At 45.5% G+C, this 57,671-nt stretch carries 32 protein-coding genes (1 of these 32 running past the window's edge); 15 read left to right on the forward strand and 17 right to left on the reverse strand.

Features of this window, described 5'->3' with window-relative positions; translation table 11 throughout:
- The 5 genes from ACR6Z4_RS23425 to ACR6Z4_RS23445 form a co-directional block, all read right to left on the reverse strand.
- Positions 1-301 (reverse strand): DUF4277 domain-containing protein (locus tag ACR6Z4_RS23425; RefSeq protein ID WP_479719798.1); only part of this gene is annotated, 301 nt, incomplete at its 3' end.
- 171 nt (positions 302-472) lie between these two features.
- Entirely contained in the window at positions 473-1,603 is a 1,131-nt protein-coding gene (locus ACR6Z4_RS23430) for a hypothetical protein (protein WP_479719750.1), read from the reverse strand.
- Positions 1,604-1,610: 7 nt separating this feature from the next.
- The gene (locus ACR6Z4_RS23435; RefSeq protein WP_479719751.1) at positions 1,611-2,045 is read right to left on the reverse strand and encodes a hypothetical protein; all 435 of its coding nucleotides are present in this window, start codon (positions 2,043-2,045) and stop codon (positions 1,611-1,613) included.
- 299 nt (positions 2,046-2,344) lie between these two features.
- Positions 2,345-3,202, reverse strand: coding sequence for a nucleotidyltransferase domain-containing protein (locus ACR6Z4_RS23440; RefSeq protein ID WP_479719752.1), 858 nt, complete (start codon positions 3,200-3,202; stop codon positions 2,345-2,347).
- Positions 3,203-3,325: 123 nt separating this feature from the next.
- Complete coding sequence (locus tag ACR6Z4_RS23445; protein WP_479719753.1) at positions 3,326-3,610, reverse strand: HNH endonuclease; 285 nt, start codon at positions 3,608-3,610, stop codon at positions 3,326-3,328.
- Positions 3,611-4,064: 454 nt separating this feature from the next.
- Between ACR6Z4_RS23445 and ACR6Z4_RS23450 the strand changes: the two genes are divergently transcribed.
- On the forward strand, positions 4,065-4,958 hold the full coding sequence (locus tag ACR6Z4_RS23450; RefSeq protein ID WP_479719754.1) for a transposase: 894 nt from the start codon (positions 4,065-4,067) through the stop codon (positions 4,956-4,958).
- A 55-nt stretch (positions 4,959-5,013) separates the two neighbouring features.
- Here ACR6Z4_RS23450 and ACR6Z4_RS23455 read toward each other — a convergent pair whose 3' ends face one another.
- The 8 genes from ACR6Z4_RS23455 to ACR6Z4_RS23490 all read right to left on the reverse strand — a co-directional run bounded on the left by ACR6Z4_RS23455 (position 5,014) and on the right by ACR6Z4_RS23490 (position 14,955).
- Complete coding sequence (locus ACR6Z4_RS23455) at positions 5,014-5,514, reverse strand: Mov34/MPN/PAD-1 family protein (RefSeq protein WP_479719755.1); 501 nt, start codon at positions 5,512-5,514, stop codon at positions 5,014-5,016.
- A complete protein-coding gene (locus tag ACR6Z4_RS23460) occupies positions 5,495-7,267 on the reverse strand; it encodes a ThiF family adenylyltransferase (protein ID WP_479719756.1) in 1,773 nt (590 codons plus the stop codon). The genes ACR6Z4_RS23455 and ACR6Z4_RS23460 overlap by 20 nt, the downstream gene beginning before the upstream one ends.
- Complete coding sequence (locus ACR6Z4_RS23465) at positions 7,264-8,238, reverse strand: CBASS cGAMP synthase (RefSeq protein ID WP_479719757.1); 975 nt, start codon at positions 8,236-8,238, stop codon at positions 7,264-7,266. Before ACR6Z4_RS23465 ends, ACR6Z4_RS23460 begins: the two co-directional genes overlap by 4 nt.
- Before the next feature lie 4 nt (positions 8,239-8,242).
- On the reverse strand, positions 8,243-9,265 hold the full coding sequence (locus ACR6Z4_RS23470) for a CBASS cGAMP-activated phospholipase (protein ID WP_479719758.1): 1,023 nt from the start codon (positions 9,263-9,265) through the stop codon (positions 8,243-8,245).
- Positions 9,266-9,528: 263 nt separating this feature from the next.
- The gene (locus ACR6Z4_RS23475; RefSeq protein WP_479719759.1) at positions 9,529-9,819 is read right to left on the reverse strand and encodes a DUF3892 domain-containing protein; all 291 of its coding nucleotides are present in this window, start codon (positions 9,817-9,819) and stop codon (positions 9,529-9,531) included.
- 87 nt (positions 9,820-9,906) lie between these two features.
- Complete coding sequence (locus ACR6Z4_RS23480) at positions 9,907-10,623, reverse strand: ImmA/IrrE family metallo-endopeptidase (protein WP_479719760.1); 717 nt, start codon at positions 10,621-10,623, stop codon at positions 9,907-9,909.
- 12 nt (positions 10,624-10,635) lie between these two features.
- Entirely contained in the window at positions 10,636-10,956 is a 321-nt protein-coding gene (locus ACR6Z4_RS23485) for a helix-turn-helix domain-containing protein (protein WP_479719761.1), read from the reverse strand.
- Between the two features lie 717 nt (positions 10,957-11,673).
- A complete protein-coding gene (locus ACR6Z4_RS23490) occupies positions 11,674-14,955 on the reverse strand; it encodes an SNF2-related protein (protein WP_479719762.1) in 3,282 nt (1,093 codons plus the stop codon).
- 312 nt (positions 14,956-15,267) lie between these two features.
- Here ACR6Z4_RS23490 and ACR6Z4_RS23495 point away from each other — a divergent pair, with 312 nt between their 5' ends.
- A complete protein-coding gene (locus ACR6Z4_RS23495; RefSeq protein WP_479719763.1) occupies positions 15,268-15,591 on the forward strand; it encodes a hypothetical protein in 324 nt (107 codons plus the stop codon).
- Between the two features lie 154 nt (positions 15,592-15,745).
- On the opposite strand, the gene ACR6Z4_RS23500 is transcribed toward ACR6Z4_RS23495, so the two are convergent.
- The 3 genes from ACR6Z4_RS23500 to ACR6Z4_RS23510 are packed head-to-tail and all read right to left on the reverse strand — an operon-like array spanning position 15,746 to position 26,475.
- Positions 15,746-18,463 carry a DEAD/DEAH box helicase gene (locus ACR6Z4_RS23500; protein WP_479719764.1) on the reverse strand — a complete coding sequence of 906 codons (2,718 nt, stop codon included), beginning with the start codon at positions 18,461-18,463 and terminating at the stop codon, positions 15,746-15,748.
- A gap of 33 nt (positions 18,464-18,496) precedes the next feature.
- Positions 18,497-24,025 (reverse strand): hypothetical protein, encoded by a 5,529-nt coding sequence (locus ACR6Z4_RS23505; protein WP_479719765.1) that lies wholly within the window; start codon positions 24,023-24,025, stop codon positions 18,497-18,499.
- The gene (locus ACR6Z4_RS23510; RefSeq protein ID WP_479719766.1) at positions 24,022-26,475 is read right to left on the reverse strand and encodes a sacsin N-terminal ATP-binding-like domain-containing protein; all 2,454 of its coding nucleotides are present in this window, start codon (positions 26,473-26,475) and stop codon (positions 24,022-24,024) included. The genes ACR6Z4_RS23505 and ACR6Z4_RS23510 overlap by 4 nt, the downstream gene beginning before the upstream one ends.
- A 588-nt stretch (positions 26,476-27,063) precedes the next feature.
- Between ACR6Z4_RS23510 and ACR6Z4_RS23515 the strand changes: the two genes are divergently transcribed.
- The 13 genes from ACR6Z4_RS23515 (at position 27,064) to ACR6Z4_RS23575 (ending at position 57,472) form a co-directional block, all read left to right on the forward strand.
- Positions 27,064-32,589: a DEAD/DEAH box helicase gene (locus ACR6Z4_RS23515; RefSeq protein ID WP_479719767.1), complete on the forward strand. Its 5,526-nt coding sequence runs from the start codon at positions 27,064-27,066 to the stop codon at positions 32,587-32,589.
- Positions 32,589-34,634, forward strand: a complete 2,046-nt coding sequence (locus ACR6Z4_RS23520; RefSeq protein WP_479719768.1) for a 3'-5' exonuclease — start codon at positions 32,589-32,591, stop codon at positions 34,632-34,634. Before ACR6Z4_RS23515 ends, ACR6Z4_RS23520 begins: the two co-directional genes overlap by 1 nt.
- Positions 34,635-34,749: 115 nt before the next feature.
- On the forward strand, positions 34,750-35,784 hold the full coding sequence (locus tag ACR6Z4_RS23525; RefSeq protein ID WP_479719769.1) for a ParA family protein: 1,035 nt from the start codon (positions 34,750-34,752) through the stop codon (positions 35,782-35,784).
- 10 nt (positions 35,785-35,794) lie between these two features.
- Positions 35,795-36,397, forward strand: a complete 603-nt coding sequence (locus ACR6Z4_RS23530) for a HEPN domain-containing protein (RefSeq protein WP_479719770.1) — start codon at positions 35,795-35,797, stop codon at positions 36,395-36,397.
- A 16-nt stretch (positions 36,398-36,413) separates the two neighbouring features.
- A complete protein-coding gene (locus ACR6Z4_RS23535; RefSeq protein WP_479719771.1) occupies positions 36,414-39,242 on the forward strand; it encodes a helicase-related protein in 2,829 nt (942 codons plus the stop codon).
- A 24-nt stretch (positions 39,243-39,266) separates the two neighbouring features.
- Positions 39,267-40,673, forward strand: coding sequence for a transglutaminase domain-containing protein (locus ACR6Z4_RS23540; RefSeq protein ID WP_479719772.1), 1,407 nt, complete (start codon positions 39,267-39,269; stop codon positions 40,671-40,673).
- A 25-nt stretch (positions 40,674-40,698) separates the two neighbouring features.
- A complete protein-coding gene (locus tag ACR6Z4_RS23545; RefSeq protein ID WP_479719773.1) occupies positions 40,699-44,751 on the forward strand; it encodes an Eco57I restriction-modification methylase domain-containing protein in 4,053 nt (1,350 codons plus the stop codon).
- 10 nt (positions 44,752-44,761) lie between these two features.
- Positions 44,762-48,748: an Eco57I restriction-modification methylase domain-containing protein gene (locus tag ACR6Z4_RS23550; RefSeq protein WP_479719774.1), complete on the forward strand. Its 3,987-nt coding sequence runs from the start codon at positions 44,762-44,764 to the stop codon at positions 48,746-48,748.
- Positions 48,749-48,784: 36 nt separating this feature from the next.
- Positions 48,785-49,045, forward strand: a complete 261-nt coding sequence (locus ACR6Z4_RS23555; RefSeq protein ID WP_479719775.1) for a CopG family transcriptional regulator — start codon at positions 48,785-48,787, stop codon at positions 49,043-49,045.
- 2 nt (positions 49,046-49,047) lie between these two features.
- Positions 49,048-49,467: a type II toxin-antitoxin system VapC family toxin gene (locus ACR6Z4_RS23560; protein ID WP_479719776.1), complete on the forward strand. Its 420-nt coding sequence runs from the start codon at positions 49,048-49,050 to the stop codon at positions 49,465-49,467.
- A gap of 238 nt (positions 49,468-49,705) precedes the next feature.
- Entirely contained in the window at positions 49,706-51,484 is a 1,779-nt protein-coding gene (locus ACR6Z4_RS23565; RefSeq protein ID WP_479719777.1) for an AAA family ATPase, read from the forward strand.
- Positions 51,481-53,610: a nuclease domain-containing protein gene (locus ACR6Z4_RS23570; protein ID WP_479719778.1), complete on the forward strand. Its 2,130-nt coding sequence runs from the start codon at positions 51,481-51,483 to the stop codon at positions 53,608-53,610. The genes ACR6Z4_RS23565 and ACR6Z4_RS23570 overlap by 4 nt, the downstream gene beginning before the upstream one ends.
- Before the next feature lie 85 nt (positions 53,611-53,695).
- Positions 53,696-57,472, forward strand: a complete 3,777-nt coding sequence (locus tag ACR6Z4_RS23575) for an AAA family ATPase (RefSeq protein ID WP_479719779.1) — start codon at positions 53,696-53,698, stop codon at positions 57,470-57,472.
- Between the two features lie 68 nt (positions 57,473-57,540).
- Here the strand turns inward: ACR6Z4_RS23575 and ACR6Z4_RS23580 are convergent, their stop codons facing one another.
- Positions 57,541-57,671: the 3' end of a ParB/RepB/Spo0J family partition protein gene (locus ACR6Z4_RS23580; RefSeq protein ID WP_479719780.1), read on the reverse strand. Its footprint extends 745 nt past the window's final position; the window shows 131 of its 876 coding nt (coding positions 746-876); the start codon falls outside the window, past its right edge — the gene reads right to left on this strand; its stop codon occupies positions 57,541-57,543.

The following is a 57,671-nucleotide window of genomic DNA, read 5'->3' on the forward strand; positions in this document are numbered from 1 at the left end:
GATACAACGCATCAAGCACCCGCCCTAGGCGATCGTCATTGAGCTGCTCGGCTAGCACTCCTGACCCCAACAGGTGTTCTGTTGCTTTGCCCACGAAAAATTGCTCAAACAGATACAACGGAGCCGATACAAGTCCTAGTCCGTTCAGTATCATGGCTTTCACAACCACCCCTGGGCTGATCTGTTCTCGCGGGTCCTCCCCCAACTGCTGATTGATCTGCTCAACAATCTCCAGTTCGTCCACCAATCCGGCTACGATTCCGAGATGGTCTAGGTTTTGCACGATTAACTCGCTAGTAATACCGCACCTCCTTTTGAGCTTTGCCTTTAGAAAATTATGCGTCTATTTAAATCCTCTATGTGACACTTCAAAGGGCGGAATGTGGGCTGAAGGAGCGATTGCGGGAGATTTCTGGTGAACAGGGCTATCAAACCCTCATCCGAGATGTGCTCTGGCGATTTGATGCAAAGGCTATTTGTTTAACTTTTTCCTACAGTCACGACACATTTTGCGACCAGATTTTTCTGCTTCTTCGATTGAGAGGTAAAAGTCAATTCTTTCTTTATCCTCTGGTTTCTCAACTCTTGGATAACGGACTACACAACCATCAGGAACATGATATTTATTAGGATTATAATTTTGTTTATCTTTTAATGCTCTAATCGGAGGATAATCGGAATCTATTGCTGGAGTATCTGATTCGCCAACTCTAGAATTGCGAGCCTGAGCATGAACCCAGTCCACCAACCTCAAAACATTATATAAAGACTGTGTGTTCGGAATTCTAGCTGTTCTGTCTCTCAAAACCTCAATAAATTCTTGAATTTGTAATTCGGAAGCACTTTCTATATACACGTAGTTTTGAGCTAACTCATTCAATATCTTTTCAACCTGATCATATTTCTTGGACTTATCTGATAGTGAGGGTAGGGTGCTTACAAAATTCTGGAAAGAATTTAGCTCTTTAAGATAAATCGTCTTAAGAGGTTCGAGACGTAAAACAATAAAACTTCTTTGTTCTTCTAATTCTCTAATTTTCCAAAAAATGTCATCAAACTCTTTACACCCTTGAAACCCCTCAGCTAACCGAGCTAATAACCAATATTGTGAGTCTAGCTTGTTGAGTTTTTCCGCTTCACTTTTATCATTTGTAACTTCAATAGACGTCAAGGAAGGGAGAATATCAATACTCCTCTTAATTCCTTCCCATAACTGAGAAGAAGTTTTCCTTATCAAACTTTTAGGGGTTCTAACATGAACCCAAAATCCATGAAACGTGTATTGTATTAATGAAGTTGCAAGAGACTTAGGAAATGCTTGACTTGCAAATAAACCCATGAAGAGCCAAGAAATGAGAACTGAAAACAAGAAGAAAACTGTTTTCAGATAGTTGAGAAGTAAATCTTTCCATGACTTGAAAACTAGCTCCTCAGGAAGATCAGGCTCTGAAGAGTATATATTAAAGGTTCTATTATCCTGATATTGAGAGTTATTATTTCCATAAATAGCTTGTTGCCCTCCACCTAAATTCCCACTAGCGTTTTGGTGAATTTTGGGTTGAGGGCTTGTAGTGTTCTGTTCAGAGTCAGAAGATTGGCTCATCTGTGTATCAAGGCAACATTGTCAATAATGAACCTGCTGCTGTGCCTAGCCAACTTGCTATTTTGATTACTAGCGGAATAACTTTCTCGAAAATACGCTTACTGGCATCTACCGTTTTATCTACCTCTTCCAAGTTTTTAGTAACACGTTCTAAATTTTTGGAGATTAGCTGTTTATCAGGCTCTGCCTCCTCTGCTTCTACCTTGGCAGTTTCCACATACTTTGCGGCTTTCTCCTTAGCAGCTTCGGGTAACTGAGCCTGTCGGATAATCTTCTCAATTTGTGTAAGAAGGTCAATTACCTCAGCTTGAGTGGGCGTACTGGAAATAGCAGACACTTCGTTGCTCATCACCTGCTTATTGTGATTGCCGATTGCTGCTTGCATTCCTCCAGACATGGAGCCGGAATTGGATTGGGAGATACCACCGGGATTGTTAGACATAGACCTTGCTCTTGGTACATAACGAAGGCTGTGAGCTATTTCTCCCACCATATCCTCTAAATCTTTCCAAGTCCACAGCAGAATAATCGTAATGCCAACCTACTACTCTAACTGCTCTCACCCAAGGCACTGTGACGCTATAACTGACTTGGCATCTGCAAATCTTAGATCAGGTTAGAAGTTGGCTGCCGCTACTAACCAAGTAACTCAGCTTTAAGAAATGCGATTAATTCGGATGATGCATCGAATGGAAATGGTACAAGCCGCTACTCTACACAGCACAAAGTTCCATTGGTACTTTACATCGCTAACCGTCGATCGCCATACCACTGGCTCAATTCCCGCTCAATTTCATCCAGAATAGCGATCGCCTCTCTGATCGATTCTGCGTTTGCCGCCAACAATGCAAACACTGACTCAACCCGTCGTTGATAGTCCAGAGGACAAAGTGTAAAGCCCTTCGCAAGTGCCATAGCACCCTTCTCATTCAGCAGGTACACCTCATTCAATGCAAAGAGTACTTGATTCATACACGCCACACTGCGAAAACAGCAGCCTGCGGCATAGGCAACATCACTCCGTGCAACTGCCTTCTGAGCAACCACCAGCGAGAAACTGATCTCCCAGGCAAACTTGTCAATCGTTGCTTGCTTCAGCTTTGCCGGGTAAGGCGTTGTCTTAGCCTTCAAAGCAGCTAAGACGCCCTGTGGATCGTGAAGTAGTAGCCCAAGAGCAACTTCACCCATATAGATCGAAGACACAAAACCGTGGGGATGTCCGGGTTGGTAGTCGATCGTGATTTTTCCAGCATGGCAGTCATTGATGACTTGACTCACTTGAGCCACATCTCGATAGAGAAAATCGACTGGAATGCCTTCCACCTTGAGCCACCCTCCGCCATTCATCCACTTACCCCACCCGCCGACTGGGGTAATCAGGTTTGTACGATGGTTGTCGTCCAGTTCGGAGGCAAGGTGATTCAGAACAAGGAGATCAGGCGGGTTCTCTGGCTGGTAATAAAGCCCCAGATCCACATCTGACTTAGGGGTAGGGGTGCCCCTTGCTCTTGAGCCACCCAGAGCGATCGCCACAATCCCCTCAACCGATTGCAAGCAATTGACCACATGATGAATGAACTGGGGCAACTGCTGGTTCATTACTCTGTCCCATCGCTGGTTCTAAACAACAATTGGGCGAACTAAAGCCGCGAAACTCACAACTTCAATTCACCCACGACAGATTGCCAATCTGGAACTGATTGTACCTGCTTCAGCCCAGGTTCAGCGGGTTCGATCCATTTTCACTCGCTTATTTGGGTCTTGCTTGTGAACCCAGGCGAGAAATTTTTGTAGCTGTGGGTCTTGCTTTAGCTTCTCTAGAGTATTCAGATGTAGTGCCAAATGGGAGTTGTCGTAGAGCGTGTGGACTTGTCGGTGACAGGCAGAACAAATTTGAATCGTAGGACTGGGATCGAGTCCCTTACGTTTCGTCTTTTGACGCGGAATCAGATGGTGTTCGGTGAGAGCGGACATCTCTCGATGGCAGAGTTCGCAAGGCTGCGGCATCGTTTAGAAATCAGTAGAGGGTGGGGAACGGTAACACATAACTTGATCCTAGCGATCGCCCTCCCGGTACGCCACTACCAACTGATTCCGGACACCATCCAACACACACTCCTTAAGGATTTATTGCATGACGAAGGAAGGAACCAGACGATCTCCTGTGACGACAGGAGCTTAGCTTGGTCATAGCGATTGATCTTCACTGGCTAGAGCAGTACAGGTGTTCAGCCAATTCTATATTAGGAAGCATCAATAAGTTAATGTATCACCCTCAAACACTGATTCTTTCGTTAACTCAACTTCCTTTAAGCTCATGAGTTTAGTAAAACTTATGGATTTAGCAAACAAGCAAGATTGTAGCGCTCAGATTTTCTGTCGAATTTACATTTGAATCGACAGAATTTAATAGACTTGTCGGGAAATAAGGGAGAATAGAGAGCAGTAATGGGTCGGACAGATGCTGAACATTGACCGGGTGTTGAAACAAGACCGCTTGCTGCGAGCCTTAACTGGCTTGAATCGAAAGGCATTTGAAGAGCTGCTGGCTACGTTCAGTCCCCTGTACGAGCAGACTTGCCAAACTCAACCTCGTCAGCGTGCTGTGGGTGGTGGACGCAAAGCCAGGTTGCTGGGTAGCCAAGAGAAGCTGTTTTTCATTTTGTTCTACTTCAAGTGCTATCCCACCTTTGATTTGGCTGGCATTATCTTCGATATGCACCGCTCTCAAGCTCACGAATGGATGCACCGCCTGCAACCGATTTTGGAGAAAACCTTGGGCAAAAGGATGGTGTTGCCAGAGCGCAAACTGGATAGCATTGAAGCATTTTTAGAGCGGTTTCCAGAGGTCAAACGGGTGATGATTGATGGAACCGAGCGTCCGATTCAACGACCACAAGACACTGAGGCTCAGAAGGCGAACTACTCAGGCAAGAAGAAACGCCATACTCGCAAACATCTAGCAGCTGTCGATGAGACCAAGCGAGTCCTGGTTCTGACCCAATCGCGGGAAGGGAAATTGCATGATAAACGGTTTCATGATGAAGACGATATTGCCGGTGCGGTTCCTGATGCGATTCCCATTGAAGTCGATTTAGGCTTTTTAGGCTTGCAAAAAGAGTATGACAACATTCACTTGCCGCATCGCAAACCGAAAGGGGGAGAGTTAAGTCCAGTACAAAAGGAAGCGAATCGAGCCTTGAGCCAATCAAGGGTCGTCTGTGAAAATGCGTTTGCTGGAGTCAAGCGTTACAACGCTGTGAGTGCGGTCTATCGCAATCGAAAAGCGGGATTTGATGACCATTTAATGCTGACAGCGGCAGGGTTATGGAACTTTTACCTGATTGCAGCATAGGAAGAACAACTCAAAAGCTTATGTTGGCTAACTTCGTTCTTATTTCCCGACAGCTCTAATGTCTGATCCTTGCATTTTCACTTTTTGAGTTACGAGGCTCCTGAATAAGTTCGCCCTTCAACAGTTGGCGATTTGGAAGAAAAATCGTAACACCGCCTTCCAGCTGCTCGATCTCATTCAGTTTTACTACCAACAAAACAGCAAAGTTGGCTCCTACATCAGGGTCCGAAACGACTTCCCACATCGAGTTGCAATCAACACTGCTAGGTTCGATAGAGTACAGAGGGTGCGAATGCCATTCCCCTAAGTAATTGAAGCGAGTGAATTGATTGCCCGTTCTCTGGAAGAACCTTTGGAGAGGGCGCAGTACTAGACGAGGCAACCGCAGAAAGGAAGCAAGTGTTCCCGGCTGCTTCTGAATTGTCAGATCAACAATCTGATACACTTGCGGCGACAAATACTCGCCCATCAAAATACCGCCAATTTCCCTGCTACCTGCCCGTTTCAAAGCTTTTATCAATTTTTGGGCGCTGGCTTCAGGCAGATGAATCTGCATTGTCCTCTCCCTCCAACAACCTCCTTAGAAAGTCGAGTTCTTCGAAGGCGGTTTTAGGCAAAACAGGATCGCTCTCTTTCTGAAGATTAAGACTCGTAGTATCAATGGGAATCGTATGAAATGGAGCTTTAAATATCCACTCCTTCTGTAAGCCGATTAAGTACATTGAGTATGGAAATGATGACGGCTCTTTAAAGAGCAGCGTATCGATGGCTAACTGGGTGAGATGACCTGCAATAATATTAACGTCTGCATCGGAAGCCTCTAAAACACCCACCACTTGATTTTCGAGACGGTATGGCTCATTTAGGGTTAATGGTAGTGAGACATCTTGCATTGACAGGAATTTGTAAAATACAGCCTTCATTGTCTGCGGCTCAGGCTCCTGCTCAGGACGGCTGCGAGCAACCATTCCCCCAATACCACCTGCAAAAACTTCGCCCCACACCAACGGTTTAGTAAAGGATTTGGCAACGAGCGCCAACAAATTGAATACTTTTGGATTAGCCGTTGCATCAATGATTAGATCGCAACGACCCAAGCGTCGCAAAACGCGATCCAATGCCAAGCTAGATTCTTGACAACCCAAGTTCAACGTTGCAACGTCAGCTTGGGCAGTGGCAGAGATGTAGGCAATAGCTTCTGCTACGGCATGAACCTTGTACTCACCCACGTTTCTCCAATCGAGGCTATTACGGCAGACGTTACCAGGCAGAAAAACATCCTCATCAATTAGATAATACTTTTCCACTCCTGACCGTGCTAGAGAAATTGCAATTTTACTACCAACTGAGCCTACACCTACAATACCGATAGTTTTGCCAGACAAGTTGTGCAACCCTATGGGTATTCGTGGATTGGGTGTTGTGAAATCTGAGTAAAGCAGTGACACTTTTGACAGATCTTCACTGCCTGCTGAAATTTTTAGAAAGCAGTGAATTTGATTGTCTACATCAATGAGAACGTTGCAAAACAAACTTTCTCTTGAACATTTCAACCATTCACTATCAATTTCATCCAAAACGTGTTTTTCTTGTACAAGAATGGTTTTTAAGTCATCTAAGTTCTTAATCTGATTTATATTTTCAGATGTGTATGTTGTCTTGAAGAAAAATCCTTTCTTCTGTGTGCAATGTAGCATCTTAGGAATTGATGTATCGCACCACGCAGGCAGTTCATTATCAGGTTGAAAGCCTTGTAGAAAGACTGTGAAAGACTGGCTTTGCCAATGCATCCAACAATCTACAAATCCAACGCTCGACAGTGGCAGATCGGCTAGATAAGTATAAACATCTTCAGCAAGATAGGCGCGAATGTAGCTTCCTCGCAAAATCTGACCCGTAGAAAACTCGTGTTGTACAGGTACAACATGCTGTTCCCCAGCACCACGAGGATTTTCTGTACTGAGCAGAGTGTGAGCACTTTCGAGAACTTGTGCGCCGGTGATATCAGAATGCCATGTATCAGGTCGCCACTCTAGACAAAGCGCACCGTTCAGATATTGATGGGTAGACCAGTGTTCCTGGGCATTCTGTGGGTAAACCTCGGGAGGAACCTCTGGAAAGAGTGTTGGGTAAATCATTTTCACGGCGTAATCATACCCATGAGCATGAATGATTACCTCTACTGCCAAATTACCGTCTAATGTCCAATTTATTCCCTGCAACCACTGAACCTTATCCTCCAGTTCGGCGATCGCTGCCCGTTCTTTGGCTAACCTCTGCAAATCTCGAAGAAACCAGATGTCACTCACGCAAAACCCCCTGGCTTCTTTGGAACAACAGGGCGATTGGGAAAGGTCAGTGCTGCCGCTGCAAACGCTGGTTCAAGCAAACTATCGGTGGTAGATTTGGACAGATCACAGGGAAAGCGATCGCCAAAATGCCGTTGCCACGCTTTGCAAGCATCCTTCTGGTTGGTCTTATCACTTAGGGCTTTTTCGGCAGACGCAATGAAACTGTCAAGCTGCTCCAAAAAATAATTTTTGTTGGTTTTACTGTAATTTACCAGCAAGTCTTCATCGGTAGGAGTGGTTGGGCGGTAGCAGACAAAATTTTTGTCCAAGTTGTTTTTGATGTTTACCAGAGTTTGATGTAATGCTACGTCGTCTCTATCGTGAAAACTAACATTGTTCGCTGCCAAGATGGTGAAGATTAAACCACTTGGTAACTTTCCAGCCCTATAGTCACTCCAAGCCTTTAAATAGCGCACAATCCGCTTCAATTGACCGTCTTCGTCAGCTTGCTCATTAAACCATTTGATAAATTCTCTGGGGTCACTATCGATCCATCCCTTACCTTTATGCGCTAGACGTGGACACTGCCCCTCAATCACGTAGTAGATGGGCAAATCTAGATGATACTGACCTGCGTACACGAGTCTGACGCAGGTTTGTTTATCGACTGGCTTTTGCTGGGTGTGTCCATCCACGGCTGTGTAAATCCAATCGTGGAAAGTGCTAACGCTGTAGGTAGGCTTTCGATCAACTAAGAAATAAATGCCATCATCTACATCAAACTCACCATCAAGTGGGTAAATGATGGTATTCATCATAAATGACCCTTGTCCGTGGAACTTGGGAAAGAAGCCATTTTTCTTTTCTCGAAAGAAGCGTCTAATGCGCCCACGGACTGCATTACGAGACTTACGTAATTGCCCTTTTCGGGTTGAGTCTAGGGCAATGACAATATTGAAGCTTAGGAACGATGCGTGACAGTCTGCCATAGAATCACCGAATGATGTACTGTTTGCGGGACTTGAAGAATTGAGTGACTTCTGGTTTTCTGCCCCAGAACAGTGCCTGGTCATTGCCCATTTGAGAAATCAATTGCAAGGCTTCACTGGATGTATTGTCCAGGTTAATAATTCGTGCTTGTGCTGAGGACAATGGCGCACTCGGGATCCGAACGTAGTCAAAGGGAGAGTCGCAATGTTGCGCCAGAGTTTCTACAAAGTAGCTGGTTAAGCATGCCTGCCCCTCGAAGAAGGTAGAAATCAAATCCTTATTCCAATCAATTACCGAGCGGTTATGCTTAGCAACGAAGCGTCTTCCAGGATTTGGTTCTAAAGAACCGATCGACAGCACCATCAGTTTCTGAAATCTCTTTTCAGCGCCAACAAAATACCGAAGCGCTTCTACTACACCAACTAGGGTTGGGTTATTGGCATAAACGCCGCCATCAATGAACTGCTTGCGATCGTAGTTGTCGATGCTGACGATCGGTAGATAAGCAGGAGCAGCACTGGTTGCCAAAGCGATGTCAACGTACCTCGTCCGGCAATCTCGGCATAAGTCGCCCTCGGGATGGTCGTACTTGAAGATGAAGGGTCTACCATCCGTTAACGAGAAAGCAGGAATGCACAGTAGACAGCGTGAGTCAGCGAGGGTGCGGTTTCCAAAAATTTCTTGCAGTGCGGCTTTAAGTTCCTGATTGTTGTATTTGCTTCGCAGCAGAAGCTGTTTTACCGAGCTTAGTAAACTGTTGCGTTGGGGAAAGATGCGCTTACCCCGTCTGTAGTAAAGATTGCTGATGAGGCTAACTGGAATATCAAGTGACAGCCCAAGGGCAATTAACCCTCCTGTTGAGGTGCCACAAATCAGGTCGAAGTGATCCGCAATGTGACAGTTAAACCTCTCTTCAAAGTGTTCCAGAATGCGAGCAGAATACAGTCCTTTGATGCCTCCCCCATCAATTGATAGAACCCTGAAGGTTTGTGAATTCGAATCAAGCGGATGAGAAGGCTGAATCATGCTTGCTAGAACGAGAGGTAGAACACCAAATACCTGAGCTAGTCAGCATCTGAAGCCTCAGAGTGACCGTCTGTACTACAGCTTAGCAGGTACAATGAGAAAACGTCACCTACATTTAGCGTTGTGTATCAACAAACTACGCTAGATGCGTAAAAACACAGCTTTGAGAAGTACATACACCTTTTTTCTGTCGATTCACATTTCAATCGACAGAAAGCTGAATCCAACCCTCACTTAGAAATTGAGGGCGATCGCCACTCTCTTTAATATCGGCATTCGTACAGCGACAGCAGGTTGTTGGGATGGTCGCCATCAGCAACAGTCTTGAGATACTTATTGCCAAAGCGACTCACTGCCACAACCACATTCACGATCCGGTTTTGAACTTTTACAAAAAATGTCCATTCCCCTCGCTCAATTCCAGAAATCGCCTGTTCTTGAGTCAATTTCCAGGTCGAGCCATCCGCATTTACACCTCCAACAGTCACAATGCGCTCGTGTGGATTCATGCGATCCGATTTGTTGATGCACTTGATTTCATGAGCAGAAGCCATTTCTACACCTCGCAGTTTAGCTAATATGCTGATATGCTTATTAGCGTACTTTACGGATGAAGATTTTGACCACTCCGTAAGAATTTCTTAAAAAAGGGGCGTTTGCCCCTGCCCCTTGCTCAAATATTTCAACTGCAACAGCCGCACTCTAGCTGCATCTCTCGACACCTGAAATCGCTTTGCTACAAATTCAATTAGTTCATGTCCCATTTGACTGGCTGTCTCGATTGGATAAATAACATTCATTCCAGTAGCAAATTCACCAACGCAGCGAATCAGATGAGATTTAGGCATCAAAAATGCTCCACAAGCATATCCAGCCTGCCATTCCATCCAGTCATAAGATGGCGCATTTAAAATGCCATCGCGTTTGCAGACAATAATGTTCTGCTGCGAGTCAACAGAAAGCAGGCTCAACTGATCGTGATCTGTTGCAAACAAGGGGGCATGAAAATGGACATGCCCAAACTCATGAGTCAAAGTTGTGCGAAGGCGATTTTCGCGTCGGTCGTCCTCCATAAGTTTGGTGGATATCTGTACCGTTGGCTCGTCACCTGGGTGAAACTCGGTCACACCTTCTACATCTGAACCAAATTCCGATAAATCAGCGTATGCATCAAGGTAATTGACTCTCTGTTCAATCAATCGGGTTAGGTCATCGGTGGAGATAGGAAATTCCACCACGCCATACAGTGATTGCAGAAAGACAGTGACGACCTGCTCACACTCGTAGTCAATCTCCTCTGGCTGATAATGCGGGCGCAGAGGAAAACGACCTGTCTTGTCAGAAATATACTTGACCATATGCCCGATTGTTTATTTAGACTCCTGCCCTCTGCGAAAAGCCATCATCCTTTTATTGAACTGTTCCTCAGTTAGATGCTCCTGCCGTTCCTGTTCTGGAAAACGGCCGTTTAGATAGTGCAAATAATCGGCATTCAGATCAAGAACCTTAGCAAACTGCTGAACCATATGGTCCGACGACGGGCTTCGCCGATCGCGTTCAATATCGTTAAGATACTGGGGTGAGATCGGGTGTCCATCCTCACGCATGATACTCGCTGCAAGTTCTTTCTGGGTCATACTCAGCTTCTTGCGGGCGTCTGCGATAAAACGCCCAAAGGTCATCTCGGTCATGGGCGTTCCTCCGAATCCTCCAATTTACTAAAGCTTATCTGCTGATCAGCGTATCACGATGCGGTAACACCTCATAATTAGCATCACTCGAAGATTAATTCCCTTTTACAGAGCAAACTCTTTAACGGCTTTCAGTTTGGTGTATGACCCAAAGTGGAATCTAAACGGGTATTTGCAAACTTTAGTTCACGAAAATCATTGTGTTCTGTCTATTTAAAGTCTTATCGACAGAACAATTCTCTTTTACTATTCTGTCGATTAACAACTAAATCGACAGATCTAGTAGTCAGACCCCACCTACAAGCCGATCGCGATCGCCTCTTTCAACTCATCCAAGCCATCTGCGGCTCTGGCAGTGTGGCTCCACTCAATATCTAGATCAATCCTGCAGCCAAAGGCGAGCACATCTATTACAAGCTCAGCAGCAAAAATCCTGCTGTCAAGAATCTGCACCTGGGCAAGGCAGGGAGCGAGAAGTACCGCGGCTAGAGAGCAAGAAGTTAAAGACGGGAGTTGATCGCCAAATTAGGCCAAAGAAACAATCCCTGATGCTCTATGCATTAATTGACTTTCAATAGCCTATGGAGGTGTTCGACAGAGAGGGAGCATATTAAAATCGCTGAGCCAATCCTATGTATGGTTATGCCACCAATGCATTCCTTCTAAAAACCCGCCAACCAAATCTTAATGACAACCTAGGTCTCGTACGCATTGATCTCAAGCGACACCAACGATCGCGGCAACAATTCGCTCATCCAATGGCTTAAGAAAGCGCAACTCACGGCTGAAGGCAGCCTTAATATCCTCAGTTTTAAGCAGTTCTTGATTGACTAAAACCTGTCGGATATCACGAAGTCGAAGGGGACCGGATCGACGTCGTTTTGTGAGTTGGTTGTACCAGACTGGACGGATTAGGTCGAGCCATCGTTCGGCAATGCTTCCCAAGTCCACAGGTTCTTCTGACTCTGGTTGTGTTAACTCCAGTAATTTCCGGGCTAACTCTTCCCGCTCTTGGTCTCCACGGATTGCAGCTTCTTCTTGATAGGACTGCAAAACAATCCGCATCTCCTGCAAGGCTCGCTGTTTCTTTCTGGGTAGCAGCAATTCCTCAGTTCTGTGTAGCTGTTTCAGAAAAACCGTTAGGACTTTGGCAGCCTTTTCCATCTGTTCCTTAGGCAAATTACTCACTCCTTCATCCAGCACACTTCGTAAATGCTGGCTAACATCCTCTAGATCAGTAACAGGGACAGCGTTAGGACTATCGAGATACACCCAACGAGGCGCACCCCATTGAGTACCTGCAACAGCAAAAAAGACCCAGGGTCGTCGAGCAGCAACTACACTAATCCGCTTAGTTTCAATTGCTCTAACCGAGGCAATAACTCTGGCATCACTATTTCGCAATTGCTGGTAAATCTCTTGACGGATGAGGGCTTGATCACCCTCCACCAGCGATCGTACCGGAGCGAAGACATCCAACAAGTTATCTGAGGGAGTTCCTGTTCTTTCAGCTTCATCTAGCTTGGCAATAATCTCGGGCAATGCTGCGTCAGACAGCAGTTCTTCGGGCAAAGGCATGTTTGACCCAAGAATCTCAGAGGCGAACTGAACTCGTGTTAGAAACTGTTGGTCTGAGGATAACGTGAACTCCTGACGGTCTTTGGGCAGGAAAACTTCGATTGTAGAATGTGGACTGTCCATACGATCGATTCGTCCAATGCGCTGTTCTGCAACACGCACAACAGTAGGCATATCAAGATGGACAACCGCAGAAGCTTGCTGAAGGTTAATGCCTTCAGACATCGCATCTGAACATAAAACAATCACTCCTGATTCCGTTGATCCTAACTGGCAGACCTGATTCGCTCGTTTCTGATCTGTCTTGCTACCTCCTGTTGCAACGACAACTTCACAGTCACTGTGTTGCCCAATGCGATCGCGGAGAGTTGCCAAAGTAATCAAGTTTTTATCAAAAGCAATGACAATACTGTGGTTACGCAGCAACCCAATCAAACGTTCTGTCTTAGCATCTTCTCTTCCTGAAGACATCTGACGTGCCAATTTAGCAATCTGTTCGTAGAGCTTAATCTCATTAAGGCAAGCCTGCTTATATTCATCGGCATCCGTCAACCAGGTTGGCATTTCAACCGATAAGGTTTGCTGAGGTGGCTGTTCTATCTGCTTCTGAAGTTTCGCAATAACATTACCGGTATCCTGGGTCTTCACCTTAGCTGAAATTTCAGCCCATTCCTTAGCGTAAGCAGTTCCATGAATGTGCTCAAGTAAGCAAGCCCGAGATGATCGCAGACTTGACATAACGTTGTACATCACGAGAGCAGCCGCACTATTTAACCGAGAGTTCAGAAATTGTTCGTGGGTGCCGTTGAAAAACTCGGGAACTTCAATCGGCTTCTGCAAATAAATTAGACCCCGCAATTGCGCTGCAGTCTCACGAATTTCAGTGGCTATCTGACAATCTTGTTCATTGCGATCGCAGGAATAGATTTTGGAGTCATGCCGTGGGTAGCGACACAAGCGACCATGTTTATCTTTAAATGCTTCAGGATTCTTGTCTATCATGCGATTCAGCATGGTCTTTGTTCTCCGCACTGTGAATCGCTGAATGGCTCGTTGGATCTTTTCTAACTCTGCCTTAGACACCTTTTCATCAAATCGACCGTGTCTTCTTCTAATTCTGCTTAAGGTATCAAGGATATCATCATCAAAATTATCAGCACCTAACAAATCAATAATAGCAATTAGGTCTTGCGGTCCTTTATTAATAGGGGTTGCAGTGAAGAGCAGAACGTGATCAGCAATGTTATTAAATAAGAACTTGGTTCGATTTGAGTCTAGATTGAGGAAACGATGAGCTTCATCAACAGCTAAAACCTGGGCACGACGGATAATTGTAAGCACCTCTTGTCGCTTCTCATTTGTAGAATGGCTCAAGATTCCGTGCGAGCAAATTTCAACGCTCTGCCCACACCGCAATACTTCACCCCGCCAATTGTCTTCCACGCTGGGAGGGCATAATAGGACAGGTATTTCCTGTTGGATTCTGCCAGTTCCCCACATCCTTTGAATGGCACTGCGGATCAGGTGAGCACCCGTTTTAGTCTTGCCAGAGCCAGTAGCATCTGCGATTAAAACACTACCCACGTTTTCAATCACCCAAAGAGCATGGGCAATTCCTTGTTGTTGAGAAAGCCACAGAGCAGTTTCATCGCTGTAGGTTTGAGAGCGGATGTATCTGTGCGCCCAATCTCCCTCCAGAAGTTCTGCACAGGCTCTTGCCAGTGCTTCCTGCCAGGTCACTACACTGAGTAACAGTTCCAGTAAGTTGATGAGTCCGTCCTGGTAATCTCGTCCCAACAACCAGTAGCCTTCTGCAATTTGGCAGGTTTCCTCAAACCGTCGCCTCTCCTTTGTTCGCTCATAGCGATGGTTGATTTCATATTGAAACTCCAGCCCTGAATGACTAAAGTTGCTAGAGCCACTTGAGATGGCATCATCTCCCTTGAAAATCTTGGCGTGCATAGGTCGCACGCGATTTGAAAGTTTAACTTGTACTTTGCCACTACGAATTAGCTCAATCGCAACAATGACTTTGGCACACAGGAAGATTGAGATCCCTCGTTCTTCAAGCCAGTAACGCTGAATCTCCTGTGGCAAGTCATGTTGGTATAGCCTGAAAGACGAACGCTGAGTTGGAAGTGGTTCATTTCCAATCAGGATTTGGATGATTTCAAATGCCTCTGGATTCTTCTCTAAGTCCTGATGACAGAGAGCCAGAAACTCGATAATCATGCTGAGTGAGGTATAGCCACTGATAATCATGGGGCAGCGCGATCGCCGCAGATCCTCAAAAATTAGAGGTTTGACCTTCTGATCACCATAGTTATAGGGAAAGCGTTCATAAGCGGGCAGGTCTAGGTCAGGCTCTGATGGTGCCTCTGGCAGGTTAAACAGATTAAGTTGTAGAGGATCGATTTCCATCATGCTTTCCTCAAGAACTAGAACACTGCTGCGAGTTTGGCTTTTGTACAATGCCTGAGACACTTAGAGCTATTAATAAGCAGCTACCTTCGTTAAACCGTCGTTTAAACCGCCGTCAAGTAGTACATTAGCTCGTTAAAAAAATTGTATTCGTTCATCCAGTATTGAGGAAGGAAATTCTTTGATTTGGTAGATGTACCTACCTTCCTACAGCCCAGAGAATCAGCAGCGAGATTCTGTCGCTCCTAATCCAAAGCGACAGAATAGCCAATCTCATATAATTCTGTCGATATGTGCTCTAATCGACAGAAAATGGTTAGTCCTCATCTGGAAGCTGAACGAGAACGCCTGCTTGCCCTGCTCCAAACCATTCGCAACTCCGGCAGTGTTGCTCCACTCAACGTGTGGATCAGCCCTGCACCAAAAGGTAACCACCTTTACTACAAACTCACCAGCAAGAACCCCGAGTACAAGAACCAGCACTTGGGCAAAGCCGGGAGTGAGAAGTATCGCGATTGGCAAGCTAGAATTCAACGACGAGAAGCGATTACTGAGTTAGAACAGCAACTATCCATGCTTCAAGCATTGATCGATCGCCAAGCAAATACAACCGTTGAAGTACTAGAAACTAGTTAATTAGCAGATTAACAAAATCCTCCTAGACTTCAGTCAGTAGCAGTAGTAAATCATTCAATTCTTAACTAGAAGAACGCAAGTTCTTTTTACCTTGCAAACTAATAATCTATACCCTATATCTTGCATCTATAAGTCTTAGAGAACTAGAAAGCATTCAACCGCCAGTCCCCTGAATGGGATAGAGTAGGCAACAAACCTGAAGTTTGGGAAATTGAAAAGGTATATCCAAATATTTCAATTGACTGTGAAGGTAAGCTTCCGCTGCATGCAATAAAGCCAATGTATCGTTTACATTTATAGAAGTATGTTGTGAGCTTTGCATCTTATCTGACTTCTCAAAGCTTTGATTCAAAAATTTTAATAGTCGCCAATCCTTTAGAAGTGCCATATCAAGGCTATTCATTGAGTTGACTATGATGCCAACAACTATCTGTCGGACATTAGTTTGTATACCAGTTATTCGATCTGATATTTGAAAAATAACGATGGTATCTTCCAATTGAGGCAGCTGAGCGACGCAACTAGATAGTTCTGAAGCTTGTTTCAATGCTTGGCTCATCAGACGATGACCTACACCTAAAAGATTATTAACTTTCACTCTATCTCGACATGTTCGGTCAAAATGTAGATGTTCGTACCGCTTAAGAATAGCTGGATCTACTAACCAAAGCTCTGGCGTTATAAAAGATAATCCTTCATCTGTGCGGGAAATGCGCCTTTTATTTAATTGAAGCATGGTTTCGAAAAAAGGCTGCAGGTCGGGCAAATCCACTTGTGGTAGTAGAGGAGATACCTGCTGAAAATCAAACTTCTCACAGCTACCTACAAGCTCTCTAACCGTTGATACTGCATCTTGCCCACCGAAAGTTACTGTTTTGGAATCAAACCACTGGCTCAAGTTGTCTTTGTGTTGCGCCGCCTCAGTAAAAACCTCTCGAAAGAGTTTAGGTGAAGTCATCCCAAGTACTAACTGAAGCAAGTCCTCAGGCTCTTCCATCACCTGTTCTAGAGAGTGCATAATATTTGTGATTTTGTCATTAAGCTTATCCCAAATCCGGGTTTCTACCGTATCTGGATTCCTTAGACTTATCACCTCTACTGGATACTTTTGTCCGTAGCGGTTAAGACGACCTACCCGCTGGTGCAATCGCATAGGGTTCCACGGTAAGTCTATATGCACCAAAGAGTAACAGTTCTCTTGCAGGTCAATGCCCTCACCTCCAGCTTCTGTAGACACTAAAAATCTTACCTGCCGAGAGTTAAACTTATCAGCAGCTCTCTCTCGCTTCTCAAAGCGAGTACCAACTTTACCACCACTATTCTTAATCTCCTCTGCTCGTTCATCCCCGTTAATAAAAGTGACACAATCATTACCATAACGAGCTATAAGAGCCGACATTAGCAACGATTGTGTAGCTTTGTATTCAGTAAAAAAGAGTACTTGTCGATTAGCGAAACGAGTCTCAAGAATATCAAGAATCTTACCTATTTTTGTCTCTGAAGTGACTGCTTGGGCAGCTTCGATCAGTTCCTCAAGACGTGGTTTTTCATCTTCCATCAGATCAAGTTTTAGGCTGAGGTCAAATATCTTCTCCTCTAACTTGCTCAATTCGTCACTATTTATAGTTTCATCGTCATCAAAAGCTTGTAGCTCCTCCAGTAGAGCCTTTTTACTCTTTACAGTCTCTAGCTCTTCGCGGTTTTGGATGATTGTGTCTCGTCTTCTTATTAATGCACGGTGGATAGCTGCAACCGAGCTTGATGCCAATTTTTGCATGCAAGTCAAAATCAACATCACAGCTCGTTGATTGACTTTACTCAGCCCTGAAGCATAAGCTTTACCAGTTAAAATAAATTCTGTAAGTCTACTGTAAAAGGCATCCTCTTCTGGAGAATATTCATAGGTTTCTGAGAAGACTTGAGTTGGAAAGAAAAGTTTCTTTCCAACCATATCTGTTACGAGCTGCTTGTTATTTCGGAGCATAACTAAGCGTAAGTTACTCATCTGAATCTGCAATTCATCAAGTGAGCGGATAGCATCTGAAGGATTGAAAAGATCATCACGCAGAAGCTTGAGTAGTGCAAAAAATTGGTAGTGCTTACCTCGGTGAGGGGTACCTGTAAAGAAAATGGCAGATTTTACTTTCTTATGGTCATACATTAGACGAGCCATGAGGGTGTAGCCTAGCGTTGGTCCTGCTTGCTCGTCAGCGTTAAGATGATGAGCCTCATCCACAATAACTAGGTCCCATCGTTCAGCCTCAAACATACGCTGATGACGATTGTTGCTATTTTTTCGTAAGGTTGGTAGAGAAGCAATAACTTGAGAATGAGTATTCCAGAAATCACTTTTCGGGGTATCTGCCTCAGTTGTGTACCTCGCCATGCGAATATCGAACATACTGCGTAATCGCTCCTGCCACTGCTCTACAAGGCTGGCAGGGCATAAAATGAGGATACGTTTAACAGCATTTTTGTTGAGCAAAGTCCAGAGAATAAGACCAGCTTCAATCGTTTTACCCAAACCAACATCATCAGCAATCAACCAACGAGTAGGAAGTTCTTGCACAACTTTGCGACAAACCCATAGCTGATGAGGAAGTAAAGCGATTCGAGCTAGAGAGAACACACCCCACATATCATTAACTGAACGAATTGCTAGAGCTTGGGTGCGCGCTATGACTTCCAACGGATCGTGCCACTCTGAGTTAGAGATCGCATCTTCAAGAGATTGAGAACGTAATAAGTTTGCCTTAGGGCATTCTTCAATACCGTGTTCAAAACGAATAACAGCTGTTTCCCCATAATCTATAAGGATTTCACCGTTTCCGTATTGGAGATGTTTAACGCGATCGCCACGGTTATAAGTCATCTCAATCAGCTTGCTCCCTCATTAATTTCATAGCTAATTCATATACGATCTAGGAATTACTCTTCCATCTGATAAAGTTACAAAATCACTGCTGTTACCAGAAGATTCATACTGAGTATGTTCCTCATCAGAAACGTCCTCATACCAAGCCACATCATCTCGAACTTGAAATCTATGCAGATTGAGCTGTTTGCTTTCCGCGTACAGTTCGAATGGGATATCACAACAACTTTGGAAGGTAGGATTTCCTGAAATCTTCAATCTAGTAAACTCTTCTTCTAAGAATTGGTAAATTTGCCTGGAGTATCTATAATCTGATGCTTGTAAGTTCGGACAACCAAGCCGCATCATAACTCTTCTAACATTTGCTCTCGGAACAAAGCAGTGAGGAAGAACATGCTGAGTTGGCTCAACGATTCCTAATCTTACCAACTCACGAATTACAAAATTAGCCCCAATACCAAGCCGTAAAGGTGGAGCATCTACTCCACCACCCGATAAGTCAGGTGCTAGTCTTGGATTAGTCAAAGCGCTCAAATCAAACAGCCTTTGAATTCGATCCGCTCTTAGAAAGGACTCTCGGTACCCATCCAAATACATAGCAACTTGATAGATACTAGGGTACTTCTCCATCCAATAGTACCAAGTTGTATCATCACGCAGAGAATCTATATATTCATTCAGTACGCTCATCCATTGCTCTGAATCGCCCTGAGGATCTGGTGTTGAGAAAGTAGCCCACCAGTTGTGATCTATACAAAAACGCACAAAGTCTCTATGCTGCTCGTGCTTTGTCCGTCCCATCGTGTGGGTTGCTCCCATAAAAAAGAGTATTAGCCAAGCATTGCGGTTTCCATCGCGCAATCCTTGCTGCAATTCTTCAATTGGAATCGGATAAACACGCTGATTATATCTTCTGATTTCAGCCTGGTAGTGTACTTGCCACCAGTGATAAATGTCACGTAAAAGCTGAACTGGATCTTCTTGTGGAGTTTGAACTGAACCATCCGGAGAGTTTAAGGATGCTCCATCTGATTCATCACCAAATGAAGGTAAATCATCCCACTCGATTTCACCTCTAATTGCACGTTCTTCTTGTTCTTGCCTTGCCTTCGTTTGCAACAAGCTTTTTATGCGAGGATCATCCTTCATCCAGCTACCTGAAGTTGCATTTCTTAATTGACTTGCAAATTCAATACTCCTGTCACCGTGTGATAAATATTCCAATATAGCCTGTCTCTGAGCATCTGTATTAGCAGCTCTTGCCCAGGCAACTAAGTCTTCAATAGAAACGGTATCGCGGCGTGAACGGCAAGCTAAGAAAAATTGGAGGGCTGTATCAGTATAATCAGAGTGCAAAATGCGATTTGGCATAGCAAACGCAACCAAACGTTGCTCTTCCTGATTATCTGTCTGATCGCTAAGCAGCAGGGCCGCCGCTAAAAAACCTCCAGCTTGATTCATGAAGAAAATAGTTGTTTCGAGTATAGTTTCACAAATACTTCCGTACTCTGAGGATTGTGAGGTGCGCCAAATACCCATTTTTTCAGGATTGATGACTTGACCAATAGAACGAGCAATGTCTGGACTGACATGACAATTTCCTAATTCATGAGTTAGAGCATCTGAAATTTTTAAGGTATCAGGCTCGTACTGTTCTGAGTTCAGTAACTTCTTGACATGCTGCCAAATATTCTGGTGAACTAAACTACTCGCTGGATAATATTCTGCAAAACTGTGCCAGTTTAAAACTGTGCTAAAGATCTCCTGCTCTGCTAATAAACCTGTGATTTTGTACCTTATTTGATCAACACGCACCAGCTGGCGAGCTTGATTAAATAAACCATTAGGCAGAGCAGTGTGACAAGAGATTAAATAACCATATGCACGATATTCGCTACAAAAGCCGATCTTCAACAAATTTAGTGTGGTGTCATCACCACTTAGCCGCAACCAATCAGTTACAAAAATGTTCCACAGAAACTCCCAAAACTGATAAGCATCTGCTTCTTCACTCAAATCAAAAGCTTGACGGAGTACTTGCCAGTTACTATGCGATAAACGGAAGAGTTCACAAAGTTTTTCGCCCAAATTCTCTCCGATTTGTCGAATCAGGTCCTGATTACGGGTTGAATTGCGATCAAGACTTGTGCGCCCTGTTGTAATGTCAAAACTACTATTCACTACGAATCTTACCTCTAGAGATTCCTTAGTAGGATTTGTTACCCAGAAGGTTGGTAAGTTTGCTAGTGGTGATTTATTTTGAAGGTTAGGTGGGATAACAAGAGCAACATTCCCTGATGGTAAGCAGAAGTTCAGTAGTTTATACGATTGCCACTGCTCTAAATCTACATCTGTTGTAGGAAGCTGGATCTGACCAAACTCAATTCCTACAATGCCTAAAATACGGCTCGGATTCCAAGTTAATGTCGCAATCGAACTACCTTGATTGATTAGTCTACAGTTTTTTATTCGCTTCGCAAAAACAATCAATAATCCGATAGAATGCTTAAAGTCATTGACAACAGTATCAATATTATCTGTAGCTTCTAAATCAAGAGGTAAATTGGTTATAGTTCCATCGGTTATTCCCGGTGATAAAACTGCTTGCCTTAATTGCTCTTTCAAAGAGTCAATCCAATTTGCATCTTCACTTTCAAAACCAGGGCGGGGTAGAGTAGATGGTAATAGTCCTGCTCCGATTGTAAACTTTAAATCTCCACTAATTACATATGGTTCTTGAGAGATAAGATGAACAGTTTTAAACCCCAAGCCAAATTTTCCAGTTTCGTTTTCGCCCTTACTTGAGTCATTGAAGCACAACATTTTAATCAGGTCCCGATTAAACCCATTGTCTTCTGTCACTCGTTCAGGCATATCAGGATGAGTTACCAAATTAATAGGCCTACCCCAATGCATAGCTGTTAGCTGATCTTCAGCCCAGGCTAGGACAAAATATGCTCTTTCAGGTAATTTACAATCTAGCATCGCCTCGAATTCAACTAAAGCATCATCAGCGTTTTGAAATAACTCAAAGGGTATGCTATTGCTACTATAACCGTACTGCCCTTGCCTAATTTTGTTTCTTACTGCTTGTAGGACATCTAGAGATACATTGCTATGTTCAATTAATTGCCCAAGAGATTGCTCAACTTGTTCTAATTCTTTAGTTATTTTTCTTCTTCCAGATTGAACCTTGACATCATTATCGTTACGAACCTTAAGTTCTTCAAGTTCCATACTAAGCTTTTCCAAATGATCTAAACAGGATTTAACCTGTTGATTTTTAACATTCAGCATTCTCAAGATAGATGGAAGATACTTAATGATATAGTTACGTGTACTTCTTACATACACTTGCTGAGAATTTAGCAAATCGTTCCATATATCTCTTATGGACTCAGTATCAGTTTTATGAATACGTCTAATTAAATTTTCAGCTGAATTTATTAGGATGTCTGATAGTTTTTGACTGTCATCAGGTAACTGAAATTTGAGTAAAATGATTTCCTGAATCGAATGATCAAGTTGTCCGACAAATATATGCTTAGGCGTCCGATCTTGTTGAAGACTAACTCTAATAGTCTCCCCCAATAAGTTACCAACTTGCTGAAGGGCACTATCGGCTGCTTTAATAGTAATAGTAAAATTTCTTTCCTTTAGTTTCTCCGACCATAAAAGTCTCTCCCGTAATCTATCGAAGCTACGACTCTGTAAATATTTTTGTGCTAGTTCCTGAATTACCGGATTGGTTCCGGCAAATAGACAAAGAAATCCTCCTATGGCCTCTGAAGGTAAATAGGGTAACCAGGGTCGGAAATATTGTTCTAATTGTTCAGCATCAGCTTCTACAGGCTGATGCTGAGAGACAGGAATAGCAAAGGTAGATTGAGAGGATTCTCTTATTGTTTGATTTTCTAAGTGAATTCTTATAATTTCTCGCTGTCTGCTGTTCAAGATAGATGTTGAGTCAATTCCGGTATAACGCTCACCATCGCACAAGGTTTGTGGAGAGCACCACTGTTTTCTTTGATTCAGGAATTGAATGTGGGGCATCAATTCCGAACTAAAATTATCCACAGATTGACAAGCAACTTGTAAGTAGTAGTTATAAACTTCAATTACCTCCGGTTGTGGATTCGGATATTGTTCTGTTAACCAGTTCAGAACTCCAAGTAGTCGTTCAATATCATTGATTGGCTGTTGTGCCTGTGGCAGGACAAAACATTGAAATTCTTCTACTCGCATTCTCTGTGATAGGCTTAGCAATGGCATCCAATCACAGCCATGAAAAGCCCGAATTAAATTTCTTAGCAGAGAACTAGATATAGGCAAATCACCAAGGTAGTATTGAGGCAACTGAGCGATTGCTTCACCCAGCCTTTCAATCGCATCTTCACCAGAAAGAAATAATGTTTTCCACTGGTGATGTTCTAAACAGAAGCGAATTTCAAGATCCCCTTGCAACATGGAGTAAGTCACATAGTTCCAATTATTTACCTGTTTTAGAATATCTGTGGCTTCTGGTTCTAATTCTGGAGAATGAATGATCTGTTGAGGCGATCTTCTATTCCCTTTCTGATCTATTAACCACGGTGTTGTTTTAAGTTTCTCTAAATTTTCATTACTTACAGCCTGCTGCTGTTGATCCATCACTCGCAATAATTTCAAGATCAAACTGCTTTTAGATTGGCGAATCTCTGACAGTAAAAATGTCAGAATTCTATTCTCTCTCCAAGTATTACGTATAGCATTAGGGATGTTCTGTGGATCTTCGATTTCCAACGTACTGGGACTAGTATAGGTGCTGTTTTCTAGTTGAAAGACTTGCTTAAGATCATCACCGATAGCTTGTTGTACAGGTGAAAGAAGAAAAATGACTTTCTCAGGAGCTATTTCGCCTCCAGTACGTAAGGGTAACCAAGCGGTAGACTTGACCAGGCTCAAAACCTCTTCCGTAAATTTGTTTTCTTGGTTCTTAAGCAAGTTGAGCAGTAAATTACAAAATTCACAGGGATGAGGTTGGCTTAAAATAACTGCTACTGCTGCTTGAGGAGTCCATAAAGGAATCCACTCCGACCGACTTGTTTGAGAGATTAAAGTAACAATTGATTGTAATTCTGAGGGTAACGGAAACCTAGAGTCTTTAAGATATGTATTCTCTGTAATAGAGACTAGCCTGCCATCAATAGCTTCATGCAGGGTCAGCCCTTTCCAGAGATCCTTGTATTTTGGATTTTTCGCAATTTCACCTAAAACCTCTTCCCGATCTTCCTTTGTTGTCAGATCTTGCTCTGTTAAAGATTCCGGTCTTAGCTCGGCAATCAGATGTTGTGGAGAAACTTCTTGAATTTTAAGTGTGCCCCATAGATTTGGAGGAATCTGATCTGCTAATACTGGAGGAATAATGCGCCAAGACTCTAAAACTTTACTAGCAACCCTACTCCAAACTGAGAGATTTTGAGACGCACGATAGAGTACATCCGATGAGTCGTATCTATCCGGATTTCCATGTAGTAAAAAACGAATTTGATAGAAGCCTTCTTGTATTATCGTGTTCATGGTAGCAACCTTTGCAGTAAGTTACTTCGATTATTGTTATCAGACAATCTTGGCTTCCGTTTTAATACATCAAAGCAAGCTGCACGGTTGCATGCTCTAAGAGAAGAAATACACCTTGCTAATTCTTGATCAATTAAAACAATGTCGATCTCTTGTAAAACACTCTGCAAGTCCTGGGCAAAGGATCTACTGCCGTCAGAATTTAGGAATACCGTACCCTGAAGTCTAGCGATGTCGTTTAAACTGTAAAAATGTTGTTCTTCGGTTCGACAGTTGTACCCTGAGATAAATTGAACCGTGCTAACTCGATTACAGAAATCTGATAATTGCTGAGTTGGAACTGCGTGGACAAATTGGCGGATGATTGGAACTACCAGTGGTCGATCGCTATCGCACCGCATTAGGCTGGAGATAAGCTCTGCGGCATCCTGACTCGATAAAGTTAATGCTGTTTGCCGTGATAAAGGAGCTATATTGGTTGATAGCAACAGAACGTTGTTCGACGTTGTATTCAGACATTGCAACAGAGTACTATTCTTGCAGTCTACACAGAACCAGCGTGACTCATCCAACAGTGAAATAGTTTGTTGAATAAGTAACTCTTGTGAATTTAGCGAACTCGGTTCTAATTGCACTAGTGCTATTCTCAGCTTGTTTTGTAAGCAGTCTTGCACTTCGCTTGGAATACGATTTGAAAATGAATAAATACTTTTTAGCCAATCCACTAAAAACTGAAGTTCATCTTTATTTTGAAAAGTTAGCTGAACATTTAGAGAATTAAGAACATCTATTATCTCTTGATTGCTCCACTGATCAGGTTTATCTCTAGGAATTAGATTAGGATAATGATCCAGAACCAAACAATGAATACGGGCAATCTTTGTTAGAGCAGGAAACATCTCCCAAGTTGGGGGACGAGGGACAGTTAGAATACGTTGTACTGGTTCCACCAATTGCCAGCTAGACTGTTCAGCCTGCATTCGGTAAATCCAGAAGCCATTTTTATAAAGATAGTTGTGTAAAAGCTCCTGCTTAAATAATCTAGATTTTTTCAATAAGCAACAAAGATGTTGAATATCAATATCTTGGATATGATTTTCGCAGAATTTTTTTAGGGCAGGTAAAATTGCAGTTAGTGTTCCTTTTGTAGCCAGAATAGTGTTCCAAGCACTAACCATCTGATTACCATTGTCTGGCTTTTCACATATAAGTTGTCCTTTATAGATGTCTCTCAGGGCTTCAATAGATTGTCGCCCTGAATCTAGAAAAAAGTACCCATGCAGCATGAGTATATAGCTCCAATTTCCATCACTGGAAATCCATTCATAGGCTGCATTTTCAGGGTTATCTTCTGCTAATGGTAAAAAGACAGCCCATTGAATTGTTAAACCACTACTATCTTGAACCGATTGACGAGAAAAAACTACACCATAGTGGGGAATGGCTTTATCAGGAACAGTTTTAGGGTTACCTGTATCATCATAGGTTGATCGTTTAGGCCAATATTCTGAGTCTCGAAGAGTGGTCCAAAAATCAGAAGAGCGAATAAGTTGCTCAGGTAGCAAACATTGGAATTGATCTTCTGATAATGTCGCCTCAAATCCTCCATAAACAATAGAGGAATCTAAAGTTTGGGTAGATCCTGCCAAATCATTTCGGAAGTTAGGTTCAGCAACTTTTTCTTCCTTCGGATATATAAATCGTTGATCCAAGGTTGTTAAATCAACACAAAACTCTTGTCTTAAACCACCCTGGCTACTAGGAATCCAATAGCAAACCTTTTTGAGTTTATTCAAAAGAGGCATGAGTGTTCCAATTTTAATGTCTAATTTTTTTGGTAAACACTGCTGAATTGTTTCACAGTTGTAGACAGTGGTCAGAATAGAACGAGGTTGGGTTGAGGATCTTAACGGAAGCCAAAGAATGAAATATTCTGAATAAATGTCTTCAGCTAGCAGTCCAGTGCTCTGAAAGTATTGCTCTACTGCCAACTTATCCTGAGCTTTCATTAGCTGCCCATCTGCCCAAGGAGTTAAGAAGCGATAATATTCAGTGTTTTCCTGAGATAGTTTAGAACGGGCAATATAAAAGAAAGACTCACAAAAATGAAAAACACTCTTCTGCCCTAGCCCAAATTTACCTATCTTTGCAGAATTTCCTGCATTAAAATCAACGCCAAACCAACCTATTGCCTGAGCATCTCGATCTTGAAAAGTTCCATTATTTACAAAGAAAAGGGCTGGCTGACGAAGATGTGAATGTAGTGAATCATCCTGTAGTCCTTGACTAACTCCGATGTCCAAACGAGTTGCACCAGCATCATTAGCATTTTGAATAATTTCCTTGATAATTGGAAATCCTTCTTTGTACCGCTCCTTCAGGAGAGTTTGAATTTGATTTACGATAGCGGCTGGAGGAACTGAAAAACCTGTACTCTCTTGATTTGCCATTGATCAACTCGCGGATTCTTTTGCATGGACTCAAGCAACCCAGCAAAGCAACTTTTTAACTGTTCCCGGTTGTTACTGATAACCTCTCTGCTGTAGCAAGGCGGGTGCCACGAGCTATAAACAGTTCCACGAGCTGAGGGAACGCCTTTTATCCATTGCTCTACACATTTCTAAAGGATACCCAGAATGAAGGATTATTTATCAGCAGGGAATAGAGTAAAACTACTCTCTGGAAAACTCTAGCAATGTTGCTTTCGAGATAGTACCAAGGGAATAACCACCATCCCTAAACTACTGCCATAAATAGGCAAATACGTTTAAGTCGTCCCAGAGAATTATTAATTTGCTATAAGAATATTTTAGAACTGTATTCTTAACTTAAGTATTGTAGCCATACCAATAAACAGAAAAGACGAATGCTTTGGCAATTAACTAAAGGGTTGTTTTAATGGAAGAGGTCTGAAAAGCTTTCCTGTTGTGGGTGTATCTGTGTTGGGAATACTAGAGAAGTTGGTGAGTGGGTCTTTGTGAGATGGGATGAACCTGCGACCAAAGCCCCGGTTTAAAAGTTCTACCCCGAACCAGTGTATGAATATCTTTGACTTTCGCGATCGCCTCGTCCAGGATTACTTTGACTACGTCGTCAGCTTCATTCAGCTTCAAGACGACCGGATTCACCAGAAAGTTGAAGAAAGCTTTAAGGCTGGTGTCCTATGGCCCGACCCTCTGATTCAGCTTAATCCTTCTTTTGAGTCTGGTGGATGGGTAAACGATTTAGTTGCAGAGGGTACGCTCCATACTGAATGCTCCCGTATTTTTCGTGTAAGGAAAGATGAACCGCCCCACGAGGGTAAACCTCTTCGGTTACATAAGCATCAGTCCGATGCGATCCGAACAGCGAAAGGTGGGCATAACTACGTTCTTACGACAGGCACTGGCTCAGGTAAAAGTCTGTCCTACATCGTCCCGATTGTGAATCATGTCCTTCAGCGTGGGAAGGGACAGGGAATTCAAGCGATTGTCGTTTATCCCATGAACGCTTTAGCAAATAGCCAAGCCAAGGAACTAGAAAAGTTTCTGTGTCGCGGATATGAGAATGGACAAGAACCTGTTACCTTTGCTCGCTACACCGGACAGGAATCGGAGGAAGATCGGCAAAAAATTCTAGCTAATCCGCCTGATATCCTGCTGACGAACTACGTCATGTTGGAACTAATTCTGACCCGACCCAGGGAACAAGATTTAATCAATGCGGCTCAGGGGCTACGGTTTCTAGTTCTAGATGAACTCCATACTTATCGAGGACGGCAGGGGGCAGATGTTGCTCTCTTGGTACGGCGAGTTCGCGATCGCCTGGCAAGCGAGCAGATGCAGTGCGTTGGAACTTCAGCAACATTGTCTAGTGCGGGCACTTACGAAGAACGTCAGGAGAAAGTTGCAGAGGTAGCCACTCAGCTTTTTGGTGCAAAGGTTCATCCACAACACGTGATCGGCGAAACTCTCAAACGCACCACCCCAGATCGAAATCTACAAGACCCTCAGTTCATTCGTTCTTTGACTGACCGTATTACTGACCCAACTCACCAACCTCCACAAAGATACGCTGAGTTTATTGCAGATCCGCTCTCAATCTGGATCGAAAGTACGTTTGGAGTCAGAACTGAGCCTGGTAGCTCACGGCTCGTGCGTGCTCAGCCTCGTAGTTTAACGGGTAAAGATGGGGCTGCTCAGGAATTGAGCCAGTTAACCGGGCTTTCCCTGGAGCGATGTGTAGAAGCACTTCAAGCAGGGTTATTGGGAGGATATCAATGTGATCCAAACCCAGAAACAGGTTACCCTCCCTTTGCGTTTCGTTTACACCAATTCATTAGTCGTGGAGATACCGTTTACGGTTCTCTAGAGCTTGAAGCCGAACGGCATCTCACTTTGCAAGCACAGCAATTTGTTCCTGGCGATCGGGAACGGGTGTTACTGCCTCTTGTCTTTTGTCGGGAGTGTGGGCAGGAATACTACTCTGTCCGAAAAACTCACGATTCCGACTCCGACCAGTGGAAGTTTGAACCACGAGACTTGACTGACGTGCTGAATGACACAACCAGTGAGTCTGGTTTCTTTCACGTCAGCACAAGCAATCCCTGGTCTGATGATTTTGAGACACTGATTAAAAGATTGCCCGATGATTGGTTAGAAGAGCACCCAACCAAGGGTACACAGGTTCGGAAGAATCGTTTACCAGACTTGCCTCAAGCCATTCACCTGAAGAAGGATGGTTTTATTGGGAAGGAGGGTTTAGCAGGGCACTACCTCAAAGCACCGTTTCGGTTCTGCCTGAACTGTGGAGTGTCTTATGGTGCTAGGCAAGAGTCCGATTTTGGTAAATTAACTTCCCTGGGTTCTGAAGGACGTAGTACGGCAACAACCATTCTCAGTTTGTCCACGATTCTGAGCTTGAAGCAAACGACCCTCGAAGACACTGCCAAGAAACTGCTGAGCTTCACTGACAATCGGCAGGATGCTTCTCTCCAAGCTGGACATTTCAACGACTTTGTTGAAGTTGGCTTGCTACGAGCGGCTCTTTATAAAGCAGTTGATTTAGCCGGACCCAATGGACTGCGCCATGAAGAAATTGCCCAGAAAGTCTTTGATGCCTTGAATTTACCCCTATCACTGTATACAGAAGATCCATCGATACGTTTTGGGGCACTGGCAGAAACTCAACGAGCACTACGAAATGTGCTGGGCTACCGGCTTTATCTTGATTTAAGGCGCGGATGGCGCATTACCTCTCCAAATTTGGAGCAGTGTGGGTTACTGGAAATCAAATATCTATCTCTGCAAGAAGTTTGTGAGGCAGAGGATATTTGGCAGAACTGCCACCCTGCCTTGGCAATGGCTCGACCTGAGACACGGGCAAAAGTCGCTAAAGTCCTACTGGATTATATGCGGCGTGAGCTTGCGATCAAAGTGGACTACTTAGACAACCTCTTTCAGGAGCAGATTCAGCAGCTTAGTTCTCAAAAACTCATTGCTCCTTGGGCGATCGATGAGAACGAACGCATGGAGCACTCGTCGATCCTGCTACCCAGAGGCAGGGGTAAGGATGACTACCGTGGCTATGTTTATCTTTCTGCCAGAGGTGGGTTTGGGCAATACCTGCGACGCTCTAGTACGTTTAACGAATTTCACGATCGCCTCAAGCTAGCAGATACGGAAACGATTATTCAAAATTTATTGAAAGGGCTACAGGAAGCAGAACTTGTAAAAGTTGTGCTGGAACCGCGTAATGAGAGCGATGTGGCAGGCTATCAACTTCCTGCATCAGCTTTAATTTGGGTTGCTGGAGATGGCTCTAAGGTCTTCCATGATCCGATCCGGGTCCCCCAACAACCTGAGGAAGGTAGCAAACCCAATCCATTCTTCTTGAATTTTTACCGCAGTATTGCGGCAACAGCTCAAGGGTTAGAAGCACGGGAACATACAGCTCAAGTACCAGCTGATGAGCGGGAGCAGCGGGAGGAAGACTTCCGCAAGGGAGCGTTACCTTTACTCTACTGCTCACCCACTATGGAGTTAGGGGTTGATATTTCAGATCTCAATGTGGTCAATCTGCGGAACATGCCACCGACCCCTGCCAATTATGCTCAGCGGAGTGGTCGTGCTGGGCGTGGAGGGCAACCAGCATTAGTTTTTTCTTACTGTTCTACAGGAAGTTCCCACGACCAATACTTCTTCAAACGCCCTGAAAAGATGGTGACGGGAGCAGTTACTCCACCGCGTTTGGACTTGGGGAATGAGGATTTAATCCGAACACACATTCATGCGATCTGGTTGGCGGAAGCAAAACTGAGCTTAGGCACAACTTTGCGGGATTTGTTGGATGTCGTAGGCGAAACTCCAAGTTTGACACTGGTTGAGTCAGTTCAAGCTGTTCTTCAGGATACTCAACCGAGACAGCGAACCAGGGTAAGAGCGAATCGAATTCTAGCGACCATCCAAACCGAGTTGCAAACAACTGACTGGTATAGCGATCGCTGGTTAGATGATGTCCTCATTCATATTGCTCAAGAGTTTGATCGGGCATGCGATCGCTGGCGGGATCTATACAAAGCTGCCCTTGCCCAGGCACAACTTCAGAGTCAAATCATTCAAGATGCTTCCCGTAGCTCGAATGACAAGGAACAAGCAAAACGTTTACGGCGGGAGGCAGAAGCGCAACTACAATTGCTGACTGATAGCGGCAATTCGGTACAGTCTGACTTTTACAGCTACCGCTACTTTGCCAGTGAAGGCTTTCTTCCTGGCTATAACTTCCCTCGTCTTCCTCTCTCTGCTTTTATCCCAGCCCGTCGGGGACGAAAAGGGCGAGAGGAGTACTTATCTCGTCCGCGTTTTCTGGCAATCTCAGAATTTGGACCCCGCTCAATTGTTTATCACGAAGGCTCAAAATATCTGATCAATCGTGTCATTCTGCCCGTTTCTGACACTGATGAACCGATTACAACAAGCCAAATAAAACAATGTCCCAGTTGTGGATATCTTCATTCGGTGAGCGAACCTGATACCCTCAACAATTGTGAACGGTGTAACACTGAGTTGAATGGTTCGCTGCGATCGCTATTACAACTTCAAAACGTAACAACCAAGCGTCGAGACAAGATTAATAGTGATGAAGAAGAACGAGTTCGCCTTGGATATGAAATTCGGACAGGGGTTCGATTTCCAGAGCGAGGTGGTCAGCCATCCTATCGAGTTGCCACTGTAGAACAAGCCGGATCAACACTGGCAAAATTAACTTACGCCCAGGGAGCAGATCTGTGGCGAATTAACCTGGGTTGGGCAAGACGCAAAGATAAAAACCAATACGGTTTTGTTCTAGATACAGAACGCGGTTACTGGGCAAAGAATGAGCAGGCAGTAGATGATACTGACACTGATCCAATGTCTGCTCGAACCACTCGCGTAATTCCATTCGTCAAAGATCACCGAAACTGTCTACTCCTGGAGCCAACGTCTCGCCTTCCAGTAGAGATGATGGCATCTTTGCAAGCTGCATTAAAGCAAGCTATTCAAGTGCAATACCAGCTTGAGGATAATGAACTGGCTGCTGAACCCCTTCCTTCTCGCGATAATCGTCGTCTCATTCTGTTTTATGAATCAGCAGAGGGTGGTGCAGGTGTCTTAAAGCGGCTATTAGACGATCCTCAAGGACTTGCTGAAGTTGCCAAAACTGCTCTAGAAATCTGTCACTTTGATCCTCAGACCGGAGAAGATCGTCATCATGGACCACGATCGGAGGAAACCTGTGAAGCAGCGTGCTATGACTGTTTGATGAACTATAGCAATCAACGAGATCATGGATTGCTCGATCGCAAGGAGTTACGGAATCTACTTCTGCAACTAGCTCAAACGCAAGTTATTGCGGCTCCTGCTGCAAAACCTCATTCCGAACACTTGGAACAATTAATGCAGCAAGTGGAATCAACCCTAGAGCAAGACTGGTTAGATTACTTGGAAACAAGAGGATACCGTTTGCCATCTAAGGCTCAAGCTTCTATTTCAGCATGTAAGACTCGCCCTGATTTCTTATATGAAACTGAAATGACAGCCATTTATATTGATGGTCCGCATCATCTTTATCCCGATCGCGCTCAACGAGACGCAAGTCAAACCGAATGCTTAGAAGATTTTGGTTATTCAGTAATTCGATTTGATTTGCAATCAAATTGGGAGACTGTTTTACAAAAATATCCTCATGTCTTCGGTGTTGCCCAGTCAATGTCGCTGTCTGCTGTAGTTGATCAGTCTTGTTCTGCGACATCCCTTGATTTAGATTTGTTTGACCCTGTATGGCACAGCTTCATTCAAGCGCTTGCTGAAATTGAGGGAATCGCAATTGAAGCAGGGGGAGATGTCATGCAAGATGGTCAAGTGGTAGGCAGCTTCATTGCAGAAATCATTCAAAACGGTGCAATTGTGCGATTGGTCGATTCAAACAACTCAGATGCTTCTCTTGTTCAACAAGCTTTGCAAGCTCAGGGCTATAAAGTGTTGGCAGTTGAGCAGCAGGTAACGAATCCGACAGCTGTGCTGCAAGCTCTAGGGGAGGACTACTAATGCCAGTCGCGTTGAGTAATTCCCTTGCCAGTGCCGCCCGGAAATTGAACGCAAATGAAGCCCATCGAGTTTGGACGTTTCTTGATAAATTCTGGGAAAATCCAGCTCATCCCAGCCTCAGCATAGAACGGCTGGCAAAAATAAAAAATGCCAACTTGTGGTCTGGCAGAATTAGTGATGACCTGAGAGCAATCCTCCATAAAGAAGGGGACTTGTGGACAGTCTTACACGTTGACCATCATGATGATGCTTATAACTGGGCGAAAACCCGTACCGTCGAGCGACACATCAAAACGGGAGCCTTGCAAATTGTCGTGGCTCCAGAGGTAGTAGCCTCGATTGTAGAAGCCGATCCAACGCCCGTCAGTCAACCTTCGCTCTTTACTCAGTATCCCGATGATTACCTACTGAGTTTGGGAGTGCCACCAACATGGCTGCCCACAGTTCGGCAAATTCGCTCGAAAGATGTTTTGCTCAATGCCGTTTTAGAACTGCCTGAAGAGGTGGCAGAACGGTTGCTGGATTTGGCAGAAGGTGGTTTTGTGACACCTCCTACACCTTTAGCTGAAGATCAACCAGCGATCGCCAGCCCCGATACTAAACGCCGTTTCACTGTTTTGGATAGCAATCAGGATTTACTGAAACTACTGGATGCTCCTCTAGCAACCTGGATTGCATTCTTACACCCATCTCAGCAACAACTAGCATCTGGAACATTTAAGGGTCCCGTTAAAGTAACTGGAGCAGCGGGAACGGGCAAAACCGTTGTGGGGTTACACCGAGCGCGATATCTGGCTAGACAGGGTAAACGAGTATTGCTGACCAGCTTTGTTACAACCCTCTGCCGTAACCTAGAACGCAACTTACAACTGCTTTGTACACCAGAAGAATTAAACAATATTACGGTGACAACCGTACATCGGCAGGCAAAAGAGTTGTTAAAGCAAGCTGGAGAAACTTTAGAAGCTGTCGATGACGATGCTATCAAGAAGCTGATTGAGCGTTTCTATCATTCAGGCTGTCCCCTCAGCCCTGCCTATTTGTATCTGGAGTGGGAAAGCGTCATCCAAGCACAAGGTATTACAAGTTGGGAGGCATATCGTACTGCAAACCGCGCCGGTCGGGGACAACCGTTAACGGTCAAAGACCGCAAACAGGTGTGGCTGATCTTTGAACAAGTTTTGAAAACTCTTCAGATGAGGGGAGAAAACGACTGGTCGGGAATTTGCCATCGTGCGATCGAACTACTCAGTAGTGGCAAGGTTCAAAGTCCTTTCGATGCTGTGATTGTAGATGAGCTACAAGATCTAGGTCCTCAAGAGATTAAACTTTTGGCGGCTCTTGCGGGCGAAGGGGCTGATCGCTTGATGTTGTTAGGGGATGCAGGGCAGCGCATTTATGCAGGACGAACAAACTTGAAAAGCTTGGGGATTGATGTGCGAGGGCGATCGCACATTCTCCGCATCAATTACCGAACAACTGAGCAAATTCGCAGCTTTGCCGATCAAATTGTGGGCGATCGTCGGGATGACTTGAATGGAGAGCCAGAAGAACGCAAAGGCACTATCAGTTTGCTCCGAGGGCCAGAGCCGACAATTCATGGATTTCAAACCCAAGCTCAGCAATTTAAATTTGTCGTTAGTGAGATCCAGAAGCTTTTGAAGCAGGGATTGGCATTGGACGAAATTGCCGTTTTCGCTCGCACAAACGATGCGCTCAAACCTGTTGAATCTAGCTTAGAGGCAGCAAAACTGCCTTATCAACGGTTAAGCCATGATGTGGAGGCTCAAGCGAATGCCATTCATCTTGGCACCATGCACCGCGCCAAGGGACTGGAGTTCAAAGTGGTGTTTGTCATTAATCTGTCCGATGATCAGATGCCCTTAATCTACCTGGTGAACCAAATGCCTGATCAACCTTCGCGAGAGGCTGCGCTGGAGCGAGAGAAGCAGTTGCTCTATGTCAGTGTGACACGGGCGCGGGATGAGGTATTTGCAAGTTGGGTAGGTCCGCCAAGCCGCTTCCTGGAAGAGGTGCTGGCATGATTTGATCGGATGACTCTAGTACATTAAAGCCCAATACATCTATAACTAAAATGAAGGGTTCCACGCTCTAGACGGGCTTCTACCACATTACCAACCAAAAGAAGGACTAAACTGGATGACTGCATACGCATTTTGGAATAACAAGGGTGGAGTTGGAAAGAGTTTTCTCTGCTTCATTGCAGCAGCAGAGTATGCACATCGTCATCCAGAAGCTGATGTTTATGTTATTGATCTCTGCCCACAAGCAAATGTGTCAGAAACTCTTTTGGGAGGTTATCCAAAAGGTACAAGCACGATGAATAATTTGCTTGACAAAACTCCTCGTGCAACTGTTGCCGGATATCTTGAAGCACGTCTTAATTCTCCGTTTCGGATGATTGATGATGTATCCCCATTCCTTTTTGAGCCTAAGATATCAAATTCAAACATACCAGACAACTTAAGACTAGTGTGTGGAGATAATCTTCTTGAAATTATTTCTGAAGCAATTCGACAAACCTCTCAGCTTTCCATTCCTGTAAATGCATGGAAACAAGTTTTAAACTGGATTCGTGATTTAACGGTTGCACTTCGTGAACTTAGTGGTGATAGAGAGACTGTTTTCATACTCGATTGCAATCCAAGTTTTTCAATCTATACTCAGCTAGCTCTTGCAGCAGCAGATTATGTGGTTGTACCTTTTACCGCTGATGACAGTTCACGACGTGCGATTGAAAACGTTGTTGCGCTTCTCTATGGCATCGCTGATGAGAAGACTGAAGCGTATGCTCGAATTACGTTTGCAAAACGTGCCAAAGAAGATGGAATATCAGTTCCAAAACTTCATACCTTCATCAGTAATCGTGTGACTTTGTATGAAGGTAAGGCTAGTAAAGCTTTTGAAGCAGCTAGTAAAAACATTAAACAAACAATGGACTCAATACACGAGAATCATCGGCAGATATATGCTAACCCCAAAGAAATACCGAGCAAGAATTTTATTCAGATTCCTGATTATCATAGTGCCTGTGTAGTATCAGGCACGACTGGTACTCCCTTACACAAACTCAAGGCTGGTCCCAAACAGATTGCAGGTGAACGCGTGCAGCTTAATCCAGAACCGCTTGATAGATATCGAGAAGCTCTTGGAAAGTTTGTGGACTGTCTGTAGGGAGGTTTTTATGCCATCCCCGCCTTCGGCTAAATATCAACAAGCTGCTAACAAAGCCAAGATTCTCAGAGATACTGCTACTGATAACCGTCTCGGTTCTTTGCCTGAATATCAAACTCAGGTTTATTATCATTCTGCTTTAGCTGCATATGTTGCTGGATGGGAGGTATACGTTGAGAACCTCATACGAGAATTTTTTAACGTAACTGCTGATCCTCTAAACTTCAAATTCAATTCGATTCATTCTATTGCAAGGGATGTCGCAGAAGAATCGGTAGGGAAATTTAATACTCCCAATTCAGATAACTCAAGAAATCTCTTAGCTAAATTTACTGGTTATGACCCCATTGGTGACTGGATTTGGACTAGACGAGGGATGAGTGCATTAGCTACACGGCAGAGGTTAAATGAGATTCTTCAGGTAAGACATAGCTTTGCTCATGGTTTTCCTATCCCTGCAATGTCGTGGAATCAGACATCGACAGGAAAAGTCAGGCTCACAGCAAAAAATATTGATGATGTTCGAGTTTTTTTTAATTTTCTTGTCTCTGTAACTGATGGTGGAATGAAACAGCATATTCAAACAAACTATGGTGTGGTTTTAACTTGGTAGCTTTGGAATTTTCATTATGACTTTTGCAGTTGGTTCACTAGTTAAGGCACGCGATCGCGAGTGGGTAGTTCTTCCCGAATCCACCGATGAAATGCTCATTCTGCGTCCTCTAGGTGGCACTGAAGATGAAGTAACAGGCATCTACATTCCCCTAGAGAAGGTTGAACCCGCTCAGTTTGATTTACCTGATCCAACCCAACCTGGAGATAATCGCTCCTGCCGATTACTGCGGGATGCTGTGAGATTAGGGTTCCGCTCCAGTGCTGGACCCTTTCGCTCGTTTGCCAAGATTGCCGTTGAACCCCGTCCCTACCAGCTTGTGCCTCTACTCATGGCACTCAAGCTCGATCCAGTCAGGATGTTGATTGCCGATGACGTGGGGATTGGTAAGACTGTTGAAGCTTGTTTGATCGCACGAGAACTGCTGGATCGAGGAGAAGTGGAACGGTTAGCTATTCTCTGTCCACCTCATCTGGCAGAGCAGTGGCAACGGGAGTTACTGGAGAAATTCCATATTGAAGCTGAGTTGGTACTTCCCAGTACTGCAACTCGTTTGGAGCGCAATTGTCGGTTAGGACAATCACTATTTGACCTTTATCCCTATGTGATTGTCTCTACTGATTTCATCAAGTCTGAGCATCGGCGGGAAGAGTTTCTACGCACCTGCCCAGAACTGGTGATTGTGGATGAGGCTCACACCTGCGCTTCGACGGGAGAGGGGCGTGGAGGGCGGCATCAACGTCATCAACTCATTTCTGGTCTTGCCGCCAACCTCGATCGCCACCTGATTCTAGTAACGGCAACTCCTCACAGTGGTAAAGAGGAAGCGTTTCGATCGCTGCTGCGACTTCTAAATCCTGGCTTTACAAATCTGCCTGAAGACCTGACGGGTAAGGAAAACGAGCAGTATCGCCGTCAGGTTGCCGCTCATCTTGTCCAACGCCGACGAGGAGACATTCAGCATTACCTGGATGCCGATACGCCATTCCCTGTTCGGGAGGACAAGGAAGAGACTTACACCCTTTCGTCAGACTACAAGAAGCTGTTCGAGAAGGTTCTGAAGTATGCCCGCGAAACGGTTCAAGATCCGGCAGAGGGGAATCGCTTTCGTCAACGGGTACGGTGGTGGTCTGCTCTGGCACTACTACGTTCCCTAGCTTCCAGTCCAGCAGCAGCCGTCGCAACCCTGCGAAACCGTGCAGACACAACAGACACGGATACTCCGGAAGCAGCAGATGAAGTGGGTCGTCGTACGGTACTGGATTTAATGGACGATGAAGCAGCAGAAGGGGTAGATGTCCCACCAGGGAGCGATATTGGTGAGGTGGCAACAGATGAGCAAAAGAACCGCGATCGCCTGCTTCGTATGGCGCGGGAAGCCGAGGGACTGAAGGGGAGAAAAGACGCAAAACTTCAGAAGGCGATCGATTTAGTCAAAGCGTTCCTCAAAGATGGTTTCCAGCCCATTGTTTTCTGTCGGTTTATACAGACAGCAGAATATGTTGCTGAGCACTTGAGGAACGCCCTTAAAGGGGTAGAAGTGGCAGCCGTAACGGGTAATTTGCCACCCAAAGAACGGGAAGCGCGAGTTTTGCAATTGGCAGAAGCCCAAAAGCGAGTCTTAGTCTGTACGGATTGCCTGAGTGAAGGTATTAACCTACAGGAGGACTTCAATGCCATTCTGCATTATGACCTGTCCTGGAACCCGACTCGCCATGAACAGCGGGAGGGGAGGGTCGATCGCTATGGGCAAGCTAACGATAAGGTGAGAGTTTTGACCTACTACGGCACAGATAACCAGGTTGATGGCATTGTGCTGGACGTGTTGATCCGAAAACACCGAACGATTCGTAGTTCTCTGGGTATCTCTGTCCCTGTTCCGGTTGATACCGATCAGGTGGTAGAAGCGATTTTTGAGGGGCTGCTCCTGCGCGGACAATCCCATAATGACTCGGAGCAATTGACGTTGTTTGATGACAGCTTCTACAAACCACAGAAAGATCAACTGTTTAAGCAATGGGAAGCCGCGCAGGATCGGGAGAAGCGATCGCGTACTATATTTGCCCAGGAAACCATCAAGGTTGAGGAGGTGGCTCAGGAACTACGAGCGGTTCGTTCTGCAATCGGTTCAGGGGTTGATGTTGAAAGCTTCACTCAAGAAGCTCTGAAAATTTATGGCGGCACCGTTCAAGCAGAACGTAAGGGCATACTCTTTAACCTGAAGGAGACCCCAAAGGCTCTACAGGAAGCGATCGGCGGCTACGAGCAGTTTCAAGCAAGGTTCGAGCTACCTGTGCAGGACAATCAGTTGTACCTCAGCCGAACTCATCCCGTTGTAGAAGGTTTAGCGACCTACGTTATGGACAGTGCTCTGGATGCACTTGGGAATGGTGTTGCTAAACGATGTGGAGCCATTCGTACTCGCCAGGTAGAGCGACGCACCACGCTACTGCTTATGCGGTTTCGCTACCACATCCTGACAAAGCGAGGGGAGATGGAACATCCATTACTTGCTGAAGATTGCCAACTGCTGGTCTTTGCAGGCTCTCCTCAAAATGCTGAATGGTTGGACAGTGCAATGGCGGAGGAACTACTGCAAGCTCGTTCAGATGCCAATATCGGGGCTGACCAGGCGAGGGATTTTTTACAGAAGGTAATTGATAACTTCGACCACCTCCGTCCTCACCTGGAGCAAGTGGCTGAGAGCCGGGGACAGGAACTCCTGGATGCCCATCGTCGAGTTCGGACAGCCGCTCGTATGAAAGGGGTCAGCTACCGAGTTGAGCCGCAACTCCCACCAGATGTTTTAGGAATTTTTATCTACCTGCCTTCACTCCCCTCCTAGTTTCTTCAGCAACAGGCGATTGTCATGCGCTTCCTTTTCATTGACCTACCGATAGCTCTACTCAAATTTGGCTTCTACTTCTTTGTTTTCTCCACGCCAATTTTGGGAGTGTGGTTAGCATCGTCTCTGGTTGCGTATATCAATGGTCCTGTCTGGCTCACCGTTTTTTCGGGAATTCTGCTGTTTCCGCTGATTCCGATTGTTTGGGATTTGTGGGGACATCGAAAGCGTAAGGCTTCTGGAATTTTGTCGTGGGGCGATCGCATCACCCTACGGACTCTCGTCCTCAACTTTTTGTTCATTGCCTGCTTGCTAGCACTTCGCCCTCAAACTTCATTTCTAGCCCTCTCTACTCGTGGAGATTGGATACTAGAAGGTCGTCAGGGAACAGCCGTTGAAGTCACACGAAAGAGTTTATTCTATCTGGCTAACCAACTGGAATGGCTTTATCTGTCCTTCCATCAAAACCCATTTGAGCAGTACGCAGACTCGACACTCGTTCAACCAAAGCCTTCTACCAATCAAACTTCAACACCAACTCCCAAACCTTCACAACAAGCCAGCCAATGGCCGTGGGAGGAAGTTGGCATACATCCTGCTGTCGCAAATATGCCAGCCAGTGTGGAAACCAGTATTGAATCTGTGGCTCAATACATTGTTCAGCAGGAGAAAGACCCTGTCCAGAGGATCAAGGCGCTGCACGATTATGTTGCGGATCGCATTGCCTATGATGCCCCTTCCTATTTTGCTGGGCAGTACCCTCCTCAAGATGCAGAAACCGTTTTTCAGCGGCGAACAGCAGTTTGTGCTGGCTACGCCAAACTGCTGGAGGCTTTAGGAAAAGCGGCAGGGGAGGAAATCATCTATGTTGTGGGCGATTCTCGCAGTCAAACCAGTGACTTAAATGGTCAAGGACACGCCTGGAATGCAGCAAAGGTAAATGGGAATTGGTATCTGATTGATGCCACCTGGGACAGTGGGTATGTCGATCGCTCAGGTTTTACTAAGCAGTACAAGACAAGCTATCTATTTCCACCACCAAATGTAATGGCAATCAGCCATTTCCCAGACGATTCAGCATGGCAGTTATTACAAACCCCTCTAACCCGTGGTGAGTTTCTGAGGCAGCCCATGCTAAGACCTCAGTTTTTTGCTGATGGGTTGAAGCTTGTCTTTCCAACTCGATCGCAGACGGACGTGCAGGGTAATGCACTGCTACAAATCGAAAACCCACGCCAGAAGTGGTTGATGGCTAGCTACAGCCCTAAAGGAGGCGGGCAATCTCAAAATTGCCTGGAACAACCCATTCAAGGCAACCAAATCTCTTGCTCTTTATCAGGTTTAGGAACGTATGAGGTAAGCCTATTTAGTGGAGATGATCGAGCTGGACAGTATGACTATGTTGGGCAGGTTGAGTTCAACAAAAGCTAACCCCTTAATGGGCTAGGAGTGCAGAATGAGACTACGGGGAACCTACATCTTCACCACAGTTCGCACGGAGGGGGCAATTCTTCCGGCAGATTTGCTTCAGCGTATCGTCGATGGAGATAAAGACCTGGATGGTCTCAGCCCTGCATCCTATCACTTGCTAGAAGGTGAAAAGCTTAACGAAGCGATTAACCGCTCTTGGACTCGACTGCGGGGGGCTTGGGTTAGTTTCAAAGCAGCCTTGGGAAGATTGCCTGCTAATGACTTGGGAACTAGTGTTACGCGCGATCGCTTCCTCCTTCCCCTATTTCAGGAGCTTGGGTATGGGCGGTTGGCATTAACAAGGGCGATCGCTACAGAAGGCAAGAATTACCCCATCTCCCACAGTTACCAAAATACGCCGATTCATCTGGTGGGTTGGCAGATAGATTTAGACAAACGGACGGCGGGTGCAGCAGGTGCGGCACGTAGTAGTCCCCATAGCTTGGTGCAGGAGCTACTGAACCGCTCGAATGCTTATCTTTGGGCTTTTGTTTCCAATGGGCGTAAGCTCCGCATTCTTCGAGATAATGTGAGTCTGACTCGACAATCCTTCGTCGAGTTTGACCTGGAAGCGATGATGTCGGGAGAGGTGTATGCCGACTTTGTGTTGCTGTGGCTGTTGTGCCATCAATCCAGGGTTGAAGCAGAAACACCCAGGCATTGCTGGTTAGAGAAATGGTCACAAGCAGCTCAGGATCATGGCACTCGTGCCCTAGAGCAATTGCGCGAGGGCGTAGAAGCGGCAATTACGGCATTCGGGCAGGGGTTCTTGTCCCACCCGCATAATCGAGAGTTACGGCAACTTCTACAGTCTGGTGCACTCAGCAACCAGGAGTACTATCACCAGCTTCGGCGGCTGGTTTATCGTCTGCTGTTTCTGTTTGTGGTTGAAGACCGGGATGCTCTCCTTGATCCGGCTGCTGCCCCAGTCGTTAAGGAACAGTACCTTCGTTATTACTCGGCAACCAGACTACGGACGCTAGCAGAACGTTTGCGCGGAACACGGCATAGTGATCTGTTTCATGGGTTGCGGGTGGTGATGAAAAGCCTGGGTGGGCAAGGTTGCTCTGAGTTAGGATTGCCTGCTTTAGGAAGCTTTTTGTGGTCAGATGAAGCCATCCCAGCCCTTGAGCCATGTCAAATTGCGAATTCGGCTTTACTGGATGCGGTGCGATCGCTCGCCTTCATCAACGATCGTCACGGGCGAAGACCTGTTGATTACAAGAATCTGCGATCGCGGGAACTAGGCAGCATCTATGAGTCGTTACTGGAGTTACATCCTGACATTGATGTTAATGCTGGAACGTTTCGGTTAAAAGCAGTAGCGGGTAATCGGCGCAAGATGACGGGGTGTTACTACACGCCTGAGAATTTGGTTCAATGTTTGCTCAACTCAGCCCTTGACCCAGTGCTGGAAGAGGCGTGTCGCCAACCTGATCCAGAAACAGCGATTCTCAACCTGAAGGTTTGTGATACTGCCTGTGGCAGTGGGCATTTTCTGACGGCAGCGGCTCATCGAATGGCAAAGCGATTGGCTGCGATTCGTAGTGGAGAAGAGGAACCTGTCCCAGAAGCTATTCGGACTGCTCTACGTCAGGTCATTGGACGGTGCATCTATGGAGTCGATGTGAACCGGATGGCGGTTGAGCTTTGTAAGGTGGCACTCTGGATGGAGGCAATGGAGCCAGGTAAACCGTTGCCATTCCTGGAACACCACATTCAGTGGGGAAACTCACTCATTGGAACGACACCCGCTTTAATGGCAAAGGGCATTCCCGATGGGGCTTTCAATCCCATTAAGGGCGATGAGAAGGGTGTTTGCTCCAGGTACAAGAAGCAAAACAAGGAAGAGAGATCGAAAGGGCAGTTGACCTTAGTTGATCCGTCTTCAAAACCCTGGGGATGGCTAGAGGATATTGCTATCTATGCACCGGAACACCAACCCTGGCAGCAGTTGGAGGATATTGCGGCTGCGATGAAGGAACTGGATCAGATTCCCGATGAATCGATCGCCCAGGTTCAACTCAAACAGCAAAAGTATCAATCCCTGGTGGAGTCATCAGAGTATCGATTTAGCCGTTTTCGAGCTGATGCCTGGTGTGCCGCGTTTGTGTGGAAGAAGACCCAGGAGTTAGAGTTTCCCATCACCGATGAGGTGTTCCGAAAAATAAAGCAAAACCCCTACAATGCACCGGACTGGATGCGGCAAGAGGTAGAACGGCTCCAGGAGCAATATCACTTCTTCCATTGGCATATTGCGTTTCCCCATATCTTTGAAGTGCCGAAGCATAAGGAAGAGGTAGAGAATAACCAGGTCGGTTGGTCAGGAGGGTTTGATGTGGAACTGGGAAATACCCCTTGGGAGCGTATCAAACTTCAGGAGCGGGAATGGTTTTCTGCCTATCGTCCTGATATTTCCAATACGGTCAGTTCAGCGGAACGAAAGCGCAAGATTCAAGCTCTTCAAACGGAAGATCCCTATCTGTACGCTCTGTTTATGGATGAGTGCCGACAGGCTGAGGGAGAAAGCCATTTTGTCCATCAGTCTGGACGGTTTCCGCTGTGTGGGCGGGGAGACATCAACACCTATGCCATTTTTGCTGAAACTAATCGACTACTGCTGGATTCAAACGGATTGATGGGTTGTATCGTTCCTTCTGGGTTGGCGACAACCGATACAACCAAGTTTTTCTTCCAGGACTTGATTGATTCAGGCTCTCTCGTGAGCTTTTATGATTTCGAGAATCGAGAACGCACTTTGTTTCCAGATGTCGATTCTCGAATGCGATTTGCGCTGATGACTCTGGCAGGTCGGAGTCGTCCTGTTGAACCGGGTGATTTTGTCTTCTTTGCCCATCGAATTGAAGACCTGGATTTGGAGGAGCGCCACATCCAACTTACGCCTGAAGATATTGAACTTCTGAATCCTCATACCAAGACCTGTCCAATTTTTAGAACTCGACGGGAGTATGCGATCGCCAAACATATCTACAACCAAGTTCCCATTCTCGGTCATCCTAAACCTAGCAGCGAAGACACCTGGAATATCAAAATTGTGCAAGGGTTGTTTGACCAGAGTACCGATGGCGATTACCTGTATGCCTCTTCAGAACTGAATGGCACTCCCCTAGTAAGAACCTATGAAGCCAGGATGATTAGCCTCTTTAACCATCGAGAATGTTCTGCGGCAACGACTGATAAAAATATCTTTCGGACTGGGGTCAGCATCGAAATTACGGATGAAGAAAGTCAAGATCCAGAGTTTTTAGCACAACCCCGTTACTGGGCATCCCCACAAGAAGTCGATCGCCGCATCCCGCCAGCCTATCCCTATGAGTGGTTTATCGGGTACAAGGATGTCACCAGCGCCACGAACACACGAACGATGCTGGCTTGTGTGATGCCAAAATCAGCGATCCTATCCAGCGTTCGTACAGTTCTGTTTGCCAACCATGAGCCGTCTGCTATGTTTTGCCTATTAGCAAACTGGAATAGTTTCTGCTTCGACTTCATCTGTCGTCAGGGAACTCCTGGCAATCATTTATCCGATTACATTCTGCGTCAGTTGCCGACCCTGATTCCCTCCACCTACAAGCAGCAGTGTTTATGGGATAGGGCATTTGAACTCAAGGATTGGATTCTCCCCCGTGTGCTAGAGCTAACCTACACCGCCTGGGATCTACAAGCATTTGCTCAAGACTGTGGCTATGAAGGTGCGCCATTCCACTGGAATGAGGAGCGGCGTTTCTTGCTGCAATGCGAGTTAGATGCAGCCTATTTCCATCTCTACAACCTGCAACGCGAGGATGTAGCGTTTGTCATGGAAACCTTCGCCATCATTAAACGGAAGAATGAGCAGAAACACGGGTTTTACCGAACCAGAGACCGGATTTTGGATGTCTATGACTTGCTGACGGAAGCCATACGCACGGGACATTCCTACAAAACCGTACTCGACCCACCGCCTGCTGATTTAGGCGTTGCTCATCCCTCTGGTAAAGCAACCATCCAGCCCTCTTCTTCCAAATCCCCAAGTTAGGTTCAGGACTATGACGATTCGCAGCAAAAATATCTTTACCACTGTTCGGACTGAAGGAGCGATTCTTCCAGCGGATTTGTTGCAGCGAATTGTGGATGGGGATAAAGACCTGAATGGGCTTTCGCCCACTTCCTACCATCTGTTGGAAGGGGAAAAGCTGAATGAGGCAATTAACCGTTCTTGGAGTCGGTTGCGGGGTGCCTGGGTCAGCTTCAAAGCGGCGTTGGAGAAGTTGCCACCGAATGATCCGGGAACAAGTGTGACACGCGATCGCCTCCTCCTACCGTTATTTCAAGAGCTTGGCTATGGTCGGTTGACAGCCGCTAAAGCGATCGAGATTGAGAATCGCAATTACCCGATTTCTCATGGCTGGCTGCATACACCAATTCATCTGGTGGGCTGGCGCGTGGATTTGGATCGGCGGACGGCAGGGGTGGCAGGGGCAGCGCGGAGCAGTCCTTATAGCCTGGTGCAGGAGTTACTGAACCGATCGCAGGAGCATCTGTGGGCGTTTCTTTCCAATGGTCGGCAGCTACGCATTCTGCGGGATAACGTCAGCTTGACGCGGCAGGCGTATGTGGAGTTTGACCTGGAAGCGATGATGGCAGGCGAGGTCTATGCAGATTTCGTGTTGCTGTGGTTGCTGTGTCACCAGTCCAGGGTGGAAACGGAGAAGCCGGAGCAGTGCTGGCTGGAGAAGTGGTCGAAGACGGCACAGGAGCAGGGAACCCGTGCGTTGGATCAACTGCGGCGAGGGGTAGAAGTGGCGATCGCCACCCTCGGTCAGGGGTTTCTTTCCCATCCTGTGAACCGGGAATTGCGCCAGAAACTTCAGTCAGGGCAACTTTCAACGCAGGACTACTATCGGCAACTGCTGCGGCTGGTCTATCGACTGCTGTTTTTGTTTGTGGCAGAAGACCGGGGATTTTTGCTAGACCCGAAAGTAGATGTGGCAGCACGGGAACGCTACACCCTCTACTACTCAACGGCTCGACTCCGTACTCTGGCAGAAAAGCGACGGGGCACCCGCCATGCCGATTTGTTTTTTGGCTTGCGGTTGGTGATGGAGAAGTTAGGCAGCAGTGAGGGCTGTCAGGAGTTGGGTTTACCTGCGTTGGGCAGTTTGCTGTGGTCAGAGGCATTTGTAGCGGATGTGGTGTCTTGTCAGATTGCCAATGCTGATTTGCTAGAGGCGATCCGGGCACTCGCGTTTATTAGGGACAAACATGGTCGCCGTCCGGTGGACTACAAGAATTTGCGATCGGAGGAGTTGGGCAGTGTCTATGAGGCATTGCTGGAACTGCACCCAGAATTGAATGTGAGTGCCGGAACGTTTACGCTGACGACGGCAGCAGGCAATGAGCGGAAGACAACGGGCAGCTATTACACACCAGAGAGTCTGGTGCAGTGTTTGCTGGATTCGGCGTTAGATCCGGTGGTGGATGAGGCAATTCAGCAGGCTGACCCAGAAGCGGCAATTCTCAATCTCAAGATCTGCGATCCGGCGTGCGGTAGCGGTCACTTTTTGATTGCAGCGGCGCACCGGATGGCGAAGCGGTTGGCTGCCATTCGTACAGGAGATGAGGAACCATCACCAGAGGCAACGCAGAAGGCATTGCGGGATGTGATTGGGCGGTGCATCTATGGGGTGGATGTGAACCCAATGGCGGTGGAGTTGTGTAAGGTGGCGTTGTGGATGGAGTCGCTGGAACCAGGCAAGCCCCTGTCGTTTTTGGAGCATCACATCCAGTGTGGAAATAGCCTGCTGGGGGCAACACCCGCTCTGCTGCGGAAGGGGATTCCGGATGAGGCGTTTACGCCGATCGAGGGGGATGACAAGGCATATTGCAGCAAGTACAAGAAGCAGAATAAGCAGGAGCGGGAAAAGGGACAGTTGACGCTACTGGATGAGCGTAATGAACCCTGGGAGCGGTTAGGTGATTTGGTAACGAGTTTGGTTAACCTGAACCAGATTGCGGATGATGATATTGCTGGAGTACAGCGGAAACAGACGCAGTACGAGGAGTATGTGAAGTCTACACCCTATCTGTTTAGTCGTTTTTGGGCAGATGCTTGGTGTGCAGCATTTGTGTGGAAGAAGCGGCAGTCAGAAGACGTGCTGTATCCAATCACCGATGAAGTGTTTCGGCAGATTGAGCGGAATCCATTTAATGCACCAGATTGGATGAAACGAGAAGTTGAGCGATTGCGCGATCAATACAAGTTCTTTCACTGGCACTTGACTTTTCCTGATGTTTTTCAGGTATCAGATTTTGCCGAAAATGCACAAGCAGGATGGAGTAGTGGCTTTGACACAATGTTGGGTAATCCGCCTTGGGAAAAGATTAACCTTGAGGATGAAGAATACTTTGCTCAATCGCATCCTCCAATCGCAAAAGCTTCTAACAAAGCCAAACGGAAGAAATTAATTGAAGATTTGAAAGAGTCTTTTCCTGAAGATTACCAGGGTTACAAGGAAACTCAGGAGTATCATGATCGTCTGAGCTTAATTTTTCGTCAGAGTGGTGTGTTCCCACTTACTGGTGTAAGCCGAATCAACCTATATTCAGTTTTTGCTGAGTTAGCTTTACGTAATCTTTCTTCTAAGGGAAGGGTAGGGCTTGTAATTGCTTCAGGTATCGCAACTGATGACAACAATAAGGAGCTTTTTGAGTATTTGGTTACAAGCAATCGGCTAATCAGTGTTTGGGATTTTGAAAACCGAGATGGAATTTTCGCTGCTGTTGATAGTAGATATAAGTTTTGCCTCTTCTGTGCTGCTGGGAACGGTGCTGAAATTCCTGCTGCTGATTTTGCCTTTTATTTATCACAAATCGAACACCTTAAAGAAGAAGATCGGCACTTTACTCTAAATGCTGCTGAATTTCTATCAATTAATCCAAATACAAAAACTTGTCCAACTTTCAGAAATCATCATGAAGCAGAATTAACAAAATCTATCTATACAAGAGTAAAAGCCTGGTGTTTGCACAAAGCAGCTAAAGATTTTCCTGGTATACCCAGAACTCCCTTCAACATGTCTAATGACTCTGGCTTATTCTTTAGTAAAAGTGATTTATTGAAATCAAGCCAGGAAATTGACTTACATGGATGTATAGAAATTGATAACAAAGTTTATTTACCCTTATATGAATCAAAATTGATTCACCAATTCAACCATAGATATAGCACCTTTTCTGGGCTTTCCGCAGGCGAGGTTCAAAAGGGAAATACTATTGAGTTGCTATCTAACAACTTAGAAAATCCTTGGATAACAGTTGAGTGTAGGTATTGGCTCGATAAAAATATTCAGTCAGAACGTTTTCCCGGAAGTTGGTTTTTAGTTTTTCGGGATATCGCGCGCGCTACAGATATACGAACTTCTATTGCAGCTATTATCCCAAATCGTCCATGCAGCAATTCACTTACCATTGTTGAAAGTCTAAGCCCTAACAATGCTATGTTGCTTTGTGCCACCATGAATTCGTATGTTTATGACTATGTGGCAAGGCAAAAAATACCTGGAGTACACCTTAATCAATGGATATGGAAGCAACTTCCAATTTTAGAAACAGCACAAGTAGAAACATTTAGAGAATGGGCTGATAAACCATTAATTGATTGGATAGTCGCTCGTGTTCTTGAACTCACCTACACTGCTTGGGATCTCCAAGCCTTCGCCCAAGACTGCGGCTACGACGGTGCCCCCTTCCGTTGGGATGAAGAACGCCGCTTCCTCCTGCGCTGCGAACTCGATGCTGCCTATTTCCACCTCTACGGCATCCAGCGCGACGACGTAGACTACATCATGGAAACCTTTCCTATTGTGAAGCGCAAAGACGAGCAGAAACACGAGCACTATCGCACCAAAGACAAGATTCTAGAAATCTACGATGCAATGGCAGAAGCAATGAAAACGGGGCAACCCTATCAAACCCTGCTCGATCCACCCCCTGCCGATCCGAGCGTTGCCCATTCCCCTCGACCAGAACAGTAAAATGAGGATGGTTCAACTAATTTGGAGGTGAAGCCAATGGAGATTGCAGCCCAACTGGATAGCGATCATGCTGAAAAACTCGCTTACATCCAAGCACAGACCCAGCAAGACGTTACCGAAATTTTGAATCAAGCGATCGATCTATACTACGAGCAACTTAAACCCACACAAAAATCTCCTCTAGAAGTTCTTCAAGAAGATGGACTGGTGGGATGCTTTGAAGGGAGTCCAGATTTATCGAGTAACTATAAAACAATCATTCATGAATACCTCGATCAAAAATATCCCCCTCAATAATCATGATTATTGTTGATACAGGTGCGTTTTTAGCTTTATTCAACAAACGCGATACTCATCATATAGCCGCACAACGAGCCTTCGGAAAAGTCTCAGAACCATTAATAACAACCTATCCAGTTATTACAGAAACCTGCTACCTGCTCGTTCAATTAACCAACCTGACCATACAGCGCAAATTTCTCAAAGCCCTATGCCAGGACGTATTTGAGATCTTCCAGTTAGAGCGTCATCATCTGGAACGCATGACCCAACTGATGGAGCAATATGAAAATCTACCAATGGATCTTGCTGATGCCTCTCTTATTGTTCTAGCAGAACATTTAGGGCACGGGCGGATCTTGACCGTTGATCGCAGAGACTTTAGTACCTACCGATGGGCAAACACCAATCCCTTTCAAAACCTTCTACTCGATCCTTAAAAGCAGTTCTTAATTGCGTAAACCACTGAAAAGCAAGAACTCAGGGGGAGTTTGGGAATACTAGTTCTAGCAATTGCGATCGCTCAATCATCAACGACTCTAGCAACATATGGATGCCCAGCCAAACCCAAACCTTTCAAGCGGTATCTGGATACTTTCACTTTTGCCTAGAGAATTACCTGGAAGAGTACGTACCAAGCGGGGCAATTCATTAATCATTTTACCCCTCATAGAAGGATTGCCTCTGACTGATGGCACAACTGCAAAACAATTCTTTGCTCCCAATGCTGCTGCTGAAGAAAATGACTACATAGCATTCCAATGGGAAAAGCCAGGTGAACGCGGATTCGATCGCACCAGAGAGCAAGAAGGAGATCCACGAGCAGTTCGGGTCAGAGCCATCTCTGAAAGTGAAGCTCATCAGCTAGTTGAAACAATCCAAGAAAAGCTTGCGACCAAATTACGCCAGCAATTGGAACAACAACGTGCTGAAGTTCAGCAACAGCAAGCCAAAGTTGATCAGTTAGTTGAAGAACGCACAAAAGCTAAACTTGATGAAATCAACGATTGGGCAAGAGCCTTAGAGCGTAGAGAAGCAAAAGCCCAGGAACAGGAAACAAAACTCAAGGCTGAATTAGCTGAACAAGAAGCGCAACTCTTAGCTGAACTAGAACGGAAGCAGGCATCACTGGCTCAGTGGGAGCGATCGATTCAATCTCTGTCAGAGTCATTAGCTGCTTCAAAAGCACAAGCAAAACAGTTCTTCGATGCTGTAGAACCCTATCGCCTCGCAGTCCCTTTGAGCGTTGAAGATCAACCTCTTCAAGTGTCTGAAGTTTCACCTTTGCCCCAAAACCTAGCCGAACATTGGGGTGCGATGTTGGAATCGGCAGGGCTGTTACTTCCTCAAAACATTGCAACCAGCTATTTGCTATCTCTGGTGAGTGCTTGTTATTCAGGCAGCATTGTTCTGCTCAACGGTCCTGTCGGGGTTGGCAAAACCAGTATCATCAAGAACTCAGCAAAATTGTTAGACGGAACCAGTAAAATCATACCCGTCCGTCCCGCGTGGCTCGATCCCTCCGACTTACTTGGCTTCTTTGACCCCCTGAGCGAAACATTTCGCCCCTCTCCCTTCCTGACTGCACTCAAAGATGCTAAAACCCAATGCGATCGCCTTTGCCTGGTCTGTCTTGATGAACTCAACCTTGCCAGAATTGAGAACTACGGTGCCGATCTGCTCTCTTCTTTAGAATATTCTCGGTCAAGACAGAAGGAGCAATCTTTCAGCAGCGACGATGGACGACAGGGGTTGCTGCTCTACTCCCCCAGCATCGAAACCCAGTTATGGGAGGAAGCCAGATTTTTACACGAACTGACCGATCGCACCCACGAACAAACCCAGAGATTGAAGCACATACAAACGCTTCTCAACGATTATCCTTCAACATTCACCCTTTCTCCCAATCTGGTTTTACTGGGTACATTGAACTCAGATGAAACGACCTATGACCTGAGTCCTAAAGTGATCGATCGCTCCTACGTCATTACCTATCCTCCTGCCAATCTAACCAAGACCAGTACAGCAGCAAACATTAGTACAGCTACAACAGCAATTTTGTCGATCACAGCACTGCAACAGGCGATCGCATCAGTAGGGGAATTTAATCAAAAGTCCAACGAGTGGCAATTGATTTTGAGGTGGAATCAGCAGTATCTCTCTGCGCTGGGGATTCCTCTAGGACATCGAGCCAGCCGAGAATACCAGGTGTTCCACACCGTTGCTACTATTTTGGGACTGCCTAGCCAAGATTGCTTGGGGCATTTTATTTTCACTAAATTACTTCCCAGAATCTCATTCTTCAAAAACGATATAACAAGCGAGCTTTTTAACCGATGGCTTCAGGAACTCGAACAAGCCTATAAATCTTACGATCCTGGAGACGTTCTACCCCAATTGTCCAAGCAAATGCAGGATAAGAGACGCGCAAACGTTCGCTACTGGACAAAAGCATGAGCTACCCAAGCATTCGCTTTGTTGACGTCAATGGCACGCCATTCAACCCAGATGAAGACGGCATTACGCACGTTCGGCAGTTTGGAGGTGCCTGGTATGTAGAACTCGATCGTGCTTGGCAGGGTAAGGTAGCACTCAATGGCACGCCACCCGTATTACTCATTCAAATCCCCAATACAAACCGTTGGGAGCTACCACGCGGAAGAGCAGGAGGCGGAATCATTCGGCGATCGGGCGAGGTCACTGTCGTTTTAATGGATAGCACTGGCAAGATTGTGCGAGATACGGCAGCAACCCTGCATATTTATCCTGCCAATATCAGTGAGTGGCAAATCGATCGCATGATCTCTGATATTGGAGTTCTGGCACTCTCGACCGTTTGCTGTGTACGTCGAGCAGTTCCGGTACCAATGGGCGAAGGTTTTGGCACAGAAGGATTAGGGCAACAGTGGCTTGCAGGGAATGGAATGATGGCAACTGCGACTGCACTGCTTGAATTAGCCGCCGTCGTACAAGACAACTGGACAGCCATCCAGAAAAGACCCCTTAAGAGCTTCGTCACAGAGGTAGGTCCAGTAGAAATCGGGAAAGCCAACCTTTCACCACAGCTTCTCATCAAATCCAAGGTAGAGCCTGGTAAACGAAGAGTCTTAGGAATGACTCGGATAGAATCAACCCAGTGCATGGAAAACGAATTTCTTTGCTACGTCCTTGATGTTTACCTACGAGATTTAGCAACCGGACTCGCTACTAGCCTTAAAGCACTCAACTTGATCAATGCTGAGGATGATCTGATTCCCGCCAAGCCCCGTAGAAAGGACGAGGAGTTTCAAGAGTTTATAGAAGAATCTAGACAAAGAATTCAAACGTTTCGGCTGCAACAAGAGAAATTACGAAAGCAAATCAATGACAAGGTTTCACAACTCGAATCCTGTGTTCAATGGGCTACTCAAGCAAGAAGCTCTGATTTTCTGACAGACGTAAAGACTCCAGATGAGGCAGCTTTTAATTCACTTCGTTTAATCGCATCTCCGAGCTACGGTCCAGTCTTTGAAAAGTATGCAAACTCTAAAGGAGGTATGCTTGAACCGATCCAAAAGGTTCTATATCTTCTTGAGCATATCTATCGAGGAGAAGTTCGACCCACTTGGGAGATTTATGAAATCTGGTGTGTCGTAAAGCTGTATAGTGCCTTCATTCTATACGCAAATATGCAACCATTAGACGAGGAAACAACTTTATTTGAAAGCATAGAAATTGAACCTAATGGGACATTGAGGCTACCTAGAAATACTCCCTTCGCATTAAGAGGAAAGCTAAACAACGGACAGTCTTACACCATTCGCTTAATTTACGAAGCTCAATTAACCACAGCAGATGGTCAATTAAGAACTCCAGACATCATTATTCAGTTCTCAATTCATGGAGGAACTAATAACTACTGTTTCGATGCTAAATACCGAAATTACGACCAACAAGGAGACGATCGCTTAATTGAAGATGTAATAGGGATTGCAAGAGACAAATATTTAGACGAGCTTTCTCTCGACTGCGCTTTCATTCTTCACACGGATTCTAAGAGGGATTATTGGGGAGAGATTCCCTTTCATCGATTTCTGCTAGAAGAATTTGATGTAGAGATGAATGAATTAGAATACCCCGGTCATCTATATGGAGCAATTGCCTTAGTACCGGGAAATGATAACGATCGCCAAGTTAGACGAATTCTGCGACTTCTGCTCCAATATCATAACAGCGAGCTTTGCACAGTGTGCTTACCTTGTGGACAACAACTGGATTGGGGGAATGACGTTCACTCAAGTTGGAAACCCGATCGCATTTCAGAAGAAGAGTTAATTGAAAGAGTCGTTTACCGCGAAGGACGAGCTGGTAACGGTACAGGATTATACTGTTCCTGCCCCCAATGCGGCAGCTTCTGGGTTGTTCAAAGTTGCTACGGCGCACATCACCACCTCCTCAAATTCAAAGACTGCTTCCACCGTAATTCCGATCATCCAGAGTTCAAAGGCAAGTGGATGTACATTTGCCCTGATTGTGGTAGCGATCCATCCTTGGCTGACTTGAGAGCGGCATCCCAACCAGCGGCAACCAATCTTGATTTTTGATATTAAAAGTTATAACTGGGTACTGAGGGTATCTATAAGATTCTGGGATTACTAAAACTGGGCAAATCTGTAAAACCCCAGAGCTATGCAACCTCAAACAAAATCAACTCCCCTACTGCGCCATATTTCTATTCGAGTCCCCTGGCATGACAGAGAATGGAATGGCACAGTTTGCAACGCTCCACGACTCAATGGAGCTTGTTTAAAGTTGCAAAACATAGCGACCAAAAGAGATGACCTGATTGAGGATTCTGTTGCAGGTCAATCCATCAAGGATTTAGCTTCATCTCAATACCCCTGTTGCATTTCCGAGCGGGGAACCTTCATGGCACCTTTCGAGTTCATTCGAGAGACACGTCATCCCTACGTCGAAACTTCATCAAAAACGCACGGTCACTTTGCCCCGACCCCAATGCGGTATCCCTCCTACGCAGTCGCAGCACTTCCCTTCCTCTGGATGCGTACCGATGCAGTAGAGCAGCACTTGAAGCAGTTTGATATTGATTACGACCCAAACCGAGAACCCAAACTTCCCTTTGAATCAGGTTGGGTACAGGAGCATCGTAACCAACGTGCTCTACTCGACTGTTTTTTCGAGCAGGTACGTCCAGAAGAATCGCTCTGCTTCTTCTACGCCAAACAAGTCCCTTTCATTGAAGATGCGGGAAGGGTTCGCATCCTTGTTGGGGTGGGACGAGTAAAACACATTGGCGAAGCGGTGGAGTACAAGTACAACCAACCGGGAGATCTGCGTTCTATTTTGTGGGAGCGTATGGTTCAACACTCCATTCGACCCGATTTCAAGGATGGCTTCCTACTTCCGTATCACCAAGCTCTCGAATTCGCCAAACAAAATCCAGATTTTGACCCAGCAGAAATTGCTGCCTTCGCACCAGGCGATCGCATCGACGAGTTTTCCTATGCTACAGAGCATGTCACCCATGATGGGGCGATCGCAGCCCTGCTTGCCTGTGCAGTCTCCTTGCAGAAATCCATCCAGTACCATATCCCAGGTCCTTGGGAGCAATGTCTTCAGTGGATTGATGCCCGTCTCGGTGAGCTGTGGAAAATGCGAGGACCTTGCCCTGGTTTAGGGGCAGTCTTAAGTGCTTTTGGCGTTGGATTGGGAACCTTCGTTGCCAGGGAAATTGCTGCCCGACTTGGAGATAACGAAGATCCTTGGGAACTTGTTGATCAAGTCTTCCAAAATCCTAAAGCTCATCTCTCATCTCAACTAGCACCAGAAATCAACGGGATGCTTCAGAGAACGTGGGCTACGCTCTCCTCTGAGCGGCGTTCTCTTCTCAAACTACTTAGCCGTTTTGAAATTACTCCTGAGCAAGCAGCAATGCTCTTCGTACCTCAAGTACGTCAACCACAAGGAGTGCATTGCTCAGACAAAGATTTTCTAGAGAATCCCTATCTGATTTATGAGGTAACTCTACACACTCAATACCCAATTAGTATGTGGACAGTAGATCGCGGGGTGTTCCCTGATTCAGCAATTCGCTCGAAACACCCTCTACCCAAACCTTCAGCAATTGAGGGTGGAACTGATCAGCGCCGAATCCGAGCACTAACAGTTGAGATCCTAGAACAAGCAGCACAGGATGGAAACACTCTGCTGCCTCAAGATGATGTCATTCTCAAAATCCGTGAGCTATTGCTACAACCGCCCTGTGAAGTTACCCCTGACATGATGGTTGTTGCAGAAGGGTACTTCCCAAAAACAATTGAACTGAAAGAATTACACAGTGGCGATCGCGCTTACCAGCTCACTCGTTTAGCGGAAATGGGAGACCTAATCCGCTCTCGCATTAATAAACGTATCAAAGGTAAGCGCCATCAAATCGATGCTGACTGGCGATCGCTTCTCGATCAGCACTTGAATCAATCCTTGGAAACTATTGCTGATTTAAAGGCAAGGCAGGAAGAAGAACAAGCAAGACAGGAAAAAGCAGCAGCATTAAAGGAGCTAGCCGAGTCGCGCTTTTCCGTCCTGATTGGACAGGCAGGAACCGGAAAAACCACGCTTCTTTCAGTTCTTTGCAATCAGAAAGACATTGCTGCGGGTGAAGTTCTACTCCTAGCACCCACTGGTAAAGCCAGCGTTCGTATGGAAACGTCAACTAGGATCAAGGCTTACACTTTGGCGCAGTTTCTTAATGGGTGCGATCGCTACGATCCTGGAACTTGCCGATATAAACTATCCGAACAACCACCCTTAGACACGGCTCGAACCGTCATTGTAGATGAAGCTTCCATGCTAACGGAGGAAATGTTAGCAGCGTTGCTTAGTGCTCTTAAGGCAGGGGTTGACCGACTAATTCTCGTGGGAGATCCTCGGCAACTTCCTCCGATTGGTCCCGGACGACCTTTTGTTGATATTGTTACTCGCCTTACGCCGGAAAATATAGAGACTATCTTTCCTCGTATCGGTTCCGGTTATGCAGAACTCACCGTATTCCGTCGCCAAATTGGAAAATTGAGGGAAGACTTACAACTAGCAGAATGGTTTAGTGGTCGTGCTTTGGCACCTGCTGAGGATGATGTTTTCGATATTATTGCTAAAGCAAATGCCTCAAAATATGTTCGCTTTGAGTCGTGGGAGAGTCCAGAAGAGTTCAGTGCAAAGTTGCTGGAGATTTTGAAGGATGAACTGAAGCTAGAAAGCCTTGAAGATGCCCAAGGTTTCGACATCTCCCTAGGTGGCAATGCCTCAAATGGTTTTGTTTACTTCAATAAAGGTAATGCTGAAGCTGTAGAAGCCTGGCAAATTCTTTCACCTGTTCGAGGTCAATCTCACGGTGTCACCACAATTAATCGTCTCATTCACAAAACTTTCAAAGCCAAGATGGTAGAAAAAGCCCAGCACCCGTTTCATCGGAAAACACCAAGACCAATGGGATCCGAGGAAATTGTCTACGGAGATAAGGTGATCAACCTATTTAACCATCGCCGAAATGGAAAAAAAGTTTATCCCTCTGAAGGTGCACGTGGCTATATTGCCAATGGTGAGATTGGTGTTGTCTGCGGACAGTTTAAAACTCGGAATAGTGCATATAAAGGCTTACCTTGGGAACTTGAAGTTGAATTTTCCTCCCAACCCAAGTTCCAATACAAATTCCGCAATCATGACTTTGGTGATGAATTTGAGGCAAGTCTGGAGCTAGCTTACGCTCTGACCGTCCACAAGTCACAGGGTAGCGAGTTCGGGTTGGTACTACTAATCTTGCCAAACCCATGTCGTCTCCTCTCAAGAGAACTTCTCTACACAGCCTTGACTCGTCAGCGAGATCGAGTCGTAATTTTGCATCAAGGTAATCGTTCTGACATCAAAAAGTATTCATCAGACGCATTATCTGACACCGCAAGACGGCTCACCAATTTATTTACCAATCCCCATCTAGTGGAAGTTTTTATTCCTGTTGCAGCTAGTTCAGGTAAAGCTCAACGAGTCGAGAAACGATTTCTTGAGAGGAATTTAATTCACCGAACACTTCGAGGAGAAGCTGTTCGCTCCAAATCAGAAGTCATCATTGCTGATCGACTAGCATCACACAATATCGATTACTCCTATGAAAAAGAGCTCACGATGGGAGGACTCACGAGATCTCCAGACTTCACAATAGAAGATGCAGATTCTGGAATCACATATTTTTGGGAGCACTGTGGTTTATTACATAAACCTGATTATGAAGCACGCTGGCAAGCCAAATTAGCATGGTATCGCAACAATGGTGTTCTTCCTCACAGTGAAGGAGGCGGTAGCCGAGGAACCTTAATTATCACTAGGGATCAGGAAAATGGAGGCATTTCATCCCAAGAAATTGAACAAATTGTTACTCAAATTATTTTATAGTATGACCTCTGGAAGACTATAAAATTTTTGCCTCCACCTCAAGCCACCCTGCCAGATCTGTTGAAGAACTAATTCATGTCCGAAATAATTGATTTTAGCTCCTCCAGCACCTTTTCTAGACGTTTTTGTTTTTTGGGGTCAGTCCAGACCTTAGATCGTTTAGCCAAACGCAGTACATCATCAATCTGCCCTTTCAGGG

It is taken from the genome of Calyptranema fuscum S582 (assembly GCF_055793305.1).

Bases quoted from the DNA above. Each gene is read 5' to 3' on its own strand.
- ACR6Z4_RS23530 (WP_479719770.1), top strand. From the start codon at position 35,795: ATGCCATCCCCGCCTTCGGCTAAATATCAACAAGCTGCTAACAAAGCC.
- ACR6Z4_RS23485 (WP_479719761.1), bottom strand. From the start codon at position 10,956: ATGACCGAGATGACCTTTGGGCGTTTTATCGCAGACGCCCGCAAGAAG.
- ACR6Z4_RS23445 (WP_479719753.1), bottom strand. From the start codon at position 3,610: ATGCCGCAGCCTTGCGAACTCTGCCATCGAGAGATGTCCGCTCTCACC.
- ACR6Z4_RS23570 (WP_479719778.1), top strand. From the start codon at position 51,481: ATGAGCTACCCAAGCATTCGCTTTGTTGACGTCAATGGCACGCCATTC.
- ACR6Z4_RS23495 (WP_479719763.1), top strand. From the start codon at position 15,268: ATGGTTAGTCCTCATCTGGAAGCTGAACGAGAACGCCTGCTTGCCCTG.
- ACR6Z4_RS23500 (WP_479719764.1), bottom strand. From the start codon at position 18,463: ATGACTTATAACCGTGGCGATCGCGTTAAACATCTCCAATACGGAAAC.
- ACR6Z4_RS23555 (WP_479719775.1), top strand. From the start codon at position 48,785: ATGGAGATTGCAGCCCAACTGGATAGCGATCATGCTGAAAAACTCGCT.
- ACR6Z4_RS23440 (WP_479719752.1), bottom strand. From the start codon at position 3,202: ATGAACCAGCAGTTGCCCCAGTTCATTCATCATGTGGTCAATTGCTTG.
- ACR6Z4_RS23560 (WP_479719776.1), top strand. From the start codon at position 49,048: ATGATTATTGTTGATACAGGTGCGTTTTTAGCTTTATTCAACAAACGC.
- ACR6Z4_RS23520 (WP_479719768.1), top strand. From the start codon at position 32,589: ATGCCAGTCGCGTTGAGTAATTCCCTTGCCAGTGCCGCCCGGAAATTG.
- ACR6Z4_RS23465 (WP_479719757.1), bottom strand. From the start codon at position 8,238: ATGGCAGACTGTCACGCATCGTTCCTAAGCTTCAATATTGTCATTGCC.
- ACR6Z4_RS23550 (WP_479719774.1), top strand. From the start codon at position 44,762: ATGACGATTCGCAGCAAAAATATCTTTACCACTGTTCGGACTGAAGGA.
- ACR6Z4_RS23430 (WP_479719750.1), bottom strand. From the start codon at position 1,603: ATGAGCCAATCTTCTGACTCTGAACAGAACACTACAAGCCCTCAACCC.
- ACR6Z4_RS23480 (WP_479719760.1), bottom strand. From the start codon at position 10,623: ATGGTCAAGTATATTTCTGACAAGACAGGTCGTTTTCCTCTGCGCCCG.
- ACR6Z4_RS23505 (WP_479719765.1), bottom strand. From the start codon at position 24,025: ATGAACACGATAATACAAGAAGGCTTCTATCAAATTCGTTTTTTACTA.
- ACR6Z4_RS23515 (WP_479719767.1), top strand. From the start codon at position 27,064: ATGAATATCTTTGACTTTCGCGATCGCCTCGTCCAGGATTACTTTGAC.
- ACR6Z4_RS23575 (WP_479719779.1), top strand. From the start codon at position 53,696: ATGCAACCTCAAACAAAATCAACTCCCCTACTGCGCCATATTTCTATT.
- ACR6Z4_RS23540 (WP_479719772.1), top strand. From the start codon at position 39,267: ATGCGCTTCCTTTTCATTGACCTACCGATAGCTCTACTCAAATTTGGC.
- ACR6Z4_RS23490 (WP_479719762.1), bottom strand. From the start codon at position 14,955: ATGGAAATCGATCCTCTACAACTTAATCTGTTTAACCTGCCAGAGGCA.
- ACR6Z4_RS23470 (WP_479719758.1), bottom strand. From the start codon at position 9,265: ATGATTCAGCCTTCTCATCCGCTTGATTCGAATTCACAAACCTTCAGG.
- ACR6Z4_RS23475 (WP_479719759.1), bottom strand. From the start codon at position 9,819: ATGGCTTCTGCTCATGAAATCAAGTGCATCAACAAATCGGATCGCATG.
- ACR6Z4_RS23435 (WP_479719751.1), bottom strand. From the start codon at position 2,045: ATGTCTAACAATCCCGGTGGTATCTCCCAATCCAATTCCGGCTCCATG.
- ACR6Z4_RS23510 (WP_479719766.1), bottom strand. From the start codon at position 26,475: ATGGCAAATCAAGAGAGTACAGGTTTTTCAGTTCCTCCAGCCGCTATC.
- ACR6Z4_RS23525 (WP_479719769.1), top strand. From the start codon at position 34,750: ATGACTGCATACGCATTTTGGAATAACAAGGGTGGAGTTGGAAAGAGT.
- ACR6Z4_RS23535 (WP_479719771.1), top strand. From the start codon at position 36,414: ATGACTTTTGCAGTTGGTTCACTAGTTAAGGCACGCGATCGCGAGTGG.
- ACR6Z4_RS23455 (WP_479719755.1), bottom strand. From the start codon at position 5,514: ATGCAGATTCATCTGCCTGAAGCCAGCGCCCAAAAATTGATAAAAGCT.
- ACR6Z4_RS23450 (WP_479719754.1), top strand. From the start codon at position 4,065: ATGCTGAACATTGACCGGGTGTTGAAACAAGACCGCTTGCTGCGAGCC.
- ACR6Z4_RS23545 (WP_479719773.1), top strand. From the start codon at position 40,699: ATGAGACTACGGGGAACCTACATCTTCACCACAGTTCGCACGGAGGGG.